Raw genomic sequence first — 57,671 nt, forward strand, 5'->3', positions numbered from 1 at the left:
TCTGTTAGCAATACACCTTTCTTGGAAAGCGTCAGACTCTGATTACTCGTAAAACCTTCAATACTCTGAATTCTCTTGGTGATAAATGAAAACTCATAAACCTTAGTGAAATCACCATTCAGAGTAAAATTAACTTTACTTTCAGCTGGAATGAATACCAATGACAATTGAGTAGGATAGTCCCCACTTTGCTGCACGGTTTCCTGAAGTACGTCAAATCCAGTTTGCAAATTGAAAGTTTCTCTATGATTTGTAATCATGTCATAGGCCTTAAGATATCTATCTGCCCCTGCTCCTTTTATATTCCTATTTTCATTAGAGATAACTTCAGATAAAGGAAAATTAGTGAGTACCATGAAATCCTTATTACTGCCGCTTGAGTCCATTTCAAGATGTTTTCTTCCTGGCTCAACAATGTAAGTCTCGCGATTCTTCCCAACTATCATGCTATGTACACTTTGGTTGGGAAGATTAACAATGGCATGGCTTTCTAAATAATCAAGTATTTGCGCTAACTCGATGCGTCCTGAAAGAACTTCATCAAACAACTTCATGATGTGTATGCAATCTTTCCCTCGTCTATAATTGCCTTCTTCAATGGGATCAACCATTAGTAAGTTCATAAATGTGCCGTTACCATTCATTCCGAATGCTGGATAGAATTGTCCATTGTCATTCTGCAGAACTAGAAGCTGATCGTCTCCTTGTAAAGCAATTTTAATGGGTCTACGGGAAATATCGAAGTTCATGCCAATCACAGTTTTGTCTAAATGAACTGCGAAACTTGTGCACATGGTGAAAACCTCCTATGAGATATGTGATTAGTTTTTGTTGCGGAGTTACTGTATCGCATCGTGTTATTGAAGTCCTTTGTAGGCTACGCCATCGATCATCATCAGACAGTCTGAGTCAATAAATTCGGTTGTCGAAGTCATTCTTGCTGGGAATTTATCTTTTTCAAAATACTCAGTGAAAACCTGTTCCATCTCAGGCAAATCCGTAATGTATTTGAGGTATACATTTACCTTAACGATATTTCCCAGAGGTACATCGACTTGAAGCAGCGTTTTCTTTAAATGTACAAAGGTATCGTGAATCTGTTCTGTAAAACTGTTCCCGAATCCTCTATGCAATCCGAGATAGACTGAATCACCAGCTACAACAGCCGATGAATAACTAAATGGAGTTGAAATTCTTGTAATCATCAGGTCAAACCTCCTAATTTTTTTTGTTTTCATCTAATCCAACTCTTCATGGGGCTAATCTGATTCTCAACAAAATCCTATGTATAATTTCATTTATACTTAATTGATCAGTATCTAAATGCTCTTTATACATGTCATTTGTTAGCGTATTCAGACATTTTATCGTTTGTTGGTAGGTCCATCCTCCTTCTTTATCCCCTCGAGAAGCTAATCTTTGCAATATCGTTTCTTCAGAAGCCATTAGGCAGAAGTGATACAGCTCGTGATCTATGCTCTTGAAGCCCTTCACTATATATTCGAAATTCCCAGGTTTATAGATAGTCATTGGAACGATTATATGTTTATTGTACTTTCTCTTTACTTCTTCCAGCGTCCGTACCGTTAGAATTCTCCATAACTCTATATCCTGAAAATCATCTGTTCTCTCCTCTTGTAATCTAATCTCTTCAGGGATGATATTTCTTAGCATATATCCAATCTCTTCAGGATCAAATATCATACTGTTGGGAATCTGTGTTTGCAGTAGCTGAGCTGTTGTGGTTTTCCCTGCGCCAAATGCCCCATTAATCATAATTATCATCGAATCCCTCCCAGAATCAAATGAAATTTCAACTGCTGAACACTTCATAAAACAGATCGAAATGTTTCTTCTCCGTATACTCATCACTGATTTTCGCTTCATAGGTGTAAGATTCCCCACAATATTTGAGTATCAGTACTGATGCTATTTGCTTTACCCAGCTTTCCTTTCTTATCAGTAAAAGTATATATAATGGAGCCTCGTCCCTGTCCCAACGGATCTGATAACAGATCAATCTCTTTGATTTCAAGTCCTTGTACACTAGGAATAGCTTCACCATTGTTATATTTCCCAACTTCTTCTGCAGCTTGATTCAAGTCACTCAACTTAGAGGAACAGCTAATAAGGTTTAGACAGGCAATTAGTACAATAATGGACGACAATGCTATTTTTCTCATCTTACCTCCTATTGCCTTGGATAATATCCATGCTATATATAGAATTCGTCTGATTTCCCCCGTTACCTTTTTATGTCAGATAGAAATTTGCCTATTTAAGGTTTAACGGCAGCCTCCATGGACCCTTGATTAAGAAAGGGGGCTCAAGGATTAAGCTCCAACCAGGATTGCACGTGCTTCAGGAAACGTTTAGTAGCGGGGGAGGCATATTTCATGGAGTTCACAGCAATTCCAAGCGATCTGAAGCTGCGATCCTCCAATTCAAGTGCAGTTATATGGTGATTTTGACGCTTTAAGACCAGTTCAGGCAAAATACTAATTCCCAGCCCTTTCTCCACCATTGCCATAATCGCATAATCATCACCTGCAGAGAATTTGATCTTGGGTTTGATTCCTGCTTTATCTAACACTCGGCGGATATCATAATCCGATCCGGCCTTCTGGACAATGAAATCCTCATCGGCCATCTGTGCCAAAGAGAGAAAAGGCTCCCTACTTAAGGGATGCTCTAGCGAGACAATTCCCAACATCCGGTCCTTTTTCAACGGGAATATCTCGAATTTCTCACGGGTAGGTAACGAAATAAAGCCGCAGTCGATCACGCCACCCTCTATCCATTGCTCAATCTCCAGATAACTGCCTTCAAGTAGCTTAAATTCAATATGTGGATACTCAATTTGGAATTGCTTAATCATGCCAGGCAGCCAATGCACGGACACGCTAGTGAACGTACCAATCGTAATCGTTCCTATCTCCAGTCCATGGATATCGGCAACCGTCTGTTTTAATTGCTCGTTCCACTTCAGAATTTCACGGATAGGCTGCAGCACCTGCTCCCCATTTATCGTTAATTTAACACCTGATCGGTTTCTAACCAGCAACGAGAAGCCAAATTCCGACTCCAGGCTACTGATGGTATGACTGATTCCGGATTGGGTGAAGCCTAGCACTTCAGCGGCTTTGGTCAAGCTTCCAAGCTCTACTACCTTCAGAAACACCTCGTATTTATTGATACTCAAGCTGATACTCCCCTTTTCTCCCTCACATGAGAATTGCTCATGTTTCCTATGATAAACATTCAGTTAACTTATGTAATCGTGGATATTATACTGTATTTACTTGAATTATAGAAGGATGATGACGTGAGATGAAACCGCTCAAAGCTGAGCTAATGCTGTTAGTTGTAACCCTATTCTGGGGCTCGTCCTACATATTTATGAAAATGGGGCTTGGAACGCTGGGCGAATTCAATCTGATTGCGCTGCGCTTTGGGCTTGCTTTTTGTTTAGCCGCATTATTATTCCATAAACGATTGAAACGTGTGGATGCTAGGACTTTGAAATATGGAGCATTACTAGGCTTCCTGCTGCTTGGTGTCTTTACCTGTATCACCTTCGGACTAAAGACCACCACTACCTCAAATGCCGGTTTTCTGGTGGCTTTGACTGTAATTTTTGTACCCATGATTGATGTACTCGTGTTCAAAAAAAGAGTCGCCCCCCCGCAAGTCTTTGGCTCCATCCTGGCGATTGCCGGAATCGGCCTGCTTACGTTAAACGCTACACTAAGAATTCAATCGGGTGATTTCCTTTGTATTCTGGCAGCCGTATTCTATGCCGTGCAGATTCTGGTCACCGGTAAGGCCGTAAAGACCAGTGATTCATTAAATATCGGCATCCTGCAGTTGGGCTTCGCTGGTGGTTTTGCCTTAGTGTTGTCCACCCTATTCGAGACTCCTTCACTTCCTAGCACCCTGCCGGGCTGGATTGCGATCCTGGCACTCGGCATTCTCTGCAGTGCCTGCGGCTTCATTTTGCAGCCGGTTGCCCAGAAATACACTTCGCCCACCCGTACTGGGTTAATCTTCTCGCTGGAGCCGGTATTCGCAGCCTTGTTTGGCTACTGGTTCGCTGGTGAACAGTTGTCAATCCAAGGTTACACTGGTGCGGCACTTGTTCTGTTGGGTATTATCGCCTCAGAACTATTAGGAAAAATCTCCTTTTCACGGATCTCCGAAGAACCGGAGCGGATTTAGTGAGGAGTTATTTTGCTGCGGCAGGAATTTTTCCATTCTGAATGATTTCTCTCATCTGGTTTCTGGCTGATCTTTATGGGCGGTTCATAGCTTTCCTTACGATGCGTGTAATTCAGTCATAGAAAACTTCTTCAAAATCTTAAAAACAGAGCTTTTATATATTCAAACTTTCGTGTCCATGGAAGACTTCATCAAGCAACTTCATGAATATATACACTATTACAATCTTCGAAGAACCTAAGAAAAGCTCCAAGGACTGTTTCCGGTAGAGTTCCGGCTACTGTCCTTGGAAGCAGCTAAAAATACTAGATGTCTACGTTTTGGGGTCAGTTCAGTCAAGGTAGCGGGGATTTCATATTAATTTCTGCAAGAACAGACCGACTTCTTCAATGTATTTTTGTTGTTCTTCATCTGGAATCATATGACCGGAATACTGAAATTCTATAACATTTAATTCGGGGATCGATTCCTTATATATTTTAAGTGTTTCTTCCGAAATATCCGAAGGAATTTTCGCCACCGCATTCCTTCCAACGAATAGAGCCACCGGAATGCGAAGTTTTGATAGTCGTTCCGAAAAATCAACTTCATCTGCGTCATTCTCCAATCCTTGTAAAGCTTCAAGACGCATATAGTTTAATATTGGCACTTGCAAATATACTAGTTTACTCCAAAAATCCAACGCCTCTTTCCCAACACTTCTATGTATAGGAGCTTGATCTACCAAAATAAGTCCACACATGTCTTTCTGATTTGATAAACTCCAACCTATAGCATATACAGCCCCTCTTGAGAATCCAAGTACACAGTAATTCTTAAGGCCGCAATAGGAAATAACTGCTTCAATATCTGATAGATGATTCTCAAGATTATAATTACTTTTCGGAGTAGAACTTAATCCACGACCTCGAAAACTAAAAGTAACAACATGTCCTGGAATTTCGGACAGTAGTGGGATAGCCCTCTCTGCAGATTCCCACAATCCATTAATTATAAGTAATGAAGGTGTATTTTCAGATATGACTCCATTCTCAAGAATGTGTAGCATAACTGCCCCATTAGCAATAAAATAACTTTTCATATTTCACCATCCATTTCAAATTAAGTTTAGAATGATCATGGTTAGCGCGATGTTAAAGTGGTTAATTGAACGCTTCATCCACTCACCTCCTGATTGGCATAATATTTTTCTCATAGCTTCCTCAGTAATTTGAACGACATGTACTCTTACCTGGGCAAAGTCATTGAACGATTAATTGATAAGAGGGAAAAAGAAGAAACACTTCAAATAGAAAATGAACAATAAAAAAGGGTGCTCGATTTGAGTGCTCTTTTTTTCGTTATAACACATCAGAAAATACTCACACATAAAAAAATAGTACGCATTATCGTCCAACTTAATTAGCAATTGCAGCAATTACTGTTGCAGTATTAGTTCAATGCTGGACATTTTATCCCTCCTAAATATTTGTCGCTTATAATACGGCATTTAATTGGAAAGGTGCCAGAATATGTATTTCGAAGAATCCCCATATTAATTTCAACCAAAATATAGCCGATGGGAATCCCTTATAATAATCTATTAAATATTTTTGAACATCCGCTCATACAAGGACTTCACTTTTGGGGTTAATCTTCTCGCTGGAATCGGTAGCAGAGCACAAACAAGCCGCCCCAGCAAAAATGCTGGAGCGGCTTGTTGTTCCTATATGTTAGCAGATGGATTAATGTCCCATCATCATCGCTGGATCAGGCTGTTTACCGTCTTTAGGAAGAGGCGTATCAGCCACTTTCGGTCTACGCAAGATGAGACTGATAATAATACCAGCTGCAGCTATGCAGGAAGTCAGGAAGAATACATCATTGAAGCCCAGAACCGAAGCTACCAATGGATTGCCGCCTTTCGCCATTTCAGCCATGTGAACTGAAATCTGGCTAGTTAGATAACCAGTCATCCCTGCGACTGCGAAGGATACAACGACCTGCTGAGCAGCTGCTGTCAGAGGAGTAACACGACCTACCCATTCACGCGGTGCTGAATTCAGTACATGTGTATTCAACGGCATCATGGACAAGCCCATTCCAAGTCCCATTAAGGCCAGAGTCATCATGACCATAGGAAGATTCGTGTCAATCGTAATGCCTGATAGTAGATATAAGGCTGTTGAAATGATACTCAATCCGACAAAAGCCAGCGGACGTGCGCCAATCTTATCAAACAATCGTCCGCCGAGCGGCATCCCAACACCGGAAGCTAAAGCTTGAGGCAACATAATTAGCCCTGTCTCTAGCGGCGTATACTGCCGAATCTGTTGCAGGTATAACGGAACGAACAACATTGAACCAAACAATGCCGCTTGTGTAACCCATAACAAGATAATTCCACGGGTGAAATCCGATGATTTGAACACTCGCAGCTCCAGCAATGGATGCTTATGAAGCAGCTCTACGATAACGAAGAGTACAAGTGCAACACCACCGATGGATAACCCGAGGATTGCCGGCGTGGAAGACCAACTGGTTCCTCCGCCTTCATTAACACCATAGGCCAGCATGGAGAACGCAATCGGAGCCAGAATCATACCTAGTAAGTCGAGATGCGTCTTGCCCTTCTTCTCAGTCTTAGGCAAATATTTAACCCCAAGAATGATACCTACAATACCAATAGGTAAGTTAATCAGGAAAATCCAGTGCCAGCTAACATACTCCACCAACCAACCCGATAGAATAGGACCCAGTGCAGGTGCTAACAGCATCGGAATTCCGAGCATACCCATAATGGAACCCATGCGGTTCGCAGGAGCTAATTTGAAGACCATAGCCATCCCGATCGGAGCGACCATACCGCCCCCCAAGCCTTGAATGACCCGGAATAAGATAAGCTGTGTTGAGGTCTGAGCAAATGAACACAACATGGAGCCTAAGATAAACATGGTCACTGTAGTCAAAAATACTTGTTTCGAGCCGAAGCGGTCAGTCATGTAGCCCGCAAGCGGAATTACTGCTGCCAAAGCCAGGGTATAGCCAGTAATCGCCCATTGAATTGTCTTAAGATCTGTTGAGAAATATTCCACCAGCTTAGGTACGGCAACATTTACGACCGTCCCGTCTAGGATAACCATGATCATACCTACGATAATAGCTAACAACGGGGGTATAATGGCTCTTAGAGAAAATGGCTGTTCTGCTACTGCGCTCTTCTCATTCATTGTTTTTGACATCCAGTTCTCCACTCTTTTCTCTATATATTATATTTATAAAAATAATGCTCGAACAACGCCTCAATTTGAGTTTCAATAGATGGAAATTGAAAGCTAGTTTCAAGCTTATTTTGTACTCCTGGTGAGCAGGAACTCATCGTTAAAGGAAAAATAATCGCACCATATAACTGCAACATCATCATCCTTAGCTTCACTTCGTCTTGCTCATTTGTAATTTCTCGTAAAGCAGCATGCATGTGCTTCATTCTCATTGTTTTGGCATAACGGGTATATTCATCCTGAGAAGCCAAAATATTATGCCCTTGATCAATCATCTGTCTAGCTAGTCCGGGATACTGTTCCAGATTGGCAATGTAACCGATAAAAAATTGCTTTAAGCGTTCTTTAGGCGATAAGGAGTTATCTTCAAGCGCTTTAAAGGCATCATCAAACGTGGATAACAAGACTCGTACGGCGTCAGAGATCAAATTATCTTTAGATCCGTAATAATAATTAACCAATGCTATGTTAGTATCTGCTTTAGCAGCGATTTTGCGCAGCGTTGCACATTGGAGTCCATCTTCTCTAATCAACCTAACCGTGGCATTTAATATAGTCTGCTTGGTATCCTTGTCTGAATGATCTACATTGTTATCTGTCGTGTTCATCCTTCTATCGTATCCCTCCTTTTAATGATTAATCATTGATTAATTCGTTGTTTAATTCATTGATTAATTTACTCCAGATTGCTTCGTTTGTCAACAATAAGCTTTCAATTTTAAGTTTCTTAAATTATTCCAAATAAAACAGACTATGCTTAGCCCCATTTGGAGCATAAACATAGTCTGTTGAAAGGTTGTATGGTTATGGCAGTTTGACTGGTAGAGGTGTGATTCGCAAATCAGTAATTTCAGCTGAGTTGTTCAGCCTAATCTCAAACGAAGCCTCCGCTTCACTGAATGAAAGCACACTTTGGAGGATTATTCCTTCCTCATTCCGACTGCTCACTGTAGTTTTGACACCTAGATAATTCCCAGCTGGAGCCGCTATATTCTCCCAAGTCTGCTGTATTACAGGAATGGAGATTGCCCGCTTCATTACCGGATCAAAGTAACGATCCTCCAGCTCCTGATACTTTCCTGCTGCGAGCAATCCAACGATTACTCCTGCGGTTACATCAGGTGTATACACCTCCACTTGGTTAGTTGCTGCATCATAGGCTGTTACTAAACCAAGCGCTGCGAAAAAAGATAATGGAACGTAAACACGATCCTGTCGGACAACGGTGTTCTCTTTGAACGTAACCTTCACTCCATTATTAGTAAGGTCTTGCCCACCAGCTTTGAAGGCAATCGTACTCTGAATACTATTCAATTGGATAGTATCCGTGGCTTTCTGATAGGAGGTTATAAACTTCAAGGCAACTGCAGTCTCTCGAAGCGGGATCATCACCGTAGATCCACTGAAATAGGGAGCAGAATCTTCAAACTTCAGGGACTGGCCATTCAGGATAACGTTCACATTGCTGGCGGCACTGGAGACCGTTCGGGCCGGTATCCATGAACCTATCATCAATAACAGAATACTTAGGACAAAGGCTGAGATTCTTCTCATCAAATCCAATCCTCCTCTTCTGTATTTAAGAATCAGTATGCACGCTTACATCAAGTAATACTCTTATATTAAACATTAAACTCAATAATATGCAATAGAACCGGATCACTCTATATTAAAGTTGAAATATTGATTTGGATAAGGTTCCTTAAGCAGTGTGAAATGCCACCACTCCTTTGTGTAGGGCTTAAATCCGTGCTTAATCATGGCTGCGTTAAGGATGGCCCGGTTCGCCTTCTGAGTCTTGTTAATTAGGCTTGTCTCATAATAAGAGATATTCCCGAAGAAATCATACGGGCTGCCCATATCCACATTAACACCTGTTTTGATATTAACTATTGTTAAATCTACCGTACTGCCTCTTGAATGTCCGGACTTCTTGGCGATAAAGCCCAGTTTAAATAAATTTCGTTTATCCAACAATGGATAATATTGTTGTTTCATCTTAATATCTCTGGCATCTTGAGACCAGCTCACAAAGTGATTGACTGCTTTTTGCGGACGATAGGCATCATAGATTTTCAGGAGATACCCCTTCGGTTTCAGATCCTCACTTACAGCCTTAAGGGCAGTTGCTGCTTCGCGTGTGAAGATTGCCAATGGAGCGTGATAGCCTGTAACTCGCTGCCCAGTGAAATTATTCTCACCATAATAACGAATTTCAAATTGCGCGGAGGGAATAATCTCTTCCAGATAGACGAAGCCCTGTGGCAGGTTATGCTTTTTCGTAAGATTAAGTTGTTGCAGTGCCTTATCTACAGATGTCCCCGTGTAAGCCGCACCCGCATGTCCAGTCATCATGTAGCTCAGCCCCAGAATAATGGCAGAAGTGAGTAGTACAAATTTCATTCTCCTTGGTAGCAATTTCAACAAACCTATGCCCCCTCGTTTTTAAGAAACTTTTCAATCGCTGGCGTGAACTCATTCTCCGTACTATCCAGCATGTTCAGCAGCTTCTGTATGGTTGCCAAAAGTTTACTATTTCCTATACCTTTGTTCAAGGCATCTTCGTAGGCTTGTCTCAGCTTAGGGTCCAATTTCTTTTGATCATAGTCATACGCCGGTGTGTTGTCGGTCCCATAAAACAGGCGGGAAACCGCATAAGTAAGTTCCTTCTTAACAGTAGCTACGCGATTGGAAATAGGATATTTTCGCACAAAGGTCTCCATGGCTAGCGTTCTGGCAATGACCTCATCCCAACTAATTACAATTCCTGCATCATATGTACTTGGACGATTGGACTCTTTCGCCATAATGTCGATATAAGTGGCAATATCCTGCTTAATATAAGGCTTAAAGCCTTTATACCCTTCGTAATGCATCACCGGATAATACATACCCTCGCTGGTTTCCATCTTGTAACCCTTGTCACGGCCTTCAATTAATATAACACGGATTTTGGGGTCCTTGATCGCTTTAAGCAAGCCGGTATAGGTAAGTCCATTTTTGGGGAATGCTGTGCCAATCGCCTTCTGAACGTTATCCGGATATATTTTGTCCGAAAAGTCAGACAGCTCTACCTTTTGCGCGTTCTCCAGTTGTAGCGTCATTAGGGTCGCATTCCATACTCCAGCCTCATCTATATGGTTTATTAAATAATTGCGTGCCTGGATAAGCTGGACCGGTTGCTGCAAATATTCCTGAAACTGTTTATAAACGGCTGAGGAATTGGGTGCGGTTGCGGCATAAGCAGACTGTGTGCCTATTGTGGTAACCACTGCCCCTGAACCTAGAGCAATAGCTATGCCGAGAATTGCTCCCTTTTTCAAATTCATTATCGATAAATTATTCGGTTTCATATTGCCCTCCTCGTAGAGATAATATCTTATTGTCATCTTATTAGACAGTCTTTAGCGTCAAAAGGTTACACTTATGTTTGGACGAATTGTGGGGAGCTGAAACAAGTTGTTCCTGTTACCGTCACCTGCTCATTCTAAAAAAAACACACCCACAACGCGGATGTGTTCTCGATCATGAATCTAATTAACGCATTAATGCATAGAGCTTTGTGTTTGGTGCGAAACAATGACCCGCTTCAGGAAGAAAGCAACCACAAGGCCTACAATAGATACGATCATCCCAAAAATAAAAGCATTCTGCACACCATTGGTGAACGCGGACAACATATTGGCAGGGTCCTTAGGATCAGCAACACCCTTCAAAAAGCTGTTCGTACCGGCAGTCATAATACTGACCGCCAACGCGGTACCAATCGCACCTGCAACTTGCTGTAGTGTATTCATAATTGCCGTTCCATCAGGATACAATTCCATTGGCAATTGATTAATTCCGTTCGTCTGAGCCGGCATGAAGATCATCGACACGCCGATCATGAGCGCACTATGCAGTACAATTACGAAAACAACTGTCGAAGTAGCAGTGATGCTGGAGAAGAACCACAGCGATACGGCAATAATGATCAGGCCTGGTATAACAAGCCATTTGGGACCATATTTATCGAACAAACGTCCCATTAGCGGAGACATCAATCCGTTAATTAAACCACCGGGCAGCAACAATAACCCTGCCTTAAAGGCCGTATATCCTTGACCCTGTTGGAGATACATGGGAAGAATCAGCATAGAGGACAGGATGACCATCATCGCGATAAAGACCATGACCACACCCACAACGAACATTGGGTATTTAAAAGCACGCATATTAATCATAGGCTGCTTCATCGTCAACTGACGGAAGACAAACAACGCCAGTGCTACGACGCCTATGATAATTGGAATAATAACTTTGGGGGTTCCCCAGCCTTCAGTTCCACCCGCACTACTGAAACCATACACGATTCCGCCAAACCCCAAGGAAGAAAGTACAATGGAGAGCGCGTCGATTCTTGGTTTCGTTACTTTCGTTACGTTCTGCATGAAGAGAATTCCGCACACCAGCGCAATCACCAGGAAAGGCAGCGACAGCCAGAATATCCAATGCCAGCTAAGACTTTCAATCAGCAGCCCGGCAATTGTTGGGCCAATTGCTGGTGCAACCATGATTACCAGTCCAATTAAGCCCATAGCGGCGCCTCTTTTGGCAGGAGGTATGATCACAAGAATAGTGTTAAACATCAGAGGCAGCAGCAATGCTGTTCCCATCGCCTGAACTACTCTTGCCGTCAGCAGAAACTCGAAATTCGGTGAGACTGCCGCCAGAAATGTGCCCAGTATTGAGAAACATAAGGCGGCAACAAATAGCTGTCTCGTCGTGAACCATTGCAGTAGCAATCCTGATATCGGTACAAGTATTCCTAATGTAAGCAGATATGCCGTTGTCAACCATTGTGCAGTCGAGGGGGTGATGTTTAATACATTCATAAGATCAGATAATGCCACATTTAACGCCGTTTCACTGAACATTCCAATAAACCCTGCCAGCAGCAAAGAGATTAGAATAGGGAGGGTTTTGAACTTTATTTCCTCGGTCTTTTGTTGTCCTTGTACGGTAGCTTCCACTCTAATATCCTCCTGAAAATGTGTTTTTTCTCTCTTTTCTATCTGTTTAGCCCAGTAGAACAGGGATAAGCCTTGCTGCAGCCAGCAATGGCTGTTCATCCCGATAAGTCAGCGCCTGCAGCAGCGCTCCTTCAAATAAGGAGATTACAACGGAAGCCTTATCTGCTGCTACCTCCGGCTCCTCTCCTGCCTTCAACAGGCTCTGCCTCACTACATCCTGCCAGTCTTTAAAGACGGCCTGACACGCAGTCCGCAGCTCCTCACTTATGCAGGACGTCTCTACTGCTAACCAGAAGCTGAACGGAACCACTCCCTTAAAAGAGGATTCCACAGCATCCTTAGCCATACCCAGAATAAAGTCCTTCATCGCTTCCACAATATCTGCGCTATTCTCTACATGATATCTGAGCTTCTGCGCGACAATTTCACTGGTGCGGTTGATGCACGTTAAAGCCAGCTCTTCTTTGCCATGAGGGAAGTAATAATAAAGTGAACCCTTTGGTGATTCGCTGTCCTTAATTATCTGGTTCAGGCCCGTAGCATGATAGCCTTGTGTGAAAAACAATCTTGAAGCGGTATCCACAATCGCCTCGCGTGCATTCGGCTTGATTGACAAGCTTGACACTTCCTTCTTGGAATTATAACAATCGGTCTACATAATAAAACCATAATGTATTGAACGATGTCAATGATTTTTTATTTTAAATTTTAATATCCCCCATAATCCTTCCCAAAAACCCTTGCGCTCGCTATACTATAACTAAACCAATAAGATAGGTGTGAATTAAATGAGTGAAGGATCTACAGGAATTCCCAGACCACTTGTCAAAACCAATCAAGGTTTCATCGTTATTTCCGTATTATTAACTTGGTTTACCGGTCAATATTGGATTCTCGCCCTGCCGCTGGCCGCTGGCGTGCTTGGTCTTGTTTTTGGATATAATCCTGTGATTAAGCTTGGTGCGAAGTTTCTGACAAAAGAGCGGTCTGCCTACCTGCTTGAGGATGCGGAACAACAGCAATTTAACCAGAGCATTGCCGTCTTCTGTCTCACGGCAGGTCTGGTCAGCTTCATTGCCGGTTGGACGATTGCCGCCTATATTTTCACAGCATTGGTCGCAGTTGCGGCTACTGTTGCTATCCTCGGGTTCTGCATCGGCTGTTTTATCCATTATCAATGGAGAATGTATACCTACAGACGCAAGCAAGGAAGCAGCCACTAAAGAAAAGCCTTATGATCGCGAGGACTGGAGTAGCTTACTCTTATGATCCGCATAATAGATCTCGAATCGCTTAGAGTAAACGATAATGTAGACGATCATTATGGCTGCCAACGAGTCTAGAACAATAAGGGCTGTGTTTAAGCTAAAGATTAAGGTCAATCCCCCAACACCTATAATAGGAACAATAAAGCCACAGTAGGCCAATAAATAATAGGTGGAGATGACTTGTGCACGTTCATTGGGTTTCGGTAGAATACCCGCTAGCCGTAGACTAACCTGAAAGGTCCAACCTCCACCTATTGCTTCTATAAAGATACCGAGCCACAGCAGTGATAGCCTGCCGGTTTCTCCGGACATCACCGTAAAGCAGGACCCGGTCAATAGCATGATCAGCCCCATACGAATCCTTGTCATATCGTTACGAGGGATGCGGACCATTTGGGCGATGGCCCCGCCTCCCAGCAGTAGCAGAATAAGCAGACCTGAGACGGACAGATTGGAGCTATGAATCACATTCTTTGTGAATGAAGGAATTAAGGATAGCACAATGCCGTTAAGTGTAAAGACCATAAAGATAGACAAGCCGATAAATGACCAGAAATGCGGGGATATCTCCTTGGGAATACCGAGAGTAATCTTAGGTGAAGCTATCCCCTCTTTTGCAGAAGAATCCTCAGGTAGTGTGAACAGTGCAATCAGCGCACTAATCAACAGCACACTGAGCAGAACAAAGGGCAGGCGAAGGGGTTGATAACCTGCATATTGGATCATTAATCCACTAATCGCCGGTCCTAGTCCAAAACCGACCAAGATTGTAACTCCCAATAATGTTAAGGCGATTCCCTTTTTTTCCTCAGGGCTCTTCAGGAATAGAAAAGCCGCTGAAGCGCCTGTAAAGGCACCATAAGCAATCCCCTCCAGCATCCTCCCAGCATAAAGCATCCAGGCCTGATTCGCAGACATGAAGAGCAGAGTAGCGACCAGTGAAAGCAGAACACTCGAAATTAGTACTTTTCTGAGGCCCCAGGATTTACCTTTAGAACCGACAATGAGTAGTGAAGGCAGCAGGCAGACCGCATAAGCCGCAAATAAGAGGGTAATCTCCAGGCTTGTCAAATGAAAATGCTCTTGATACAAAGGAAACAACGGTGAAGTAAAAGTAGCCCCAAAAGCCATCATCAGCATCACCCATAATATTCTTTTCATATAACTCAGCTCCCACTCCATAATAATGTTGATTTATATTTGAATGACCGTTCAAGAAAAGACCAAAAAAATTAAACTACGACTGATAGCGCGACTTTACAGACATCTTCTAATACACTGCGGTCATGGGCAGTCTTCCCCATTACATGCAGCCCTTGCTTCGTATTCGCTAAAAAACGGGCCAATTCACGCAAATTGTGTTTCCCCTTAACATCGCCATTCTTCTGGGCGCGTAGCAGGAATTGGTAAAATAATGATTCCACATGAATCGCATACGCCTCTACTCTGCCCGAAACCACAGGATCGGTTGCAGCAACCTCCATCGCGGCATTGGTCATAAAGCAACCTCTTCGTTTCGTATCATTGTTCATGGAGCTATCAATCACTTTGCCGAAGAAACGCTCCAACAGCTCTTTAGTGGCTCCCTCTTCGGTTAGTATTGAATAGTATTTTTCTTGTGAATTATGCTGAAAACGGTCTAGACAAGCCACGAATAGCGCATACTTATCCCCAAAGGTGTCATACAGGCTGCCTCTATGGATGCCCAGCTCCGTACACAAATCCTGTATTGAAGTCCGTTCATACCCTTTCGTCCAGAACAAATCCAGCGCACTCTCGAGCGCTTTCTCTTGATCAAATTCCTTATGTCGAGCCATTCTTCACAACTCCTTCTGCTACTAAGTATCACTATATAATATCTTGAACGATCGGTCAAGATATTATCAAAAGAGTGACTGCAAGCTCACTCTTCCCCAACAACATCCCAGCGATGTCTAAACTTTTCTAACCGAGGGTGGATATTGGCAGGAGCGGCTGAGAGTATTAAGCGCAACTTCACAATCCACTCCTCAAAGGAGGAAAAGGCTGCGAACTGGTTGGCCATCTCGGGGGTCACATAGAGAAAATATGGAGAAGGATATACATCGGTAATATGACGCAGTGCAGAATCGAGTGGCGTATATTTTTTTCGTTTCCCTTCCAGATTTTCCACCGTAATGAAAGATTGGCCCTGATCCCGTTTCCATTCATGCAGCCGCTCTTCTCTTTTATAAAAAGACTGTACAGGCTCCCTTGTCATCCGGCGCACGGTTTCCTCATGCAGTGGATACAATACAAACTTCGTGAACCTGCGGTCTGCTGCCGTCTTGGCTGCAACCGCCAACTCGAAGTCCGTTGTACGCTCAAAAGAATCATAAAATATTAAAGTCCCTTTACGCTGTTCAGCTGGTGGTTCGTAGCCATAGGGTACATTTTGAATATCCCGTTTCATTTTTAACCTCCCGCACTTTTATTTGAAATATATAAATTTATTTGTTCACACGATAACTTATCCTTATATTTCTCGAAGAAACGGTTGCCGTCCATATAAAGGATGGCAAAGCCGTTTCATCTTGTATAGCATATCATGTGACAAGTGCAGGAGTACAATTCTCATGAGCCTGATCTTTGATTTAATTTTTGTGCTGATTCAAGGTAAATAAATAATTGTATTTGCTGGCATGTTTCAACTCATCTAAAATAATTCCATAAACAGTATCACGATAAATTCCCACCGGTAGTCCAAACCATATCTTCCGGTATTTCTCAACGGCCGACAATTCACCTAGCAACGCCCGCTGCAATCCTTCCGTATACGATTCAACACGTTGATATTGTTCATTGCTTATGCCCGTGATTTCCTGACCGGTGATCTCCCTATAGATTCCACGGAACATTTGATTATGACCTCGTTCATCATCGCGTATTGATGTGATAATCGATGCTTGTTCAGGGGTTGGAGCTAATTTGATAAGTTCATCATAGAATAACTCGTCATTTCGTTCTCCTTGAACCGCTTCTTTGATTAAATTAAGGGCTTCTGCCAGTGATACCGACCAAACGGGCGTAAACATAACTCTTTTCCAATATGGATTAACCCAGTACATACCAAGAACCTCCCGCTACCAATTTGATTCACTTCACCAGCATATGTACAAATGCCTAGTTTGGTCTCAAACTGCTGGGAGATTCCGTCAATTGTATAAACCGAGTTTCATCAACATGCCAGCGATCATTGAACCATCGGTGTAGTTCTTTTCACAATATCATAGGGTCAAAAGCCCAAATTAGCATAAAAAAGCAGAGCTCTGGTATTACAACTCTGGCAGACTAAGTGCAGCTCATTAACATTTAATTAGTGCCTGGCAGCAGTGATCATGTTCCGAATCAAAAATAGTGCAGCGTCCTGGCCCCTGTAATCTGGAGAAACGATCACGTTTCCTAACCAGCACTGTTCACCTGCCTCCAGATTATAGAGATTGGCATAACCCCAATAAGGCCACTTTCGTCCAACAGCACTCGACAACTATACATTTGACTTCACATCCATCTTCTTCCACGCATAAGAAGCAGCACCCAGTGTTCCCGCCTGACTGCCTAGCTCTGCCTGAACAATGCTGCACTTGCTGCTAGATAGCTTCAGTGCATGCTGCTGCACAGTATCCCGAACGGTGTTAAGCAGCCGATCTCCTGCCGCTGCCATCCCTCCACCAACAATGATCCGTTCAGGGTTGAACATATTTATAACGTTCGCCAAACCAAACCCCAACATTTCCCCGGTCTCACGCATTACCTCGATCGACAAGGCATCGTCTCGATCATAAGCTTCCGAAATCATTAGCGCGGTAATTCGATCGTTCTGCGACTCCGTCCATTTCTGTATAATACTGCTTCTGCCCTCGGCCAGCTTCTCTTTAAGTGTGTTAACCATCCCTATAGCAGATACATATCTGCCCAGACAGCCGGAACTGCCACACCTACAAGGGCGCCCGTGTCTGTACATGTTCATATGCCCTATTTCTCCAGCGCTGTATGATGTGCCATAGATCACCTTACCGTCACTCACCATCCCGGAGCCAAGGCCGGTCCCCAATGTAATCAACACTAAATTAGCATATCCTCTGCCCGCTCCATGCTGCCACTCCCCATAAAGATTAACCCGGACATCATTATCAATATAAATAGGAAAATCATAATAAAGCTTCATTTCATCAATAATCGGCACATAATCCCAATCGGGAAAGTTTGGCGAGAAAATAGAAATTCCAGCCACCGGATCTAAGAGACCAGGAATACCGATCCCCATAGCCTTGACTAGATCTAGTGTAATGTTCGTTCTTACCGTTAGGAGATGCACTGCTTCTCTTATACGGGCCAGCACATGTGCTGAGCCTGCCGAAGCTTCCGTTGGAATTGACAGCTCTTGTACAGCCTTGAATTCTTCATCGAAAATCGCTGCTTTGATATTGGTTCCACCAAGATCAATACCTATTAGATATGGTTTCATATATCCTCCTGCAAATAGTTAGAAACATACCTTCATTATGGATAACGTTTGGCTGAATTCATAGGTGTACTAAATAACGTTTTATTATATTTTACCAACACTGTTCAAGAATGAAAAAAAAAGCAGTCCAAGAACGGTTAGGTTCTTAGACTGCCTATTCATTCAAAGAGCAATGCTTATCGTTACGAGCCCGCTCCCTTATAACGTTTTACCCCATAATTCCATGCAAGCAAGCCAATGGCTAGAAATACCGCACCAACCGCAGGTGTCAGCAGAGCCATCCCCTTCATCTCGTCACGCTGTAGAAAAAGCGCAGCCGGATACACGCCAACGAACGCAAACGGTATGACCCAGGTCAGCAGCACCTGAATAGCCCGGTTGTAGATCGTCACCGGATAACGTCCATAGGTCTGGATGTTATACATCAGCGGGAGAATTCCCGTCGGAGCATCCGAGTAGAACGAGAGAGATGTCAGCGTTGTATAAATACCGGTATAAATGGCCACCGCACTTAATGAAAGTACGATCAACGCTGGTATAGTCCACCATTCAAAGGGAAGGCCGAGATTCGCCCCGCTAATACCCATAATCACAAGGCCAATTAATGAGCCGAACAGGGAGGGCGGGTCTATATTTTCCAAAAGGATCTGGAATAAATTGTGCGCCGGACGAGTCAGGACTCGGTCCATCTCTCCCTTGGTGATATAACGCTCGCTGAAGCCCCACAGATTCACGAAACAGCTGAATATCCCAAAGGGGACCATAAAGAAGCCATATACGAATACCACTTCATTCTGATTCCAGCCGCCAAGACTGTCTGTATGCATAAAGATCACGAGAATGAATATAAAGTTGGTGGCCTGGAACAGCAGATCCGATACAACCTCTACCCAGAAATCGGCACGGTAAGTAAGCCGGGACTTAATGTAGTTCTTAAGATATTCATTGATTAATCCGAAATAATACAAACCTACCTCATCCTCCCTGCACGAACAAACGCTGCCGCGCCGCATGGTTTAGCCAGATAATTGGAATCAAGAGCACCAGGAACCAGAAGACCTGAACACCTAGCACATTCCATATCCCTACGCCTTGTACCCGTCCTGTAAATACGGAGCCCGGCAGGTAAGTGATGGCTTGAAACGGCAAGAAATTAAGTATAGAAGACAACCAGCCTGGAAATAGGCTGATCGGCACGACCAGACCGGAGAACAAATCGACAACAACACGTTTCATCCGCATCATGCCTTCATTATTCTCCACGAAGAACGCCGATAGTCCTGTAATGACATTGATCTGCGAGTTAATCAGAAAACTGAAAAATAACATCACGAGAAAACCCACCCAAGCAGAGAGCTCTGTTGGTAACTGCACCGGAAACAAGAGCATAGCAATAGCCATACCAGGAATCATGAATAACATGAAACGGAAGATACCCTCTCCGAGTCCTTGCATCATTTTGACCAGCACATAGTTGTAGGGTCTAATGAACTGGATGGCGATACTGCCATCACGGATATCCGTGGAAATCTCACGATCCAGATTGTTAAAATAAAAGGCCCGCGCCATCCACGATACGGCCACATAGGATGTCATCTGCGTTGCACTAAATCCCCCGAGTGATTCACCCTTTCCATATATAGCCATCCAAGTAAAGTAGTTAACACCAATATTTAGTGAATAGATTAAAATACCTGAGTAGTAGTTAACCCGGTAAGCAAGCATGGTCAGAAACCGAATGCGGATAAAATCAAGGTAAGCGCCCATCAATAATCTTCGACTACTTTCCTGAGGCCCACCTGCTGACGAACCTCCTGCCGATGAAGACACTGCAGTTTCAAGCTTGTCAGACATGAAGAGCCTCTCTTTCATCCTTCAGAGCTGCTGCCATTTCGTCCGGCTTCTCAGCGGACCCGGATTGATAGATGCTGCGGACAATATCGTCCGTATTCGTCTCGATGATTTTGATATCTGTAATATCAGCCTGTCCTACAACTCGTCCCAGTACATCCGAGACATTCAGGTCGAGCGGAATCCAGACCTTGGCACCAAGTTCGTTCTCAGCAGACCAAACCACGGGCATACCTGTTGTCCAGTGCTCCAGCTGTTCCAGCTTTGTCGGGTTGCCGAATTGAAACAGTACCTCACGGCCGGTTCCCCAGCGCTGCTTCAGATCCTCCAGCCCGCCATCATAAATAATTCGCCCATCATCCAGCATAATAACCCGTGAACACAGTGCCTCAATATCCTGCAGGTCATGTGTCGTCAGCAGAATCGTGGTGCCATGCTCGCGGTTCATATCTTTAAGGAACTGCCGAATTTCCGATTTCACCACAATATCCAGACCGATCGTTGGCTCGTCAAGAAACAGAATAGATGGATTGTGCAAAAGCGCCGCCACTAGCTCACAGCGCATCCGCTGACCGAGACTGAGTTTACGGACCGGGCGGTTCAGTAATTCCTGCAGCTCCAGCCGTTCCACTAGCTCATCCAGGCGTTTCTTGAAATCCTGTTCAGACACCCGGTACACTTTGCGTAACAGCTGGAACGATTCAATCACGCCGATATCCCACCATAGCTGGCTACGCTGCCCAAATACAACGCCGATGTTACGTACAAACTTCTCACGTTCCAAATATGGAACATACCCCCCCACGGACAGACTTCCAGAGGTCGGGACCAGAATGCCTGTGAGCATTTTGATCGTTGTGGATTTACCGGCCCCGTTCTCACCGATGTACCCGCAGATCTCACCCTGTGGAATGGTGAAGGAAATGTCCTTTACTGCCGTGACTTCTGTGAATTCCCGTTTAAACAAATCAGCGAAGGCCCCTTTGAGGCCCTCGCGGTTTTTCTGGACTTTAAATGTTTTGCGCAAGTCCTGCACTTGAATTGCATTCATAGAGTACCTCGCTAAGCTAAGAATAGTGTTCAGTAACCCATTATAATGTACAATTTGCAAAAGAACTACTACTTAAATTCTAAAGCGTTTATACAATTTTAATATTCTCTAAAAAATCAGTGTCCTTAACAACCTCCAGATGTCCTGAACGGGCGACCTTAGTCCGTAAATACTTCTCATTAAATGAGGAAACATCTCCCCATAGTGGAACTCTTTTCACCGTATTCATCCCTGCAGTCTTCAAGGCATCCATTTTCTTCGGATTATTGGTGATCAAGGTTACAGGTTTCTGGCGCAAATGCTGCAGTACACTTATCGCATCCTCATAGTTTCTAACATCATCAGCGAAGCCAAGCTCAAGATTAGCTTCTACTGTATCGTAACCTTCTTCCTGCAAAATATAAGCCATTGCTTTACTGAATAGGCCAATGCCTCTTCCTTCATGGTTCGCTAGGTAGAATAAAGCGCCTGAGCCGTTATCAACGATCATTTTCATCGATTGGTGCAGCTGGAAGCCACAATCACAACGCTTGCTGCCAAAAATATCGCCGGTATGGCATATGCTGTGCATCCGAATTAACGCTTCATCCGAGCCCTCGAAATCACCGTACACTAATACGCTGGACTGCTGTCCTGCGGCAAGATTTAGTGAGGACAAGCGTGAGATGAGCGCCGCTGTGGCTTCTTGGGCTTCACTCGGAAATAGATCCTCTTCTGTCGCCTTAAGCCAACTGTACCATTTAAAAGTAACGGTCTCCCCGTCTAGATTTACCGGTAACGTAATCGGGCCAACTAATATATTTGTGGAATCATTCATGGTGATCCGTTTAATTTTATTTTGCAGTATTGAGACAATCTCAGGTTTAATCATGAGTGCACCATCCTTAGGTTCATCTATTAGTAGTAATATTATGAAAAAGCTGTATCAGCTAATTTCTGGATTCAAGTAACTATTTGTAAGTTAGTTTAACATTGTAATATAAGTTCGTCAAGTTAGAACATATATTTAAATATTCATAATTACTTTATGTAAGTTTATGATATAATGAACGCAGAGGTGATAGATATGGATGATTTTGAAATGTGTCCACGCTTTGAAAAAGCGGTCGATATGCTCAGTAAGCGTTGGGTTGCCTTGATCGTATTTGTACTCATGACAGGTCCGCACCGTTTTGGTGAAATTGAAAATTGTTTATCCAATCTGAGTGGTAAAGTGTTATCTGATCGTTTAAAGGAACTAGAAGGTGAAGGAATTATCAAACGTACAGTATATCCTGAAATGCCTGTTCGTATTGAATATTCGCTTACCGATAAAGGAACCGCATTAGCACCAATACTAGGAGAAATCGGCAACTGGTCAACCGACTGGATCGAACTTGGTATAAAAAGCTGAACTCCCTCCCCCTCTTTCAAAAGATTTTTTGAGCACGTGTGATATGTTTATTTCATTATGATAAAGTACAATCATGATGAATTTATATAAAATATTAGATTTAATTCTATAATCTTAATACAAAAAGGCAGCCCTTCTATTAAATAAAAGGAGCTGCCTTAATTTCGTGTTGAATCTATCTTAATGTATCTATCTTGAATCTCCTTTGCGATTATGATCCGTTCCATCTTGAGTTCCCAGATCTGCTCTCTCCACTGATATCGTTCCTCTGATTCCTCATTATCCTTCAGTTTATCGAATAACCCCAACAGTAGTAGATTAATATCATCAAATCGTGTCCATAGTTCCTTGATATTCTCTTCCCTTTTCTGTTCCTCAGTAGCCACTTCAAAGTTCTTTAAACTCTCAATGAGTTCAGCCTGCCACTGTCCATCGTTAATTGCTTTGGCGTAATTTAAGAGATCCAGATAATCATCGACTGACATGTGCACCGACTCCTTAATTTGTTTATACCAAGTATTATACTCGGTATTATGTATTTTGCAATAGTCTACGTAAAAAAACAAGGGCGGAATTTATAATTCCGGCCCTTGTTCTATACGAAATGTGAATTTATTGTGATTTTTCAAAACATTCTTATAGTAATTTATTAATGTCATCCTTAATCTGCTCGGATTGTGGACCAAATACGATCTGTACTGCACCTTGACCAAGTCTCATGACTCCGGAAGCACCTAGTTGCTTCAGAGCGGAATCTTTGACAGCCTTATCATCAATTACGATTAGACGAAGACGTGTAATACATGCATCAATATTACGAATATTAGAAGGACCGCCAATGTTTTCGAGGATTTTGGCTGCTCTGGAGGAAGCGGATATCTTAGCTCCACCTACAGAAACTTCTTCCAGCTCATCTTCTACATCATCTTCACGACCTGGTGTTTTGAGATTGAACTTCGTGATAATAAAACGGAACAGCACATAATACAAGACGAAGAAGGCAAGACCAATTGGAATTAGTAGCCATGCATTGGTGGAACTCTTCAGGTTAACCAGGTAATCGATTAGCCCTGCAGAGAATCCAAAACCCAGCTTAACGTCTAGAATGTACAGCAATGCCATTGAGAACCCAGTTAATAAAGCATGAACTAGATACAATAATGGTGCAACGAACATAAAGGAAAATTCTAGTGGTTCAGTAATACCCGTCAAGAAGGAAGCTATTGCCGAACCAATAAAGATCGAAGCGACCATTTTGCGTTTTTCAGGCTTAGCTGTGTGAATAAAGGCAAGTGCTGCACCAGGAAGGGCGAACATCATAATTGGGAAGAAACCGGACATGAACATCCCTGCAGTTTTATCTCCAGCGAAGAAGCGGGTTAAATCGCCATGTACAACATCGCCAGCTGCGTTCGTAAAGTCACCGATCTGGAACCAAGCAATGGTATTAATTACGTGATGCAAACCAATTGGAATCAGCAGACGGTTAGCAGTACCGAATATGAAGGCACCCAAGGCTCCCAGTCCGACAACCCAGTTACCGAAATCATTAATTACATCCTGTATAGGACTCCAGACCATCCCTACAAATACTGCCAGAACCATCATGGAAGCGGCAGTTATGATAGGTACAAAACGTTTACCGGCAAAGAATCCAAGCCAGTCTGGCATCTTGATATTATGATATCTCTTATATAAGAAGGCTGCCCATGCACCGGCAAATATCCCGCCGAGTACACCCATGTTCAGAACAACGTCATCGTTAATAAAAGAGAATTGAAGCGGCACGATTTTCAAAATTTCGCTTAATACCAGATATGAGATGATAGCTGACAATGCAGCTACAGCGTCACCCGCAAACCCGATAGCAACCCCAATTGCGAATATCAAGGCAAGATTGCCGAATATAGCTCCTGCACCAGCATTGAGGAAGGGAGCAATGTATTGGTTCAGAAATCCTCCCACCGTGCTTCCCAGATGCAAATCCTTTTCGTAGTCAATGAGACCAAAGCCTTGAAGAATAGCGGCTGCTGGCAAAGTAGCGACCGGAAGCATCAGCGACTTGCCTAATTTTTGTAGAAAAGCCAACATAACAATATCATCCTTTCGTTTGCTTATTAGTAATGCTATTTGTTATTGCTTTGAAACCACGCTGAGAATTACAGATTCACCTGCTGTAACCTGACCATAGTGACATTCTACTTCCGGCATGGTTTCCTCTGTAGCAGTCACAATAATAGGTGAAATCGTGTCTAAACCTGCTGCACGTATAGCTTCGAGATCAAATTCAATTAGTATCTGTCCTGCTTTAACAGTGTCACCACTCGTTACATGACTGATGAATCCATTCCCTTTCAGGCTGACCGTATCAATTCCGATATGCAGTAACAGCTGTAATCCGCTGGAATGCTCCAGTATTAAAGCATGACTCGATTTGACGATGTGAGCGACCGTTCCGTCGAAGGGAGCCTTAAGAATTCCCTCTGTTGGTTGAATAGCAATTCCGTTGCCCATATGACCTCCAGCAAAGGTATCGTCCGGAACTTGTGCTAATGGAACTGCCTGACCCGTGATTGGCGCTGTTATTTCTAAGACCTGCTGAGTATGTTTCTCTTCTTTTTTAGATTTCCATTTGGAAAACATGACTGCCACTCCTCTTAAGCTGCTATTTTTGTTTCCGTGAAGTTTGGAATAGGCGGTGTAAATGCATCGCCATGAAGCATAGCTCTTCTTCTGGAATGTCCACATCCAGTGACTTACGCATAATTGTTCCGAGTTTCTGAGCTAGCTTGTATTCCACTTTATATTCCTTCTTAATATGCTTCACAAAAGGATTATCAATGAATGACTTTTGCAAAATTCTCTCCAATGAGAAACGTAAGTGAATCATCAAGCGGACATGATTCATACTGCCGTGCTCAAAGGTTATATTCCCTTCGTCCCGTATCACATCCATCAGCTCGCTGACAATGTTCGAAGCCTTTACCAATTGCCCTACTGGCACATTGCTGACTGCCGAGTAGACATGATAAGTGAGGAATCCGACCTCGTCCTCGGGAACTTGCACCTGGAATTCGGCATTAATTTTTTCGGCTGCTCTGTAAGCGATCTCATATTCCTTTGGAAAGGTCATTTTGGTTTCCTGTAAAAATGGGTTAACAATGTCCATGCCGTTGCGCAGACGGTAAATGGTAAATTGGATATGGCTTGGGAGGGCCAAATAGATTTTGTCGTTTAACTTGTCGGGAAACTGAAAGGCAATATCCGCTATGATCTCATCCGTAATTCTCATAACTTTCGGATCTATATCTTCCAGCAGAATTTGATACTGGCTCCACTCTTCACGGTCTTCCAGACGAAATAGCTTCTCAATCCGGTCATCATCCCCTTCGATGATCCCCGATTCTTTCACTGCAAAGCCGATGCCTTTGCCAATGATGACATATTCCTTGCCGTTTTTGCCTCCATGAACCATGACCACATTGTTACCGATTACACGTTGTACTTGAAATTGCTCGCTTTCCCGCGCCAAGTTCTCCCCTCCTTCCACTCATTGTCCCGATTTAGACATCAAAAAGAGCCAAGAATAGTCTTATTTACGTAAGACAATCCTTGGCTCATGCCCTTTTACGGTAACACGCCACTAACTTATGGTTGATCACTTATGTGACTATCATAAATCATAGTCAGCTATGTCGTCAATGATAATTTTACAAATGTCAAGTTTGGCAGCAAGCTGATCTATTTAGTATGATTGAGCCATTTGTACATTCGCGATACTACTTCATGCATCACTACCGGTTTACAAATGAAGTCTGTTGCACCTGCGGACAGGCACTTCTCACGTTCTTCCTTCATCGTCTTAGCTGATATGGCTATAATGGGGATCTCCGGAAGTAGAAGCTCTTCACGTATAATTGACAACGTATCATAACCATCCAGATTTGGCATCATAATGTCTAATAATACGATATCCACATCAGGCTGCTCCCGCACAATTTGCAGACATTCAAAACCGGTCTGTGCCGTCAGAATATTCATATCATATGGCTCTAGGCCCTTCCTAAGTGCAAATATATTCCGCGTATCATCATCAACAATGAGTACAGTCTTGCCACATAGTAGCGGATATTCCTTATCAAAAGTTCCGCCATTGTTGGTGGGATCTCTATATATCTCTTCGATAGTTTCACGGGACACGGCTACCTCAACACGGAACTTTGAAGTTACGGCATCATATTCAGGGTCCTCTTCTCGACATGGAAGATATAACGTAAAATTGCTGCCTTCACCTGGCACACTTTGCAGCAGAATTTGTCCACCAAGCAATCTAGCCAACTGAAGTGAGATAGACAGCCCTAGTCCAGTACCACCGAACTTGCGCGCGGTTGATCCGTCAGCCTGGCGGAAGGCTTCAAAGATGAGATCATTGTTCTCCTCCGAAATACCAATACCACTATCCTTCACAGAAAAAGACAGCACAGGCCCCTCTGATTCATAAGAGGGGGAATGGAAAGATTCCAATCTGGCAACTTCTACGTGGACACTGCCCTTTTCTGTAAATTTAAAAGCGTTCGATAGCAAGTTGCGAAGAATCTGGTGCAGGCGCATTCCATCGGTATAGAATAAATTAGGCACATTATTTCCGAGATTTATTGAAAAATCCAGATTTTTTTGTTCTGCAGTTTGTCGGAAATAGGCTTGCAACATTGGCGAAAGCTCTGTGAGATTAACCGCATCATATTCTACCAGCATTTTACCAGCCTCTACCTTGGACAAATCCAGAATATCATTGATCATATTGAGTAAATCATTGCCAGATGAATAAATCACAGAAGCATAGCCTTGCTCTTCTTGGTTCAATGTCTCATTGCGATTCTCAGCCAACAGCTGTGAAAGAATAAGCATGCTATTAAGTGGTGTACGCAGCTCATGGGACATGTTCGCCAGAAATTCTGATTTATAACGGGAACTAAGCTGCAATTGCTCATTGAATTCCTCGAGCTCAATAGCTGCAATCTCCGCTTCTGTTTTTTGGTTATTTAGATCCTTGTTCAAAATGATCAGTTCCTGGGTATAACTTTGCAGCTCCTCGGATTGCACCTGCAACTCTTCAGATTGTACCTGCAACTCTTCATTCATAACCTGCGAATCTCCATATAACTTTTGAATCTCCATTCGAGTGGTTACGGAATTTAGGGTAACACCCAACATATTTAATAGATCAGTGAGAAGGTCCAAATGATACGTTGCCCATTTAGTAAGTGAAGCTATCTCAATGACCGCTATGATTTTATTTTCAAAAATAACTGGAGCGATCACTGCAAAACGGGGAGCAGTTCTTCCTAGACCGGAATGGATGCGGATATAATCCTCCGGTAAGTCCTCAATGACTGTCATGCGTTTATCCATAGCACACTGCCCAACAAGACCTTCTCCCAGACTAATACTATTTGTAACTGGGAAATCCTTATTCTTACCGTTGCCTGCATACGTATAAATACGTTCAAACTGTTTTTCTTCATTCTGTACATATATTGCACCGTACTGCATTTCCAGTATTGTGGACAGTTTGTTCAAAAAGGTTCGACATAGAATAGGGAGATCAACCGTTTCCTGAAGTAATACGGACATCAGCGTTAACTGTTCGTTATTCCACTGTTCTCGCTGTACCGTTTCCAAAAGGCGATTTGTCGCCTCACCCAGATCATAGATTTCGTCAATTGTCTTGACCTCAATCCGTTCAGACATATTACCGCCACTCGCAATGTTATTGATCGCTAGAATTACGCGCTGGAGAGGGTTCACAATGCTTCTGGAGATCACGATAGTGATGAGTATCGCTATTAATGTGACCACACTCCAAAGGAGATACATCGTTGTTAACAGCTTATCGTTTCCTTGTTTAAGGATAATAATCCGTTCATTGGTTAAATTCCGTTCATTATCGCGGAAATATTCAGACTCTGAGCGTATCAGATCAATAATGGGTTTACCGGTATCATTTTGATAATATGCTGTAACTGCTTCATTCTGCCCATTTCGCTTAAGGTCGATAACATATTCACCTGCTGAACTAACCCATAACTCAATATTACTCTTGATATCATCTAGATTCTGAATTTGGGCAGGGTTATCAGCGAGCAGACCTTTTAGCTTGGCATAATTTATACGCCATTCTATAAGCCCAGCATTGTAAGGTGTAAGGTATTCCGTATTGTCAGTGAGGGCATAACCTCTTTGACCTGTTTCCATATCCAATACATTCTTCTCAATTTGATAGGTAAGTTCATGCACCTGCACATCGTGCTCGCTTAGGAAGACCGTTTCTTTCTCCAGGTCGGATATACGATAGGATACAATGACTAGATATAAACCCAACATTAGTAGAATAATGATATAGCCAAGGGCAATTTTACCGCGGATCTTCAGTTTCCATCGTTGCTTATCGAACAAAGGCACAACCTCCATCAACGTCCGTTTGTATAGATTATAAGTAGCCTTCACTCTGTGGAAGCTTCTCCTTAAGCTGTCGAATATTTGTCTCCAGTTTCACAATAATCTCTTCCAAATCTTTAGGATCAATACCTTTGAGTACAGGATCAGCAATTACTGGGAAACCTTTGGTTTCAACCTTCAAATCACGCAGTTCCAGTTGCTGTTCCTGCCATTTGTCCATAAGATCGGCAATAGTCGCATAGAATCGTTCGTAATCCTTTATTACGCTATCCAGAAAAGTATCCACTTCCTCCGGATCATAACCACGAAGCTTCATACTGAATTCTTTTTCATGAATAGTCAGTGCGTCGAGTCCTATGCCAAGCTGGCTGAACAACTTTCTTTGTTTATCCAATCGGCGTTTCATATGTTCGTCCATCTGTGATTCCTCCTATGTATACTGCAAACCTTCAGCAGTAACAATTATAACAGTGTGCAAGCGACCTGGAAATATTACTATAGTAGTGACTTTTTAAAATAGAAGGGATTTAAAAGTTATCCGCAACCGCTTTATTCAATATGCCCAAACAGCGGTCCAAATCAGTCTTTACCTGTTTCTTGTACAGTTTAGCTTTCTCTTCACCGTCCGAAGTGAAATGATATAAGACAATTTCCTGAAAATCCACCTTCGGGTCATTGCCCTTCAATTGCTTAGTACGGTATAGTATCCCCTGCTGCACCAATTCATGTAGAGCACGATAAATTTCACTCTGCGGCGGAGAGTAGCCGTGGGCCTTGAAATCACGTCGCATATCCTCAAGCATCTGATAACCATATCCGCGCTGCTGCTCCACCATTGTAATAAGATATACTTTGATAAAAGCCCGTTGGGCAATCATAAAGGCCATACGACACCTCCTAGGGAATTTATTCCTTATCTTTCTATAAGTCTATTATAAGCCCTATTTTCCAACTTTCACAACCTGAAACTTGGAACTGCAGTGATCACTTTTTCCTTGTTTTTGTTGATAGGGAGAGTATCAAGATTGAATTTGGGATTTGGGTTGCTGGCGAGTTTTTTTGATCTTTCTATTGTGAATTTTTCATATGTTGAAATGTAGTGAATAGAGAGGTGCATCTACATTGTATCGTACGTATACACATTAAAAAGGCTGCATTTCTAGCGGATATCCGTTAGAAATGCAGCCTAGACTTTATTTGGAGATAATCCGAGTTATCGGGATTCTATTTACATTTTATCTCGATTGTACACATCGGGGTCAACTTCTGCGTTCATTGAACCTCTGTTCCCCATCGTATTCCCTACTTTTGTGTCATCCTCTATAACACCAGGGTTTGTGGGCCCTCTATCTGCCATCGCATTTCTTTCGGCTGAGTCGCCTGCAAAAGTTCCTTCATATCTATGGGCATTGAGTGAGCTGTTGCCTCTGAAGATATCATGTATATGGTGGCCGTGCCCATTTTCTTCTACTAACACAAGAATTTTCCCGCTATCTACATAGCCTTCATATTCTCTCGCCTCATCTTCAGGGATACCGAGTCCGATCAATCCTCCCACCAAACCTCCCGCGCCCGCACCTATGGCTGCTCCAGTCAGTGTCGCCACAATTGGACCTGCCGCCAAGATCGCACCAATTCCCGGAATAGCCAAAGCACCAATGCCTGCCAGCAATCCGGCTACACCACCCAGTAAACCACCTGTAGTTGCACCTGCTGCTACACCTTCTGGACCCTTGGTTCCCGTTTCATCCGAAATATTTCTTAGCTCATCACGGTCACGTGTAATAATTGATATTTCATCATTATGAATGCCCTTGTTCTGCAGCCCTTCAATTGCTCTGGTTGCTTCTTGCTCCGTATCGAATATACCTACGATTTTTTTAGTCACTTGAAGCCCTCCTTCGAAATTGTCGTTCGCTACATTATTACCCTTTATGCGTTGGACAAAACATCTCATGAGGAAAGCAGAATTATTTGAGCAGGCCATACTTTAATTCTTAGGACGGGTTCGGTTAGTCGGAATTGCCTGTAATGGATCATCCGGCCAGTAATGTTTGGGGTAGCGTCCCTTCAAATCTTTTTTGACTTCGAAATAGATTCCGCGCCAAAAGCTGGCAAGATCCGTTGTCACCTGCATCGGCCGTCTTGCCGGGGATAGGAGATGCAGTACTACCGGGATCATCCCCCCACCCACCTTAGGTGTGTCCAGTTGTCCGAACATTTCCTGCAGTCTGACCGCCAATACAGGCGCTGCCGGGTTATCATAATCTACAGGGATACGGGAACCGCTCGGCACAGTGATATGTGTAGGAGCTTCCGTATCCAAAGTTTGACGTTGCTTCCAATCCAGCATTCCTTCAAAAACGCGCGATAACGGAATGCGCTGAAGATCACGAAAAGCGCGCATGCCATGCGTGTAGGGCCGCAGCCATGTATTCAAAGATTCTAATAAAGCCTCATCCGATACATCTGGCCAGTCCGCACGAACCCTATGCATTAACATCATCCGCTGACGCAGTTGCAGTGTATTTTTATCCCAAGGCAACAGAGCGAGACCCTCAGACGCAAGAGCAGTCAGTAGTACTTCTTCTGCTGCTTCAACCGAAGGGCGTTCATGAGTAGTTTCCTTCAAGACCAAGGCACCTAACATTGTGCGACGGCGAGCCTTGACGCTTTTGCTCTCCTTGTCCCAATACACTTCCGCTTCATCAGTAATACTGTCCGCATGATGCTTCAGCAACTGCGCTTCCTTCAGCTCTGCGGCCAGCATGATTTTGCCCTGTGCAGCCTTGTCATCCACGGAGGCTGCCACAATATAAGGACACCGCATAAGCGGCTGCCCTTCCCGCATGGCTGCTCCCCGACCGCTGGAGAGAACAAAAGCGCCATCGCCGCGCTTCTGCCCGATCCGGTCGGGATACGCGAACGACAGCAGCAGCCCAATGAGGCTGATGTCGTTCGGGGCTTCGCCTGGCGCGGCTTGCAGCTGCGCCAGATAATTGCGACTCTCGCGCTGCACCGCACGCAGCGTCGCAAGATCTGCTCCGCCCGCGTCCAAGCCTGCGGAGCGCTCGAACCGAAGCAGCGCCTCCACGCGCAGCGTGAGGTCGCTATCTATGGCCGCGGGACCCCGGAAGAGGTCCCGCTCCTGCAGCAGCGCCGCCAGCCGGCAGGCGAGCGGCGTCGCGCCAAGCTCGGCCGCGCGCAGCAGCATATGCGCGACGCGCGGGTGTGCGCCAAGCGCGGCCATGCTGCGGCCGTGCGGCGTAATGGCGCCGGTGGCGCCCAGCGCACCGAGCTGGCGCAGCAGCGCGGTGCCCTGCGCGTAAGGCGCAGCGGGCGGCGCGTCCAGCCAAGGCAGCGCGGCGGGATCGCGCACGCCCCATAGCGCCAGCTCCAGAGCCAGCTGCGCCAGGTCGGCTTCCATAATCTCCGGGACGTTGTCGTCCGGAAGACGGTGGTGCTCCTCCTGGCTCCATAGCCTGTAGCACACACCAGGGGCAGTGCGGCCTGCTCGCCCGCGCCGCTGATCTGCCGATGCCTTGGACACGGGTACCGTTTCCAAGTGCGGCATGCCAGTACGCGGCGAGAATACCTGTGTTCGCCGCAGTCCTGAATCAATCACCGTGAGCACACCATCAATGGTCAAACTGGTCTCCGCAATGGAAGTTGCCAGCACAACCTTTCGTTCACCTGCAACAGATGCAGCGACTGCTAAGTCCTGCATAACCTGCGATAACTGTCCATATAGAGGACGAAGCACCGTGTTCGCAGGCAATCTCCCGTTCTCCAGCTCGCTTTGAGTACGGCGGATTTCCCGCTCACCTGGCAGAAAGACGAGCACATCTCCCTTCTGCTCAGCAAGGGCGCGATGTACAGAGGCTGCAGTAGATTTTTCAATGGATAAAGTGCCAGAGGCAGGAGCATAAATAGTCTGGACTGGATAGACCCTGCCCGGACAATCTACTACAGGAGCACCACCTAGCATGGCCGAGACCCGTTCACCATCGAGCGTAGCCGACATAATGAGAATACGAAGATCCTCACGCAATACTGTCTGTGCTTCCAGTGTAAGAGCAAGTCCCAGATCAGCATGCAGACTGCGCTCATGAAATTCATCAAAAATAACAAGACCTACGTCACCCAGCGACGGATCAGTTTGCAGCATCCTGGTCAGTACACCTTCGGTTACAACAACGATCCGCGTGTTCTTGCCTACTCGAGTGTCCATACGCATACGGTATCCAACCGTTTGCCCGACACTTTCCCCAAGACATGACGCCATGTAAGTAGCTGCCGATCTAGCGGCAAGTCTTCTGGGTTCAAGCATAAGAATGGTTTTGCCCTGCATCCACGGTTCGTCCAGAAAAGCCGGAGGCGTTCCGGTCGTCTTGCCCGCACCGGGCTCGGCAATCAGAATGGCTGCCCGCGATTTGTTTAATATTATTTTCAGCTGAGGAAGGACCTGCATAATGGGAAGTTGATTCATTTTATCTCTCCATGATCTCTTATTATCCTTGTAATCATGGGCGATAATCCCGGAAAGATCAAGTTTGAGAATTCAGCCCGCGAGCTTAGTTATCCTCCCCAGTCACTCGCTCCCGGATTTTATCACTATATTGACTAAATGCAGCATTACTCTCAAAACCGCGCTGACGGAGCAGCTCTTGCAAACGCAGCTTTTTCAGAGACAGCTTTGTCTCAAGTGCCTTTCCTTCGATAGTAACAGCATTGCCGCTATTCTGGCACGTTACCAACAGCTCTTCCAACGTGACGCACTCCGCCCGCAGAGTCACTTCTTCCGGCAGCAGTCCGGCATTCTTCATAATCTTGTAGGATATACGCAACTCCTCCGGCACACCAGACAGATCTTCAAGCACCAGCGGTTTGCCGTGACCCGGCAGTCCTTGAAACTCCCCGTTGCGCATAGCCTCCTGAATTTTCTGTTCAGCCAACCATGATAAAAACGCCATAATTGCCGCCTCCTTGACCATCCGTATTATTTCTGTTTGTGATAACCACGCTCACCATAAGGAGAGAGCTTTTCCAGCCATTTATTTTCTAGATCAGGCAGCATTTTATGATATTTTGCCATATCCGCTTTATCCTGCACAAACTCCTCTTGCGGTTTAATTTCCTCGAGAATTTCAAAGCTGAAGCCTGCTTCTCCATATTTCTTCCAATCCGCTTCCAATTCTTTATTCGTATGGCTGGCGATATCAAGCATAAATTTATGCTTATTCCAGACACCCTCCAGATTCAGAGTGCTTCCTACCAATGATTTTCCATTGTGATTATTCAGAATCCGGTAAGCCCCCATCTGTCTGTGAGTATGCGCGTAGTTGTAGGCCAGCTCTTTACGTTTTGCTTTTTCCATTGTCCCATATCTCCTTTATCATTCCATCTATAATTTCACCCAATAATAGCTTCCGTCCTCTTCTCGTTCGAGTAGTTCATAATCAATTAGATACCGGCGCAACGTAACGTAGTCTGGATAGGCTGCATTCAAAATAAGATTAACTTCCTTCTCCGTATACTCCCGACCGGTTTCGAAGCGTTTGATCAATTGACGTAGAATAGCCACTTTGCGCTTCTGTTTCTTGGGAAATTCCGCTAATGGACCTTCTGGCCCCTGCCTAAAATAAGCTTTCAGGATCTCGGCGTTCTCCTCCTCTGTAATCGCAAAACGCTCATCAAGCATCAAGGCCGATCGAGGAATGCTGACAAAAGGAGATGAAACTGCGGGTTTCTCCTCCACAAGCTCCATCACAGCTAGAAACAACTTTGCCTGTTTTGCCTTTTCACGAAGCGTAAAGCGGTGATTTCGCACCGTTGAGGTACTGCCGATGCCTAGCTCCTTAGCGGCTTCACCGTCACTTTGACTCTGCCGAAAAGCATTTAACAATCCCTTCTGCAGCTCCGTCAATCCGGTCAGCTTCTTATCGAGTCCCAGCAGCCAGTTAAACATTGTTCCATGAATATGATTGATGTGTTGGCCAGCATATTTCTCAGCTTCATAATAAGTACTGCCATCCTTATAGATAAGGCCATTCTCAAACTCTTCTCCACAGACCAGACATACATAAAATCCGGAATGATCCCGCTCCTCATACACATAACCTTTCTTTAGTTCATCTATAGAAGCGTTCCAGAATTTCTCCGAGATGCTGATGGCTTCATTTCCCTCTGACAATGCAATTCACCCAATTCGTCTTATTATATAAACATATTAACATTTTGTTTGCTATTTTTCAAATATATAAGTTGATTGTTTGTTTTTCAAATTCCATAGATATACAAGAAAAAAAACGACTTTATCATCCTTTCCCTAGGACAAAAGCCGTTTTATGTGTACAATGTTTCCCCTCAATGCTCAGCAACCTGCTCGCTCTCATGGAGGGAACGGATATGCTGCACAGGCGATAGCCCGAACAACCTTTTATACTCGCGGCTAAACTGCGTCGAACTTGGTAGCCCGTACGCAGCGCCGTTTCCATTACATTGGCACCGTCAAGCAGAAGCCTGCGAGCTTCCTGAAGGCGAAGATGTTTCTGGTATTGTAATGGAGCCATGGAAGTTAGCGAGCTGCCACCGGAATATCCGGGCTGGATGGTTGAATTCCAGAAGAAGGAGCGGCTCGCGCCTTAATTGAATCTTTTGAGCTTGTAATGACGGAGCCCTAATCTATAGGAGCTCCGTTTGTTTTAATGGAGCTTTTGCGGAAATAAAAGAATAAGGTAATATATTATTAAACACTACTTTGAGGAGGAGTCAAATATGTTAGCTGAAATACAACAAAATGGACATGGTTATTCTGCCCACTTCGAAAGTCACTTGAAACATTCCGTTGCAGAGGTATGGTCTTATTTAACTGATATCCGCAACAGCTGACGGCAGCCTATTGGTATTAAATGAGCAACTTACGGCCATCACTGCCCATACACCCAGAGATCTCGCAGGCTGGCATATATGTCTGGATGTGATTGCTGCCCTGCTGGATGGAGGGACCATGATGTCTCGAAGTGAAGAATGGAATAAGTGGTATGAACAATATGTTACCCTTTGTGCTTCACTGGAAGTCTTAGAATAGCCATTTATACTTTTTGTGCCAAGGCAGCTATCTCCCGACTCCCCAGAATTGGACTTTCGTATCCCACGTTAACACTATGAATCATGGCCAGACCTATCTCTTGCAAGTGTTTGTAGGCTTCTTCTTTAATCCCGGCTGAAGACATCCCCAGACAAAAAAAACAAGCATTATATCCTTTTAGCTGGTCTGCAATAGGCTTTAAATCAAAAAAACACTATGCAAGATCTCCGTTAATTTAGGATGTGTTATACCGCAAGGCTGCCGGTGATCACTGCTCTGATCTTTACACCAGCTGAAGATGAGTTTAATGGCATTGCGTACGCCCTACTTTCCAATTTTAATTTTATATTAAATGATCAATCATTATTGTCAATAATATAAAAATATCCGCATCTCGTAATCACTTCGGATTGGAGACACGGATATTAATTCCTTTTATGATAACAGCGATTCGGCCCCATCAATCACGATTTGTGCTCCTGTAATATGAATGGATTCGTCAGATGCCAGAAAAGACACCAACTCTGCTACATTATCCGGTTTACCAGGGCCATCAGCAAGTGGCTGCGCACCCTGCGGGAACTCAATCGGAATAACAATCGAGCCGACCTCCTCGTTAAATTCTGTGCTCTCATCAATATTTGTGGATATTGCTCCTGGACAGATCACATTTACGCGAATTTTGAATTTGGCAAGCTCCAGCGCAGCCATTTTGGCAAAAGCTACCTGACCAGCCTTGGTGGTGCTGTACGGCGACCAGCCAAAGCTGGCAAACCGCGAATTGCCGTTAATAGAGCTTGTAATGATGATGCTTCCTTTTCCTTTCTTCTTCAAATGGGGAATACTATATTTTAGAGTCAAGAAGGTTCCGGTCAAATTCACTGACATCGTATGCTCCCAGTCACTGAGACTGAGTTCTTCGATAGGTCCTACTGCACCGTTGATCCCCGCATTCGCAAATACAATATCCAATCCTCCAAAACGCTCCACGGTTTGGCGTACCGCCTCTTCCATCCGCTCCGCATCCGAAGTATCGACATCAAGAGCCAGCGCGCAGTCCTTGCGCAATTTATTGAGTTTTTGCTCCAATTCGAAGTTACGTTCATTCACTAAATCAAACAACGCGACGTTTGCGCCTTCCCGTGCCAATTGAATGGCAGTTGCTCGGCCGATTCCTGAACCTGCACCGGTAATTATGGCTGTTTTCCCGATAAACCGTTGCTTTTTAGCTATATTTGGGCTCATATGTACTCTCCTTCCACATCATCCATTGTAATGGCTCTGTTTCAAGATTACCCAAATCGACCCACATTATAATCATTTCTAGCAATAATCACATAAAAAACTCCCGCAGAAGCTAAATATCCGCGTGAGTCTCCTTGTATAAGTATTCAATTCTCCAACTGCCGCACATCCACTTTCACCGTTAATGTGCCTGGTCCCCCACGATATACTCCCTTTACGGGTACGATATCTTTGTAATCCCGGCCATGACCAAGCTTTATATAACGCCAGCTCACTTCTACATTATTTGTTGGATCGAACCCGAGCCAACCGGTACCTGGAATGTGAGTCTCTACCCAAGCATGCGAAGCCTGTTCAAAGTTGGCATTGCCACCCTGCAGGTCCCCGACAAAGTGATACCCGCTTACGTATCGGGAAGGCAGACCCACGCTGCGACAGACAGCGATCATCAAGTGAGCATAATCCTGACAGACCCCTCTTTTGAGCTTTAGTGCATTTTTGACTGTTGTGTTCACACTGGTTGCTCCGGGATCGTAGGTAAACTGCTCATAGATCGTTGAAGATAACTTCACAATCCACTCGTACATATCTTCTGCTTCATCAAAAGGATGCTGCGAAGCGAACTCGACCAGCTCACGTGTCACCTCGGTATATCGGGTAGGTAAAATAAATTCAATGTAACGGTTCTGAAATTTCTCGTCATTCAACAGTTCAACCTGCTCTTTAAGCGGGATACGCGGCAGATCCCAACCTTGTGCCTTATCCAGTGTTACAACCGTAGCCTTAGTATGGATGACCATCTCAGTATGCGGCTTATTAACAGAGTAGGCATGAACTCTGTTTCCAAAGAAGTCTTCATAGGTCAATAGATTAGCCGCCGGAAAAACATCGACCTCATGATGGTAACACGATTGCCGATAGTTGGTGCGCGGAGTCAGCCTGATCTCATTGACACTGTCCGTAACCGGAGTGGGGTAGCTGTATGTGGTTGTATGATCGATTTGGATCTTCATGCGGATATTCCTTCTCGCCGAAAAAAGGCGCCTTCCATCGTTTTTCCCAGTTTTTGGCAGGAAAGCATCAGTGAATTCAGCACATCCTCTACCCGATCACCAGACATATCTTCATTTTCCATATAATCTAGCTCGGCTTTGATCTTCCCGGCTTGCCGGATGACTTTCTCATGCCCAGAGCCTTTTTCCGATGAATCTAGCTGAAGCTTGGCCAAATGCTCCTCCAGCTTATGAAAGGAGAACCGCACCGAACGCGGGAAGTAGGCATTGGCGATTAGAAACTCGAGTATACTTTCCGGTGACATGGCATCTGCATAATAACGTCGAAAGGCCTGATATCCGCTCACAGATTTTAACACGGCTTGCAGCTGAATATAGACTCCGTTCATATCCTTGGATCGGCACGATGCCGTCACCGATTGTAATATACGGGTAGTATTCTCTGCCCGCTCAAGAAATCTTCCGCTCTCGATAAAGTGCCACTCATTCCCTCTCAACATGACCGACTGCTCGGCTCCCAGGAACATAGCCGTCCGTTCTTTGATCTGCTGGTAGAACTGGTGTGGACCACTCATTATATCCGCTACCGATCTCTCCCCCAGCCATAGATTGAAGCTGTTGGCAATATCCCATAGTTCACTAGGCAAATGCTGCCGCAATGTCCGCAAATTATTTCTGGCTTGGTGCACACAAGAGAAAATCGAATTGGAATTGCCGAGGTCCAAGGTTATAAAGGACAACACATCCTGCTCAGAGAAACTTTCAAATTGCTGTTGATACTGAGTTCTGACACCTAAGGCATCTATCAACCTTGACCATTTATGTCCTTCTTGTTGGAAGTCCTCTTCCTGCTGGATATGATAATGTACATCTATAAGCCGTGCATGATTCTCTGCCCGCTCAATATATCTGCCTATCCAAAACAAAGCCTCCGCATTGCGATTCAGCATCTTCAGCCACTCCCTTATCTTACATATTGATGCCGCATTTGGTTAAACGTCAGCAAACTCGCTAGGCAGTGTCAGGCCATTACCCATGTATCCTTTACTCCGCCTCCTTGAGAAGAATTCACAACCAATGAACCCTCTCTCATTGCCACTCTTGTTAGTCCCCCAGGGATAACATGTGGTTTGCGGTCAGCACCCATTAATACGAAAGCTCTCAGATCAATATGACGCGGTGTCATCGTTCCTCCCGACAATACCGGAGCTCTAGAGAGAGACATAATCGGCTGGGCGATATAGCGCTCCGGCTCAGCCAGGATCTTCAGCCGGAACTCTGCCAGATCTTCTTTGGTTGCCTCACTACCAATCAACATTCCGTAACCTCCGGATAGCGAGGTCTCCTTAACTACCATTTCTGGTAGATGATCCAGCACATATTGGCGTTCTTGTGCTCTGGATAACAGATAAGTTGGAACATTTCCAAGAATCGGTTCTTCATTAAGGTAGTAACGGATCATGTCCGGTACGTATACATACATTGCTTTATCATCCGCTACACCTGTTCCAGGCGCATTCGCTATCGCTATGTTTCCTGCCCTATAGGCATTCATCAACCCCGCTACTCCAAGCAGCGAATTCGGCTGAAAGGCGAGCGGATCAATAAAATCATCGTCCAGGCGGCGGTACAATACATCTACGCGGCGCAGTCCGTTCATTTCCTTAAGATATATCTTATGATCCTTCGTCACCAGATCGCGGCCTTCGACCAAATGGATGCCCATTTGTTGAGCCAGAAAAGCATGCTCATAATAGGCGGAATTATATTCTCCTGGAGTCAATAGCGCAATCACCGGATCGGAAGTACGTGTTGGGGATAGACTGCGCAGCACCGACAGGAATCGATTCAGACTATGATCCACATCCCGAATGGAGCTGGCAAATGACAATTCCGGAAACAACTGATTCATCATTGATCTGCCTTTAAAAAGGTAAGAGAATCCTGAAGGCGTTCGCAAATTGTCTTCAAGTACGTAATATTGACCATCATGATGGCGGATGAGATCAATTCCTGAGGTATTTACATAAGCTCCACCAGGAACACGCAAACCAGCCATCTCTGGCCGAAAATAACAATTAGAAATAATCATGCGCCGCGGTACAATTCCATCCTTTACAATGTACTGCTCATGATAGATATCGTGAATGAATAAATTCAATGCTGTAATGCGTTGAATGATGCCAGCTTCAAGCCTTTCCCACTCATCTTTTGGAATAATCCGGGGAATCATGTCGAAGGGAATGGTACGTTCCATCGGCTGGTCCTGTGCCGGATTGTATAATGTAAAGGTAATCCCTTCTTCCATCATCCGTCGCTGCATCATATTCTGCTTGGCTTGCAGCTCTTCGGGGCTCATCCCGGAAAACATGCGGTTCACATGTTTGTAATGAGGTCTGACATTCCGTTCATCAGCATACATTTCATCAAAAAAGTGCTGTAGCGGGTACGGAGACAGACCGGGTAAAGGATCTATTTTTGACATGAGCCCGACTCCTTTCGGATAACAAGTAATGTTTTGTAACAAATAACACTTAAAAATAAGATATTAACCATGAAAATATTGATTTATACCCTCATCATACGAAAATGATAATGTTCATGTCAATATATATAACAGCAAAATGGAGTTTCTACACCATCTCACATTATGTAATCGCTTCCTTCCTCTTTTTCATAGTTTGCAGGAGCTTAGAAGTAGACATCACATAAAATTGTATGCAGGAGAGTTGACAAGCATTACTATTATGAATTTTTCATATGTTGAAATAACATAATTATATTATTCTTGAAATAACAAAAAAGCAGCAAGCCTCCAGTTAGTGGATGCTTGCTGCTTTTTGCCTAATATTACTCTTCCTCTTCTAGTTCCTCTGTCTCAGCAATCAGTCCTGCGAACAGGGCATGCACGAACTGCTGAGAATCGAACACCTGCAAATCATCAATTTTCTCACCCAAGCCTACAAGCTTTACGGGTAGATTCATTTCTTGACGGATAGCTATAACAATACCACCTTTGGCTGTGCCGTCCAGCTTGGTCAGAACCAGACCGGTAACCCCGCTCTTCTCACCAAAAAGCTTGGCCTGAGTGAGCGCATTCTGTCCAGTGGTCGCATCCAGTACCATAAGTACCTCATGCGGTGCACTAGGAATTTCACGTTGAATGACACGAAAGATCTTATTCAACTCTTCCATAAGGTTACTTTTGTTCTGCAGTCTGCCTGCTGTATCGCAGATCAGTATATCAACGTTACGCTGCTTAGCAGCTTGTAGCGCATCGAACATAACGGCAGCCGGGTCAGAACCCGACTGCTGCTTGATCACATCTACTCCGGCACGCTGGCCCCACACTTCCAACTGCTCAATCGCACCAGCACGGAAGGTATCACCTGCCGCCAGCAGAACTTTTTTACCCTCTTGCTTGTAACGGTGAGCCAACTTGCCGATTGTGGTCGTCTTGCCGACCCCGTTAACACCTACGAATAGAATAACGGTAAGTCCATCCGGGTTCTCATTCAAGCTGTTATCATCATCTCCGCGCAGCAACTCCATCAGCTTGCGGGACAGAATCGGCTGTAGCTCAGTTGCATCCTCAATTCGCTGCTGTTTCACTTCTGTTCGCAGTTCCTCTACAAGCTTCATTACTGTATTTACGCCAACGTCGGCGCCAATCAGAATCTCTTCGAGTTCTTCGTAGAACTCTTCATCTATTTTTTTGCGACGGATAATAAGGTCTGATACCTTTTCAACAAGCCCTTTACGGGTTTTCTCCAGACCATCGCGGAATTGTTTGGTTACACTCTCCGTCTTGCCGGAGATGCTTTCTTTCAACTTTCTAAAAAAGCTCATTTTGTTCCTCCTAAAGATTTGTTAGCATCACTACATCGAATTATCTTCGTACAAAACTACTTCGGAAGCATACTCTAAAGTTTTATGGAGCATTTACTCCCTGATAAGCTTCGCAATAAAACTACTTCGGAAGCATACACTTAAGTTTTGTGAGCGTGGCTACATTCACTTATGCTATCTCCGCTTCTTCATCCTCTAAACGGACGGAGACGAGCTTCGAGACGCCGCCTTCTTCCATTGTTACACCGTATAGCACATCCGCTTCCTCCATAGTGCCTTTGCGATGTGTGACTACGATAAACTGCGTCTGCTCGGAGAATTCGCGCAGGTACTGAGCAAAGCGGACAACATTAGCTTCATCCAGGGCTGCCTCAACCTCATCCAATACACAGAAAGGTACCGGCTTAACCTGGAGGATAGCAAACAACAGCGCCATAGCGGTCAAAGCTCGTTCTCCACCAGATAACAGCTGCAGATTTTGCAGTTTTTTTCCAGGAGGCTGGGCCACAATATCTATGCCAGTATCCAGCATATGTTCCGGGTCCAGCAGCATAAGGTCTGCTCTTCCGCCGCCGAACAGCTTCGAGAACACTGTACCGAATTCGCGCCGGATGGCATCGAAGGTCTGCTTAAAGCGTTTAGACATTTCCTCTTCCATTTCATGAATCACATGATAGAGCGTTGTTTTGGCCTCGACCAGATCATCCTTTTGACCACTAAGGAAGGTAAAGCGCTCATGTACACGCTGGTATTCTTCGATTGCCCCCAGATTAACCTCACCCAGTGCAGAAATACTACGCTTTAGCCGCTGTACATCCGCTTGGGCGGCAGGAACATCCTCAGGTACAGGATAACGCTGCTTCGCCAGCTCATAGCTAAGTTCATAATCCTCACTCAGCTTGCGCAAAATATTATCCAGCTCAACATCGAGCCTGCCCACAGAAACCTCGGTAGAACGCAACTTGTCCTCGACCACTCGCAGTGCCTGCCGTTGATCCTTCGTCTCGCCTTCTGCCAGCTCCAGCTTGCGCGTCAATGCAGACCGCTCTGCTCTTGCCAAATCAAGCGTACCAGACGTTGCTTCCTTCTTAAGGCGGTTACTATTCAGGCTTTCCTTCTGCTGTACCGCTTCCAATGTATTGTTGACTAAGTCCTGCTCTATGGTATCTAGCAAGCTGCGGTTCTGGCGCAACTCTTTATCCTGTGAGCCTACATCCTGTCTTAGACGCCGTAGCTGCTCCTCAAGGGAGAAGATTTCCTGATCAAGCTTACCTTCCGCGACCTTCATCCCGGTCAGCTTGCCTTGCAGCTCTTCTTTGGCTGATTCATTGGCCTTACGCGTGGATTCGGCATTCCGGATTTCCTCATGGGCCTCCTGCTCTTCCTTCACCAGGCGTTCAAGCTCGGCAGTGGCTAACTTTCTCGCCTCTTCCAGTCCACGGACCTCGCTCTCAAAGCTGCTGCGTTCCGCTCCCGCACTCTCTACTTGCTCAAGCACATGGCGCAGCTCCTGCTCCAACTGCTTCAGATCGCCCGAAACCCGCTGCTCTTCCAGACGTTTCTCGTCTCCGTCACGACGCAATTCTTCCAGCTTCACCGTTGCGTTCTCTTGCTCCTCACGGAGTCGCGATATGCTCTGGTTCAGCTTAGCGATCTGGCGTTCGCTCTCTTCAATCTCGCCGCTCAACTGATCCAGCTGGCGCTTACGACTTAATAGACTGTTGCTCTTCTTGTGCTGGCTACCACCGGTCATCGAACCTCCAGCATTCACCACATCGCCCTCCAGCGTAACCACGCGGAAGCGGTACTGACATTTAGCCGCAATACGATTGGCCTGCTCGAGACTTTCGGCTATAACCACATTTCCAAGCAGACTGCCTACAATACTTGCGTATTTATCGTCGAAACCTACTAAATCGGAACCGATTCCCACAAACCCATCAGCGTCCTCCACCAATCCGCGGTCGCTGCCGGAAATTTGCCGGGGACGGATCACATCAAGTGGAAGAAAGGTAGCTCGTCCTAATTGGCGCTGCTTCAGAAAAGCAATCGCCTGGCGTGACACAGACTCATTCTCCATAACGACATGCTGCAGCGAAGCACCAAGCGCAGTCTCCATAGCAAGCTCCAGCTTTTCTGGGACAGAGATCAGCTCAGCAACCGCGCCATGCACCCCGTTCAGCTGTCCTTTGCGTGCACCCTTGAGCACTTCCTTAACCCCAAGCATAAAGCCGTCAAAGTCATCCTGCATTTCCTTCATAGTCTCATGACGGGAGACCTGTGCTTCGCGCTTCTGCTCCCACTTACGAAGACCCGATTGTGTCTCCTCCAGCAGCTTCTGTCTCTTGGTGATCTGCTCACTCTCCGAGATATAAGCACCGCGCAGAACTCCCAGTTCCTTGCCGAGCAATGCTATCTTGTCCTTGAGCCCCTTCTCGGCCGCAGACAATTCTCCTCGGCGAACCGTCCACTTATCGCCTTCTTCTTCACTGCGACTCATCCGCCGCTCCAGATTCTCCTTCTGTTGGTCCGCGTAACGAATTTCGTTACGTGCTCCCGCCATCAGGTTCATCAGCTCCAAGAGCGCGCTCTTCAGCTTCTCTTCCCGGCTCTGGCTGATGCCGTCAGCAACACCCTCAAGCCTTGTTTCCTCGTCAGCCAGTTGCTTCCGCAGCTCTACAAGTGCTGCACGGGACTCCGTAAGCTTAAGCTCCAGATCCGTTAGCTCACGCAGTCGATCAGCCGAACGCTCACCTACAGAACCAACCGTAAGCAGCAACTGCTCACGATTATTCTCCAGATTACGCCTGCGTTCCTTCAGCAGCTCACCATAACCTTCGCTTTTCTCATAGGCTTCAATATAACGCAGCAGCTGTTCTTGTTGCTGTTCTATTGAAGCTTCCAGTGTCCGCAGAGCAGAACGCCCGCTTTCCAGCTTGGCATCATGCGCGGACACAACGGTTGAGAGCTCAAGCTGTTCATTCCGCAATATCTCCAGCTTGGCGTTACCCTCCTGCCAGGCCGTATGTATCCCTTCGATCTGGTGCACATACACTGAGATCTCCAGTTGTTTCAGCTGTTGACGCAGTTCCTTGTAACGCACTGCCTTCTCAGATTGATCCTTTAGCGGTCCGACCTGATCCTCCAGTTCGCTGATCAAATCATGGATACGCAGCAGGTTCTGCTCCGTATCCTCCAGCTTGCGTCCGGCATCCTTTTTGCGCGATTTATATTTCACAATTCCTGAAGCCTCTTCAAAGATCCCCCGCCGGTCTTCAGATCGGGTACTGAGTATCTCTTCAATCCGGCCTTGCCCAATAATAGAATAGGCCTCACGCCCGATCCCAGTATCCATAAACAGCTCTGTGATATCCTTCAGGCGGCAAGCTTGCTTGTTGATTAAGTACTCACTCTCTCCGCTGCGGTGAACACGCCGGGTGACCGTCACTTCGCTAAAATCAAGCGGAAGCGTGTGATCTTCATTATCGAGCGTTAGCGAAACTTCACTTACATTCACTGCTTTGCGTGCATCACTACCGGCAAAAATAATATCCTCCATCTTGCCGCCGCGCAAAGATTTGGCGCTCTGTTCGCCCAGCACCCAGCGGATGCCATCCGAAATATTGCTTTTGCCGCTTCCGTTCGGTCCTACTACGGCTGTAATTCCACGCACAAATTCCATTTCCGTTTTGTCGGCAAACGATTTAAAGCCAGCTAATTCAATCCGTTTCAAAAACATAACTCGCCAATCACCTCAGACCCATTATAACATAGCGTTCGTTGCCCTAAAATAGCTCTAAAGACGATGAACCCACTGATTTATTAAGTAAAAATATAAGGATAAAGTATAATTTCACAGTATACTTTATCCTTATATTTCGAAAAAGAGCAGCAACAGTCTGACCTCCGCCAAATGGCGACACTCAGACCGTTGCTGCTTTTCTCCTCTAGTTCGACTTACTCCCAAGAAAGTAAAACTCTCAGGCGCCGTCTTCCTTCAGCAGCAGCAATGCTGCTGCCGCCGCTTGTTGTTCTGCTTCCTTCTTGGAGCGCCCGCTTCCACTACCTAGTGAACGGCTGGCCATATACACTTCAGAGACGAATTCACGCTCATGCGCCGGTCCCCGTTCTTCAATGATCCGATATTCCAGCGTACCCATGCTGTGATGCTGAATCAGCTCCTGCAGCTCCGTCTTGTAGTCGGTCATCTGCATTTGCAGTTTACCATCTGTCTCCACAAGCGGAAATACGTGATTATCAAGAAACCCGCGTACCGTTTCCAGTCCTTGATCGAGATAAAGCGCTCCCACGAAGGATTCAAACACATCAGCCAGCAGAGCCGGGCGAGTACGTCCGCCCGTAAGTTCTTCCCCTTTACCCAGCAGTACATAACGGCCGAAGCCTAAGCTTTCAGCGAATCTGACCAGCGAAGGCTCACAGACAATAGCTGCCCGCAGCTTGGTCAGTTCACCTTCAGGCCGGTCCGGCAGAAGATTGTACAAATATTCAGAAACCGTAAGCTCCAGAACAGCATCGCCAAGAAACTCAAGGCGTTCATTGTCCTGATGCTGATTGAAACGGTGTTCATTCACATAGGATGCATGGGTAAAGGCTTGCTTTAGAAGTACAGAATCGCGAAATTGGATATGAAGTTGAACTTGTAATTGCTTCAAGTCGCCTTTCACCGCGCTGTCCCCTTACTGATTATATTTTTTTAAAATAACTGTTGCGTTATGTCCACCGAATCCGAATGAATTCGACATGACAATGTTTAGATCCGCTTCACGCGGCACATTTGGTACATAATCCAAATCGCATTCCGGATCAGGATTGTCTAGATTGATTGTTGGTGCAATCATCCCTTTTTGGAGGGATAGTCCGCATATAATCGCTTCAACACCACCAGCAGCTCCTAGCAAATGCCCGGTCATCGATTTCGTCGAGCTGATCGCTACCTTGTAGGCATGGTCTCCCAATGCTTTCTTGACAGCAAGCGTCTCCGACTTATCGCCTACAGGTGTAGAAGTACCATGTGCATTAATGTAATCAATGTCTTCCGGAGCAATCCCGGCATCACGAATCGCCATCTTCATGCAGCGAGCTGCGCCATCCGGATCAGGCTCTGTCATGTGATGAGCATCTCCGCTAAGTCCATACCCAATCACTTCAGCATAAATTCTTGCTCCACGCTGTTGTGCATGCTCAAGCGATTCCAGAACCAGAATTCCTGCTCCTTCACCCATGACGAAACCATCACGATCGATATCAAACGGACGACTTGCCTTCTCAGGCTCCTCGTTACGAGTAGACATCGCTCTCATTGCACAGAACCCGGCCATACCAGTAGGTCGAATCGTTGCTTCCGCACCGCCACAGATCATTGCATCTGCATCACCGCGCTGAATGAAACGAAAGGATTCCCCTATGGAATGGGTACCTGTTGCACAAGCTGTAACCATTGTCGTATTAGGACCCTTAGCCCCCAGGTTAATGGACAGCTGTCCAGAACCCATATTAGCAATCATCATTGGAATAAAGAAAGGGCTGACACGCTTAGGACCCTTCTCCAGCAATATATTATGATTGTCTTCCCAAGTACCAAGTCCGCCAATACCCGAACCAACGGATACGCCAATTCTCTCTGCATCAATATCAGTACCGATTGTAAGGCCACTATCTTTCAGCGCGTCTTCGCCGGCAGCTACAGCAAACTGTACGAAACGGTCCATTTTACGGGCTTCCTTGCGACCAAACATCGCTTCAGGATCAAACTCTTTAACAGAAGATGCTATTCGCGTAGTATATTCACTGACATCAAAGGCTTCCACCAATGATACACCGGATTTGCCACTCATCAGGTTACCCCAGAACGTTTCCAAATCCTTACCCAGCGACGTCACTACGCCCATACCGGTAACAACCACTCTATGACTCAAACGCAATCACCCCATCTGTAGGCTGTACTTTAAAGTACCGTAATTATTTACTGCGAATTAATACTATATAAACTGCAGTCACCAGATGGTTTACCCATCTGTGATCCTGTTATTTTCCCACTAAAGGGGCAAGGAACACACCCTTTGGTCATTCATTAGCACCGTAAAAATGAGGAGAAGCCCCGCCTTATCAAAGAACGGGACTCTCAATCATAGGACTCTAGGTATGAGATTGTATGTACTTCACAACTTCACCCACGGTCGTAATCGTCTCTGCATCTTCATCAGAGATTTCCATATCAAATTCATCTTCCAATTCCATTACCAATTCTACTACATCAAGAGAATCAGCACCTAAATCATCTTTGAAAGACGCTTCTAATGTTACCTCAGCTTCATCGGCACCTAAGCGGTCGATGACGATACGTGTTACACGCTCTAATACATCGGACATCCGGTTCACCTCCTCTTTTGGTATTATACGAGATATGAGGTCAAAATGCCATATTAGCGTAAAAAACGCCTTCGGAACATCTCGATCCCTTCCCCTATAAAGATTTTAAGTCTTGGCTAATGCTTACATGTACATCCCGCCATCCACGTGAAGTGTCTGGCCGGTCATATACGCTGCTCCTTCCGAAGCTAGGAATAATACGGCCATAGCAATATCCTCCGGCCGCCCAAGCCGGGCAAGCGGAATTCGCTTGGTCAGTTCACTGCGGACTTCCTCGGACAGCTCGCTGGTCATATCGGTGTCAATGAAGCCGGGAGCGATACAGTTAACTGTTATTCCCCGCGAGGACAGCTCAAGCGCTGCCGACTTCGTCAGACCGATAATTCCTGCTTTGGCTGCCGAATAGTTCGACTGACCAGGATTGCCTGTGACACCCACTACAGAAGAAATGTTAATGATCCGTCCGTAACGCTGTTTCATCATCGGACGTGTGGCTGCCTTAAGACAGTTGAACACACCTTTGAGATTGGTTTCGATAACCTGATCGAACTCTTCTTCTTTCATGCGCATAATCAGATTATCCCGGGTAATACCGGCATTATTAACGAGAATGTCGATTTTGCCCCAAGTGCTCATGACCTCTTTAACAAGGTTATCCGCTTGTTCAGTATTACCGACATTGCCCCGAAGTGCAATTCCTTCCGAGCCAAGCTCCACAATACGCGCTACAACTTCCTGAGCGGCAGCTTCATTTCCTGCGAAGTTCACAGCTACTTTTACGCCGTGCTCCGCCAGTGCCAAGGCAATACTACGGCCAATGCCGCGTGAAGCGCCAGTGACGAGGGCCGTCTGGCCCCGCAATGCTGAGAACATTGTATATCCCCTTTCAATCATCATGCTGCATACAAGCCCAAGCTAATCCTCTTACCAAGCAGCTTGGGCATTCTCCAAGCTGTTGATATTAATCAGCTTTACGGTTTTGTCAATTTTGCGGATCAACCCGGTCAATACACTACCAGACCCAATCTCTACAAAAGTGTCAACACCGTCAGCGATCAGCCATTCAATACTATCCTGCCAGAGGACTGGTGAATAGACTTGACGCACCAGCAGCTCCCGGATTTCTTCGGGATCGGTGACGGGTAAAGCTGTGACATTAACGATAACAGGCATAGACGGAGTGTTAAAGGTTACTCTCGTAAGCTCAACCGCCAAACGATCCGCCGCCTCCTTCATCAATGAGGAGTGAAACGGTCCGCTTACTTCAAGCGGAATCGCCCGTTTGCCACCTGCTTCTTTTACACGCTGTACAACGCTGTTCACACCAGCTAGAGAACCGGATACAACAATCTGCCCTGGGCAATTTATGTTCGCCAGCTCTACCGAACCTGTCTCTTCCGAAATGCTGCGGCATAATTCCGCCAGTGCCTCCCGGTCTGCGCCAAGCACTGCTGCCATGGCCCCTAGGCCACCAGGAACAGCTTCTTCCATGAAACGTCCACGCAGACGCACCAGCGCAACGGCATCCTCGTAAGATAGAACACCAGCCGCTACCAGCGCGCTGTATTCACCAAGACTGTGACCGGCTACGTAATCCAGCTGCACTCCTTGTTCGCGCAGCGCCTCAAGATAAGCCACACTAGTTGTAAGCAAAGCAGGCTGTGTATTCACGGTCTGCTTCAATTCACTGTCGGGACCTTCAAAAATAAGTTTGCTCAGCGAAAAGCCTAGCACTTCATCGCCCTTCTCGAATACCGCACGGCTGTGTGGCAAGGCATCATATACATCCTTACCCATACCCACGGCTTGTGCACCTTGACCGGGAAAGACAAATGCGATTTTACCCATAAATATATACTCCTTCCTGCTACCAGATGATAACCGCTGCGCCCCAAGTAAGACCGCCACCGAAGCCGACCATCAGTACAGTGTCGCCTTCCTTCATACGTCCCTCTTCCGCTGCTTCTACAAGAGCCAACGGTATTGAAGCTGCTGAAGTATTGGCATATTTATCTACATTGATCACACATTTCTCTGGAGGCAGATCTAGACGCTGCATAGCAGAATGAATGATACGGATGTTCGCCTGATGCGGTACAAACAGATCAATGTCTTCTTTGACCAGACCCGCTTTGGTGAGCACACGCTCTGTAGCAGAGCCCATGATGCGTACGGCGAACTTGAAGACGTCACGACCGTTCATATAAATGAAATGCTTCTTGTCTGCTACGGTTTGTTCAGAGGCTGGCAGACGTGATCCGCCGGCTTCCAGCTTGAGCAGATGTCCGCCTGAACCTTCAGCACCCAGATCGAAAGACTGGAATCCACGGCCTTCCGGAACTTCTCCAACGATCACGGCACCTGCACCATCACCAAACAATACACATGTATTGCGATCAGTGTAGTCAGTAATACGCGACAAGGTATCCGCACCAATTACTAGAGCATTATTGTACATTCCGTTCTGAATAAATCCAACCGCGGTAGCCAAGCTGTAGACGAAGCCGGAGCATGCTGCCGACAAGTCAAACGCTGCTGCGTTTTTAGCACCCAGCTTATCCTGCAATATGCAGGCTGTAGAAGGAAAAGAACTGTCCGGTGTAACTGTAGCAATAATAATAAGATCCAACTCTTCCGCATTCATGCCTGCAGAAGCCAGTGCTTTGAGCGCAGCTTCATAAGCAAGATCAGATGTTGCTTCATGTGGAGCAGCAATGTGCCGTTCCCGAATACCTGTCCGGCTGACAATCCACTCGTCATTCGTATCTACTATCTTCTCCAGATCACTGTTGGTCAATATTTTCTCAGGAACGTATTTCCCTGTACCGATAATTCCAACTGGCCGCAACTGTTTCATATTGTCACTCACTTCCCGCTAATTTCCTTAGATATGCTTGGCACAAGATCCGCCAGAAGCGCGATCCGTGCTTGTCTAACTGCATTCTTAACTGCATTTCCATCTGAAGAGCCATGCCCTTTCACTACTAGACCACTAAGACCGAGCAGTGGCGCTCCACCGTGCTCTTTATAATCCATCTTACCTTTAAGGCTGCGAAGCTCCGGCATCAGCAGGGCTGCACCTAGTTTAGTCTTAAGAGAACGGCTAAACTGTTCCTTCAGCAAAGAAAACATCGCTCCAGCCGTGCCTTCCAACGTCTTCAGCAGTATGTTGCCGGCAAAACCGTCACAAACAAGCACATCACAGTTCCCGGTCAGCACATCGCGAGCTTCCACATTGCCAACAAAATTGATGCCCGGTAAATTCTCCAACAGGGGATACGCTTGTTTGGTTAGTTCATTGCCCTTGCCAGGTTCAGTACCCACATTCAGCAGCCCTACTCGAGGCTTGGCAATTCCATGTACCTTATTGCGATAAATACTGCCCATAAGCGCGTATTGTTCCAAATGCTGGGCCGTGGCATCCATGTTGGCGCCTAGATCCAATGCCAGAACGCCTACATCATCAAGTGTCGGAATCATTGGTGCCAGTGCCGGGCGTTCAATGCCCTGCATTCTTCCGACTACGAGCAGCCCCGTAGCCATAAGTGCACCTGTATTGCCAGACGAAATCATCGCGTCGGCTTCGCCTTCACGCACCATACGTCCGGCAATGACCATGGACGAATCTTTTTTCCGTCGCACCGCCTTTACAGGCTCCTCATCAGATCCAATAACATCTCCTGCATGACGCACCGTCACATTAGACGGCTTATTCTTCAGCAGCGGCGCAAGTCTGGCTTCATCACCAACAAGCACAATCTGCAAGTCCTTCCACTCCGCGGCCGCGGACAACGCCCCCTCCACATTGCATTCAGGAGCGTTGTCCCCGCCCATGGCATCAATGGCGATCAGCACTACGGTTTCCCCCTTCACTGTATTCTTCAACTGCGGACCGATACACAATAAAATGACCCTGAAATACCAGCTCTTCGCCAACATACGTAAACACATCTACCTCAGCTTTGCCGCCCCGGCCTGCGAGCGAACGCACTTGCGCTTTGGCAATACATTTCTCTCCAAGACGGACCATACGCACAAAGCGAATATCGGCGGAGGCTGTCAGAGCAATCTCGTCATTAATAATGGCAACCGCAAGTGAATTGGCTTGGGCGAAAACATAGTGGCCACGGGCAATTCCGTTTCTGGAAAACACATGGTCCTCACGAATTTCAAATATGGAAATCCCGCTCTTGTCCAGCTGCAAATCCACAATATCTCCGACTACTTCATCCGCAGGCAAGGAGCGCACCTGATCATAGGAATGCTCTGCCATTTGCTTCATACGTTCACGCAATTCAGGAATACCCAGTTCCATTCGGTCCAGCCGGATGGTCTGTATGCTCACCTTCAACTGACGGGTTAATTCCCGGTCTGTTACAAAAGGATTGCCTCCGATGACTTGAAGCAACTGTTGCTGGCGCTCTTTCTTGGACATCCGCTCGATGGCGGCTCACCTCCTGGCACATGCTAATGAAAGCACTCGGCCGCTAGAATGGCCGCCGTTATTAAATAGTATAAGTTATATATGTTATTTAGAACCAGGTACTAATATGTAGTATAAAGCATGCCGCACCAAAAATAAAGCTTTGCCTTCGCTACCGCTCTATTCGGCAAAAAAAATAGCACCTCACCGGCAGATGAAGTGCTACTTCTTAAATATATTCAGAACTTGTCAGAACTATTGTTTGATAATTTCTCTTGCTTTGTATGTTCCGCAAACTTTACATACGTGGTGAGCTAGTTTCAACTCTCCGCATTGTTCACATTTCACCATGCCCGGCACAACCAACTTAAAGTGTGTGCGGCGTTTGTCACGGCGGGTTTTGGATGTTCTCCGTTGAGGTACTGCCATTTGTGATACACCTCCTTATATACAGTATTTCGTTCAACCTGCTTAGACAGCAGGATGTGCTTAGTCTCATTCAATGTTTCATTTAAAAAAGTTTTTCAACCCAGCGAGTCGAGGATCGATCACTGTGTTGTCGCAACTGCAGGTGCCTTCGTTCAAGTTCTGTCCGCATTTCTGACAAAGACCAAGACAATCTGCCTTGCACAATACCGAATCCGGTAAGTGCAGTACGAAATTTTCTTCCACATACGGGATAAGATCCACACTCTCATCCTTGATGTAAATGAGTTCCCCATCTTCATCTTCCGGAAGAACCGGCTGCTTAAGCCACTTGAAAGTCTCGGCAAAAGGAATGTTCATGTATCTCTTGACCTCGGTAAGACAACGTGAACACATCATGTCCACATCTCCACTCAGTTTCCCCACCACTTGCACACAATCGGTGCCTGCGGGCAGCGCTTTAAGGTCCACTGAGAGCGGTGCAACAGCCAGAATATCCTTGCGCCCTTTGACAACCTCGCTTACATCCAGACTATCTTGGAGCAGCAAAGGCTCGTCGGCATTCGCAATTTTGCGAAATTGCATTTTCATAACTATCACTCCAAACAAACAAAATTTATTATACCTATTTATGTTGATCTTTGTCAACCCTTTTCCCTTTATATTATTTCTGGAAATAGGGTGAACTATGATATAACTATTAATAATACTATATTTTATAGAAGATGGAGTGAAGTAACTGTGACTACAGTCGGAATTGTAGCTGAATACAATCCTTTACATAACGGGCATGTCCACCATTTCAAAGAGGCCAAAAGACTGTCCGGCGCGGAGAAGGCTATTGTCATTATGAGTGGTCCATTTACCCAGCGCGGCGAGCCGGCAACGGTAAGCAAGCAGGCCCGGACAGAGATGGCGCTCCATATGGGCGCCGACCTCGTCATTGAGCTGCCGGTGGCTTACGCCATCCAGCCGGCAGAATGGTTCGCCTTCGGAGCAGTTTCACTGCTGGAAGCGACCGGAGTCGTGGACAGCTTGTGCTTCGGCTCCGAAGCTGGCACTTTGGGTTCGCTGCTGCCGCTGGCCAAATACTTGGCCGAAGAGAGCAGCGAACTTAAGGGCGAAATCCGCCGCCGCATGGCGCTCGGGAGTAGCTTCCCCGCCGCCTATAGCGCAGCGGCGGCTTCTGCCTGGGAGGGTTCTCTCCTGGGACAGGAGAACCCCCTAGATGCCAGTGAACTGCTGCGCCAGCCGAACAACAGTCTCGGCTTGCATTACTTAATATCTCTGCAGCGGCTGCAGAGCAAGATTCAGCCCTTGACAGTGCCACGCACTGGCGCGGGCTTCCATGATCCACTGCAGGCAGGCTCAGCCATCGCCAGCGCTACAGCTATCCGCAAGCTGCTTCAGGAGGGCGGCTCCCCAGCTTCATATATGCCCAGTTATAGTCTATCTATACTAGAGCGTGAGTACACAGCTGGCCGAGGTCCGCTAGGGCTGGAGGATTTCCAAACTCCGCTTAAGCATTTACTCACTACACGCAGCGCCGCAGAGCTGCAATTCATTCAGGATATGAACGAAGGCCTGGAGCATCGGCTCCTGCGCCTTATGCCGCAGCTAGAGCAATTCACTGTGACAAGCCTGCTTACTCTGTTGAAGAGCAAGCGCTACACCCAGACCCGGCTGCAGCGCCTGCTGCTGCATGTCCTGCTAAACCATTCCAAAGAAGAATTGGCCTCACCCATTCTAGCACAGGGACCCGGCTATATCCGCATTCTCGGCTTTCGCGAGAGTGGGCGGACGCTGTTAAAACAAATGAAGCAAAGCGCTACTCTGCCCGTTGTTATGCGGCCGTCGCTTTGCTCCCATCCTCAGCTAGAACGCGATCTGCAAGCAGCCACCGTATACGCAGGAGCATTCGCTAATCCGCTGCGGGGTGATCTATACCGCGATTATTTAGAGCCTCCGGTCAGGGTTTGACCGGAAGCTCCTTCATATACTTCAGAGCTTCGCTCAACGTGGAGACAGGCACCAGCTTCATCGTTGTGCCTATTTCATCCGCTTTTGCCTTAGCTTCTTCATAATTCTTAACAGGTACGAAAAAAATCTCCGCGCCCTTCCGGTCCGCAGCGACTATCTTATGCTTCACTCCGCCAATAGCTCCAACATTCCCCGCAGCATCAATGGTACCCGTACCTGCTACTCTGTGACCCTTAGACAAGTCACCCGGAGTTAACCGGTTATAAATCTCCATCGTGAACATTAGACCCGCGGAGGGACCACCTACGTCGGTGTCTACAAAGCTGACACCTTTTCCAGCTTCCTTAGCCTGTACTTTTTGCACCGCGCCAATCGCGACTCCAAGGCCAGGGCGGACCGAAATGTTATCTTTATTCTTGATCTCTACAAGCGTCACTTGCTCTTTAAGCTCTTTACCGGCACGTTGTAACGTAACCGCAACCTTCTCCCCAACCTTCCTTTTGGACAGAAGCGCCGACAAGGCTTCCGGATCGGTAACTGCCTGTGCATCTACGTTAATGATTTTGTCGCCAGGTTGAAATTGTCCTGAATTGCTCTCTACAGGGACTGAGAATACATACAGATATTCCGTAATATCCTCGTATGGAATGTTAGCTGCGTGATAAGCGGCCTGCACAGCAAAAGATTGAGAGCTGTTCATATAATAGACCTGTTCCGCTGCATATTCGTCCTCTGATTTATCGCCCAGCCGAGTTTCTTTGCGAACAATCTCTGCATTGGAATTAAACAGGGAAGCCGCCAGTAATACCACATTCGCGTAGCTGGCTGATACCGTAGTCATCATGAAGGTCCCTTGTTCAGCCGGATCTTCGTTCTCCACCTTAATCATAGGTGCAACCTCAGAGGCACTCCCCGGCTGATACACAATGAATGGCGTACTCATAAATACTGCAACATACAGGACTACTACAAAGCTAATCAGGTATGCTGTGGCGCGAAATCCCGTCCGACGCTTCATCTGCTTCACTGCTCTTCCCTTCTTTCGTACGACACTGTAGCTATATGGGTTTCCTCCTGCTTGGCATGACGGTTGTCTACTCTGCATAAATTGTTAACAATACCCGTCCTGTCCTAAGTTATGAAGAGGTGATATGAGAAATGTACATTAAAATACGCCGGATCGCCACAGGCTCTGCACCGTTTGTGTCCGGGATACTCGCCATACTGCTTGCCATCGCCATCGTATCATCGCCGGAATCTTCCTTTGCGGCTTCACTTCAGGGTCTCAAGCTCTGGTGGACTCTTGTATTCCCAGCACTGCTGCCCTTCCTTATTCTGTCTGAAATGCTGACGGCTTCAGGTTTTGTGCATGGGTTTGGTGTATTGCTGGAGCCGCTCATGACACGGATCTTCCGGCTTCCAGGCGCAGGTGGCTGGACACTGGCCCAAGGTATAACAGCCGGATTCCCTGGCGGGGCCGGAGGTGTAGCACAACTGCATAAGCAGGGGAGTATAACGGATAAAGAGGCAGGAAAGCTGGCATCACTGGCCCATTTTGCCAGTCCGGTAACTCTGCTCATTGTTGTCGGCGTAGCGCTCTTGCATAATCCCGGAACGGGCTATGGCCTACTTGCTATCCATTGGCTATCGGGCCTGCTAGCTAGCTTTACAGCGAGCAGGTGGAGTAGAGAGTCCAAGGATTTGCCACCTTCCAAGAAGATAACGGCAAAAAGAAAGCCAGCCCCTCTGCACCGCCGCATCTTGCAGGCCTCAGCAGATGCTCGTAGGCAGGATGGGCGGAGCTTCGGCAAGCTGCTCGGTGAATCCGTTGCATCAGCTGTGCAAACGCTAATGATCGTAGGCGGATATATGATTATGTTCGCTGTAATCAGCAGTATTGTAACCTCGGTATTCCCGATGCTGCCTTCGGCATTGCCAGCCAGCCTATTGGAAATACACTTAGGTGCCGGAGCACTAAGCGCAGGCGCAATCAACGTCAATGCTGGCAGCGTATCAGGAGTCGTCGGCTTGGCACTGCTGTCGGCAGCGCTTGGCTGGAGCGGACTTTGTGCGCAAATCCAGGTATTAACGGTGCTCAAATCGGCCGGAATGAAATTTCTGCCCTTCGCGGCCGTTCGTCTACTGCACGGACTGTATGCTTTTGGACTAACTTTATTGTTCTGGAAACCACTTTTGGCGTTACGTGTTGCTGTCCTGCCTGTGCTTGCCGGCTCTGAAACCTTGCAATCTAGAACGG

The 57,671-nt window shown here is 45.8% G+C and carries 59 protein-coding genes (2 of these 59 running past the window's edge); 6 read left to right on the plus strand and 53 right to left on the minus strand.

Translation table 11 applies throughout. From position 1 onward, the window contains the following. The 5 genes from GJB61_RS19390 to GJB61_RS19410 form a co-directional block, all read right to left on the minus strand. A protein-coding gene (locus GJB61_RS19390) for a hypothetical protein (RefSeq protein WP_154120665.1) crosses the window boundary here: on the minus strand, nucleotides 1-794 show its 5' portion. 16 nt of this gene lie to the left of the window's left edge; 794 of the gene's 810 nt are visible here — the first part of the coding sequence; it begins with the start codon at nucleotides 792-794; its stop codon lies beyond the left edge, outside the window. A 63-nt stretch (nucleotides 795-857) separates the two neighbouring features. Then, the gene (locus GJB61_RS19395; protein ID WP_154120666.1) at nucleotides 858-1,205 is read right to left on the minus strand and encodes a RidA family protein; all 348 of its coding nucleotides are present in this window, start codon (nucleotides 1,203-1,205) and stop codon (nucleotides 858-860) included. Between the two features lie 46 nt (nucleotides 1,206-1,251). Then, nucleotides 1,252-1,785, minus strand: coding sequence for an AAA family ATPase (locus GJB61_RS19400; protein WP_154120667.1), 534 nt, complete (start codon nucleotides 1,783-1,785; stop codon nucleotides 1,252-1,254). A gap of 98 nt (nucleotides 1,786-1,883) precedes the next feature. Next, nucleotides 1,884-2,183, minus strand: a complete 300-nt coding sequence (locus tag GJB61_RS19405; RefSeq protein ID WP_154120668.1) for a hypothetical protein — start codon at nucleotides 2,181-2,183, stop codon at nucleotides 1,884-1,886. Between the two features lie 143 nt (nucleotides 2,184-2,326). Next, the gene (locus GJB61_RS19410; RefSeq protein ID WP_154120669.1) at nucleotides 2,327-3,202 is read right to left on the minus strand and encodes a LysR family transcriptional regulator; all 876 of its coding nucleotides are present in this window, start codon (nucleotides 3,200-3,202) and stop codon (nucleotides 2,327-2,329) included. Nucleotides 3,203-3,330: 128 nt separating this feature from the next. Here GJB61_RS19410 and GJB61_RS19415 point away from each other — a divergent pair, with 128 nt between their 5' ends. Next, nucleotides 3,331-4,218 (plus strand): DMT family transporter, encoded by an 888-nt coding sequence (locus GJB61_RS19415; RefSeq protein WP_154120670.1) that lies wholly within the window; start codon nucleotides 3,331-3,333, stop codon nucleotides 4,216-4,218. Between the two features lie 118 nt (nucleotides 4,219-4,336). Further along, nucleotides 4,337-4,459: an IS3 family transposase gene (locus tag GJB61_RS32605; protein WP_420819759.1), complete on the plus strand. Its 123-nt coding sequence runs from the start codon at nucleotides 4,337-4,339 to the stop codon at nucleotides 4,457-4,459. Between the two features lie 111 nt (nucleotides 4,460-4,570). On the opposite strand, the gene GJB61_RS31815 is transcribed toward GJB61_RS32605, so the two are convergent. The 8 genes from GJB61_RS31815 to GJB61_RS19460 form a co-directional block, all read right to left on the minus strand. Further along, on the minus strand, nucleotides 4,571-5,299 hold the full coding sequence (locus GJB61_RS31815; RefSeq protein WP_229522018.1) for an alpha/beta fold hydrolase: 729 nt from the start codon (nucleotides 5,297-5,299) through the stop codon (nucleotides 4,571-4,573). A 643-nt stretch (nucleotides 5,300-5,942) separates the two neighbouring features. Next, nucleotides 5,943-7,427, minus strand: a complete 1,485-nt coding sequence (locus GJB61_RS19430; RefSeq protein WP_195724408.1) for a DHA2 family efflux MFS transporter permease subunit — start codon at nucleotides 7,425-7,427, stop codon at nucleotides 5,943-5,945. 32 nt (nucleotides 7,428-7,459) lie between these two features. Next, nucleotides 7,460-8,086, minus strand: coding sequence for a TetR/AcrR family transcriptional regulator (locus GJB61_RS19435; protein ID WP_154120672.1), 627 nt, complete (start codon nucleotides 8,084-8,086; stop codon nucleotides 7,460-7,462). A 196-nt stretch (nucleotides 8,087-8,282) separates the two neighbouring features. After that, nucleotides 8,283-9,032, minus strand: a complete 750-nt coding sequence (locus GJB61_RS19440) for a stalk domain-containing protein (RefSeq protein WP_154120673.1) — start codon at nucleotides 9,030-9,032, stop codon at nucleotides 8,283-8,285. A 105-nt stretch (nucleotides 9,033-9,137) separates the two neighbouring features. Next, a complete protein-coding gene (locus tag GJB61_RS19445) occupies nucleotides 9,138-9,881 on the minus strand; it encodes a M15 family metallopeptidase (protein WP_229522020.1) in 744 nt (247 codons plus the stop codon). Nucleotides 9,882-9,907: 26 nt separating this feature from the next. After that, entirely contained in the window at nucleotides 9,908-10,831 is a 924-nt protein-coding gene (locus tag GJB61_RS19450) for a hypothetical protein (RefSeq protein WP_154120674.1), read from the minus strand. Between the two features lie 192 nt (nucleotides 10,832-11,023). Continuing rightward, nucleotides 11,024-12,451 (minus strand): DHA2 family efflux MFS transporter permease subunit, encoded by a 1,428-nt coding sequence (locus GJB61_RS19455; RefSeq protein ID WP_338115973.1) that lies wholly within the window; start codon nucleotides 12,449-12,451, stop codon nucleotides 11,024-11,026. 85 nt (nucleotides 12,452-12,536) lie between these two features. Further along, entirely contained in the window at nucleotides 12,537-13,106 is a 570-nt protein-coding gene (locus GJB61_RS19460; RefSeq protein ID WP_154120676.1) for a TetR/AcrR family transcriptional regulator, read from the minus strand. Between the two features lie 172 nt (nucleotides 13,107-13,278). On the opposite strand from GJB61_RS19460, the gene GJB61_RS19465 reads away from it, so the two are divergent. Next, a complete protein-coding gene (locus GJB61_RS19465; RefSeq protein WP_154120677.1) occupies nucleotides 13,279-13,713 on the plus strand; it encodes a DUF4395 domain-containing protein in 435 nt (144 codons plus the stop codon). Between the two features lie 9 nt (nucleotides 13,714-13,722). Here the strand turns inward: GJB61_RS19465 and GJB61_RS19470 are convergent, their stop codons facing one another. The 10 genes from GJB61_RS19470 to GJB61_RS19510 form a co-directional block, all read right to left on the minus strand. Continuing rightward, entirely contained in the window at nucleotides 13,723-14,919 is a 1,197-nt protein-coding gene (locus GJB61_RS19470; protein WP_154120678.1) for an MFS transporter, read from the minus strand. 71 nt (nucleotides 14,920-14,990) lie between these two features. Continuing rightward, entirely contained in the window at nucleotides 14,991-15,575 is a 585-nt protein-coding gene (locus GJB61_RS19475) for a TetR/AcrR family transcriptional regulator (protein ID WP_154120679.1), read from the minus strand. Nucleotides 15,576-15,661: 86 nt separating this feature from the next. After that, a complete protein-coding gene (locus GJB61_RS19480) occupies nucleotides 15,662-16,189 on the minus strand; it encodes a hypothetical protein (RefSeq protein WP_154120680.1) in 528 nt (175 codons plus the stop codon). Between the two features lie 181 nt (nucleotides 16,190-16,370). After that, nucleotides 16,371-16,844, minus strand: coding sequence for a ferritin-like domain-containing protein (locus GJB61_RS19485; RefSeq protein WP_154120681.1), 474 nt, complete (start codon nucleotides 16,842-16,844; stop codon nucleotides 16,371-16,373). A gap of 248 nt (nucleotides 16,845-17,092) precedes the next feature. Continuing rightward, nucleotides 17,093-17,263 (minus strand): N-acetyltransferase, encoded by a 171-nt coding sequence (locus tag GJB61_RS31280; protein WP_195724399.1) that lies wholly within the window; start codon nucleotides 17,261-17,263, stop codon nucleotides 17,093-17,095. After that, the gene (locus tag GJB61_RS19490; protein WP_154120682.1) at nucleotides 17,264-18,244 is read right to left on the minus strand and encodes an ROK family protein; all 981 of its coding nucleotides are present in this window, start codon (nucleotides 18,242-18,244) and stop codon (nucleotides 17,264-17,266) included. Between the two features lie 182 nt (nucleotides 18,245-18,426). Further along, nucleotides 18,427-19,212 carry an ABC transporter permease gene (locus GJB61_RS19495; protein WP_154120683.1) on the minus strand — a complete coding sequence of 262 codons (786 nt, stop codon included), beginning with the start codon at nucleotides 19,210-19,212 and terminating at the stop codon, nucleotides 18,427-18,429. 7 nt (nucleotides 19,213-19,219) lie between these two features. Continuing rightward, complete coding sequence (locus GJB61_RS19500) at nucleotides 19,220-20,011, minus strand: ABC transporter permease (RefSeq protein ID WP_420819760.1); 792 nt, start codon at nucleotides 20,009-20,011, stop codon at nucleotides 19,220-19,222. A gap of 79 nt (nucleotides 20,012-20,090) precedes the next feature. Beyond that, entirely contained in the window at nucleotides 20,091-21,146 is a 1,056-nt protein-coding gene (locus tag GJB61_RS19505) for an ABC transporter ATP-binding protein (protein WP_154120684.1), read from the minus strand. Between the two features lie 88 nt (nucleotides 21,147-21,234). Next, the gene (locus tag GJB61_RS19510) at nucleotides 21,235-22,017 is read right to left on the minus strand and encodes a GTP cyclohydrolase II (RefSeq protein WP_154120685.1); all 783 of its coding nucleotides are present in this window, start codon (nucleotides 22,015-22,017) and stop codon (nucleotides 21,235-21,237) included. Between the two features lie 195 nt (nucleotides 22,018-22,212). On the opposite strand from GJB61_RS19510, the gene GJB61_RS19515 reads away from it, so the two are divergent. Further along, nucleotides 22,213-22,539, plus strand: coding sequence for a winged helix-turn-helix transcriptional regulator (locus tag GJB61_RS19515; RefSeq protein WP_154120686.1), 327 nt, complete (start codon nucleotides 22,213-22,215; stop codon nucleotides 22,537-22,539). A 158-nt stretch (nucleotides 22,540-22,697) separates the two neighbouring features. On the opposite strand, the gene GJB61_RS19520 is transcribed toward GJB61_RS19515, so the two are convergent. From GJB61_RS19520 to GJB61_RS19655, 29 genes are all read right to left on the minus strand, one after another. Next, a complete protein-coding gene (locus tag GJB61_RS19520; protein ID WP_154120687.1) occupies nucleotides 22,698-23,024 on the minus strand; it encodes a hypothetical protein in 327 nt (108 codons plus the stop codon). A gap of 151 nt (nucleotides 23,025-23,175) precedes the next feature. Then, entirely contained in the window at nucleotides 23,176-24,630 is a 1,455-nt protein-coding gene (nagE, locus tag GJB61_RS19525) for an N-acetylglucosamine-specific PTS transporter subunit IIBC (protein ID WP_154120688.1), read from the minus strand. A 42-nt stretch (nucleotides 24,631-24,672) separates the two neighbouring features. After that, a complete protein-coding gene (locus GJB61_RS19530) occupies nucleotides 24,673-25,182 on the minus strand; it encodes a PTS sugar transporter subunit IIA (RefSeq protein WP_154120689.1) in 510 nt (169 codons plus the stop codon). A 22-nt stretch (nucleotides 25,183-25,204) separates the two neighbouring features. Continuing rightward, nucleotides 25,205-26,071, minus strand: a complete 867-nt coding sequence (locus GJB61_RS19535; RefSeq protein WP_229522022.1) for a PRD domain-containing protein — start codon at nucleotides 26,069-26,071, stop codon at nucleotides 25,205-25,207. Between the two features lie 209 nt (nucleotides 26,072-26,280). Beyond that, nucleotides 26,281-29,046, minus strand: a complete 2,766-nt coding sequence (locus GJB61_RS19540) for a CHASE3 domain-containing protein (RefSeq protein ID WP_154120690.1) — start codon at nucleotides 29,044-29,046, stop codon at nucleotides 26,281-26,283. After that, a complete protein-coding gene (locus tag GJB61_RS19545) occupies nucleotides 29,030-29,416 on the minus strand; it encodes a DivIVA domain-containing protein (RefSeq protein ID WP_154120691.1) in 387 nt (128 codons plus the stop codon). Before GJB61_RS19545 ends, GJB61_RS19540 begins: the two co-directional genes overlap by 17 nt. 109 nt (nucleotides 29,417-29,525) lie before the next feature. Then, complete coding sequence (locus tag GJB61_RS19550; RefSeq protein WP_154120692.1) at nucleotides 29,526-29,885, minus strand: replication termination protein; 360 nt, start codon at nucleotides 29,883-29,885, stop codon at nucleotides 29,526-29,528. A gap of 341 nt (nucleotides 29,886-30,226) precedes the next feature. Then, a complete protein-coding gene (locus GJB61_RS19555) occupies nucleotides 30,227-30,886 on the minus strand; it encodes a general stress protein (RefSeq protein WP_338115956.1) in 660 nt (219 codons plus the stop codon). Between the two features lie 102 nt (nucleotides 30,887-30,988). Then, on the minus strand, nucleotides 30,989-33,487 hold the full coding sequence (gene hrpB / locus GJB61_RS19560; RefSeq protein WP_154120693.1) for an ATP-dependent helicase HrpB: 2,499 nt from the start codon (nucleotides 33,485-33,487) through the stop codon (nucleotides 30,989-30,991). 85 nt (nucleotides 33,488-33,572) lie between these two features. Then, nucleotides 33,573-33,971 (minus strand): DnaJ family domain-containing protein, encoded by a 399-nt coding sequence (locus GJB61_RS19565; protein WP_154120694.1) that lies wholly within the window; start codon nucleotides 33,969-33,971, stop codon nucleotides 33,573-33,575. Nucleotides 33,972-33,997: 26 nt separating this feature from the next. Then, nucleotides 33,998-34,375, minus strand: a complete 378-nt coding sequence (locus GJB61_RS19570; protein WP_154120695.1) for a GIY-YIG nuclease family protein — start codon at nucleotides 34,373-34,375, stop codon at nucleotides 33,998-34,000. Nucleotides 34,376-34,402: 27 nt separating this feature from the next. Beyond that, a complete protein-coding gene (locus GJB61_RS19575) occupies nucleotides 34,403-35,197 on the minus strand; it encodes a DUF2087 domain-containing protein (RefSeq protein ID WP_338115975.1) in 795 nt (264 codons plus the stop codon). Between the two features lie 895 nt (nucleotides 35,198-36,092). Then, complete coding sequence (locus tag GJB61_RS31290) at nucleotides 36,093-36,233, minus strand: hypothetical protein (protein WP_195724401.1); 141 nt, start codon at nucleotides 36,231-36,233, stop codon at nucleotides 36,093-36,095. A gap of 290 nt (nucleotides 36,234-36,523) precedes the next feature. After that, nucleotides 36,524-37,333: an SDR family oxidoreductase gene (locus tag GJB61_RS19580; RefSeq protein ID WP_154120697.1), complete on the minus strand. Its 810-nt coding sequence runs from the start codon at nucleotides 37,331-37,333 to the stop codon at nucleotides 36,524-36,526. A 146-nt stretch (nucleotides 37,334-37,479) separates the two neighbouring features. Continuing rightward, nucleotides 37,480-38,346 carry a transglutaminase family protein gene (locus tag GJB61_RS19585; RefSeq protein ID WP_154120698.1) on the minus strand — a complete coding sequence of 289 codons (867 nt, stop codon included), beginning with the start codon at nucleotides 38,344-38,346 and terminating at the stop codon, nucleotides 37,480-37,482. After that, nucleotides 38,343-39,296 carry an alpha-E domain-containing protein gene (locus GJB61_RS19590; protein ID WP_154120699.1) on the minus strand — a complete coding sequence of 318 codons (954 nt, stop codon included), beginning with the start codon at nucleotides 39,294-39,296 and terminating at the stop codon, nucleotides 38,343-38,345. The genes GJB61_RS19585 and GJB61_RS19590 overlap by 4 nt, the downstream gene beginning before the upstream one ends. A gap of 71 nt (nucleotides 39,297-39,367) precedes the next feature. After that, on the minus strand, nucleotides 39,368-40,831 hold the full coding sequence (locus tag GJB61_RS19595; protein ID WP_154120700.1) for a circularly permuted type 2 ATP-grasp protein: 1,464 nt from the start codon (nucleotides 40,829-40,831) through the stop codon (nucleotides 39,368-39,370). 365 nt (nucleotides 40,832-41,196) lie between these two features. After that, a complete protein-coding gene (gene ftsY, locus GJB61_RS19600) occupies nucleotides 41,197-42,195 on the minus strand; it encodes a signal recognition particle-docking protein FtsY (protein WP_154120701.1) in 999 nt (332 codons plus the stop codon). Between the two features lie 169 nt (nucleotides 42,196-42,364). Beyond that, nucleotides 42,365-45,934, minus strand: a complete 3,570-nt coding sequence (gene smc / locus GJB61_RS19605) for a chromosome segregation protein SMC (RefSeq protein ID WP_154120702.1) — start codon at nucleotides 45,932-45,934, stop codon at nucleotides 42,365-42,367. A 241-nt stretch (nucleotides 45,935-46,175) separates the two neighbouring features. Continuing rightward, the gene (gene rnc / locus GJB61_RS19610) at nucleotides 46,176-46,880 is read right to left on the minus strand and encodes a ribonuclease III (protein WP_239711426.1); all 705 of its coding nucleotides are present in this window, start codon (nucleotides 46,878-46,880) and stop codon (nucleotides 46,176-46,178) included. A gap of 12 nt (nucleotides 46,881-46,892) precedes the next feature. After that, entirely contained in the window at nucleotides 46,893-48,131 is a 1,239-nt protein-coding gene (gene fabF, locus GJB61_RS19615) for a beta-ketoacyl-ACP synthase II (RefSeq protein WP_154120703.1), read from the minus strand. Between the two features lie 220 nt (nucleotides 48,132-48,351). Further along, the gene (locus tag GJB61_RS19620) at nucleotides 48,352-48,585 is read right to left on the minus strand and encodes an acyl carrier protein (RefSeq protein WP_154120704.1); all 234 of its coding nucleotides are present in this window, start codon (nucleotides 48,583-48,585) and stop codon (nucleotides 48,352-48,354) included. Nucleotides 48,586-48,708: 123 nt separating this feature from the next. Further along, entirely contained in the window at nucleotides 48,709-49,458 is a 750-nt protein-coding gene (gene fabG / locus GJB61_RS19625) for a 3-oxoacyl-[acyl-carrier-protein] reductase (protein ID WP_154120705.1), read from the minus strand. Nucleotides 49,459-49,509: 51 nt separating this feature from the next. Further along, nucleotides 49,510-50,433 carry an ACP S-malonyltransferase gene (gene fabD, locus GJB61_RS19630; RefSeq protein WP_154120706.1) on the minus strand — a complete coding sequence of 308 codons (924 nt, stop codon included), beginning with the start codon at nucleotides 50,431-50,433 and terminating at the stop codon, nucleotides 49,510-49,512. A gap of 19 nt (nucleotides 50,434-50,452) precedes the next feature. Then, nucleotides 50,453-51,442 (minus strand): beta-ketoacyl-ACP synthase III, encoded by a 990-nt coding sequence (locus GJB61_RS19635; protein ID WP_154120777.1) that lies wholly within the window; start codon nucleotides 51,440-51,442, stop codon nucleotides 50,453-50,455. Between the two features lie 8 nt (nucleotides 51,443-51,450). Continuing rightward, nucleotides 51,451-52,440 (minus strand): phosphate acyltransferase PlsX, encoded by a 990-nt coding sequence (gene plsX / locus GJB61_RS19640; RefSeq protein WP_338115957.1) that lies wholly within the window; start codon nucleotides 52,438-52,440, stop codon nucleotides 51,451-51,453. Then, a complete protein-coding gene (fapR, locus tag GJB61_RS19645; protein WP_154120707.1) occupies nucleotides 52,424-53,020 on the minus strand; it encodes a transcription factor FapR in 597 nt (198 codons plus the stop codon). Before fapR ends, plsX begins: the two co-directional genes overlap by 17 nt. Before the next feature lie 243 nt (nucleotides 53,021-53,263). Beyond that, on the minus strand, nucleotides 53,264-53,437 hold the full coding sequence (rpmF, locus tag GJB61_RS19650; protein ID WP_019911234.1) for a 50S ribosomal protein L32: 174 nt from the start codon (nucleotides 53,435-53,437) through the stop codon (nucleotides 53,264-53,266). A 78-nt stretch (nucleotides 53,438-53,515) separates the two neighbouring features. Continuing rightward, nucleotides 53,516-54,025 carry a YceD family protein gene (locus tag GJB61_RS19655; protein ID WP_154120708.1) on the minus strand — a complete coding sequence of 170 codons (510 nt, stop codon included), beginning with the start codon at nucleotides 54,023-54,025 and terminating at the stop codon, nucleotides 53,516-53,518. A 150-nt stretch (nucleotides 54,026-54,175) separates the two neighbouring features. Here GJB61_RS19655 and GJB61_RS19660 point away from each other — a divergent pair, with 150 nt between their 5' ends. Next, on the plus strand, nucleotides 54,176-55,414 hold the full coding sequence (locus GJB61_RS19660; RefSeq protein WP_338115958.1) for a nucleotidyltransferase: 1,239 nt from the start codon (nucleotides 54,176-54,178) through the stop codon (nucleotides 55,412-55,414). Here GJB61_RS19660 and GJB61_RS19665 read toward each other — a convergent pair. Beyond that, complete coding sequence (locus GJB61_RS19665) at nucleotides 55,404-56,441, minus strand: SepM family pheromone-processing serine protease (protein ID WP_338115960.1); 1,038 nt, start codon at nucleotides 56,439-56,441, stop codon at nucleotides 55,404-55,406. The genes GJB61_RS19660 and GJB61_RS19665 overlap by 11 nt on opposite strands. Before the next feature lie 131 nt (nucleotides 56,442-56,572). On the opposite strand from GJB61_RS19665, the gene GJB61_RS19670 reads away from it, so the two are divergent. After that, a protein-coding gene (locus tag GJB61_RS19670) for a nucleoside recognition domain-containing protein (RefSeq protein WP_154120711.1) crosses the window boundary here: on the plus strand, nucleotides 56,573-57,671 show its 5' portion. 128 nt of this gene lie beyond the right edge of the window; 1,099 of the gene's 1,227 nt are visible here — the first part of the coding sequence; the start codon lies at nucleotides 56,573-56,575; its stop codon lies off the right edge, out of view.

Origin of the sequence: Paenibacillus monticola (assembly GCF_009664975.1) — a bacterium.
GTDB lineage: Bacteria > Bacillota > Bacilli > Paenibacillales > Paenibacillaceae > Paenibacillus_AQ > Paenibacillus_AQ monticola.

Excerpts from the sequence above, each read along its gene's own strand:
- GJB61_RS19395 (WP_154120666.1), bottom strand. The coding sequence starts at position 1,205 with ATGATTACAAGAATTTCAACTCCATTTAGTTATTCATCGGCTGTTGTA.
- GJB61_RS19400 (WP_154120667.1), bottom strand. The coding sequence starts at position 1,785 with ATGATAATTATGATTAATGGGGCATTTGGCGCAGGGAAAACCACAACA.
- GJB61_RS19405 (WP_154120668.1), bottom strand. The coding sequence starts at position 2,183 with ATGAGAAAAATAGCATTGTCGTCCATTATTGTACTAATTGCCTGTCTA.
- GJB61_RS19415 (WP_154120670.1), top strand. The coding sequence starts at position 3,331 with ATGAAACCGCTCAAAGCTGAGCTAATGCTGTTAGTTGTAACCCTATTC.
- GJB61_RS31815 (WP_229522018.1), bottom strand. The coding sequence starts at position 5,299 with ATGAAAAGTTATTTTATTGCTAATGGGGCAGTTATGCTACACATTCTT.
- GJB61_RS19430 (WP_195724408.1), bottom strand. The coding sequence starts at position 7,427 with ATGAATGAGAAGAGCGCAGTAGCAGAACAGCCATTTTCTCTAAGAGCC.
- GJB61_RS19435 (WP_154120672.1), bottom strand. The coding sequence starts at position 8,086 with ATGAACACGACAGATAACAATGTAGATCATTCAGACAAGGATACCAAG.
- GJB61_RS19440 (WP_154120673.1), bottom strand. The coding sequence starts at position 9,032 with ATGAGAAGAATCTCAGCCTTTGTCCTAAGTATTCTGTTATTGATGATA.
- GJB61_RS19445 (WP_229522020.1), bottom strand. The coding sequence starts at position 9,881 with ATGAAATTTGTACTACTCACTTCTGCCATTATTCTGGGGCTGAGCTAC.
- GJB61_RS19450 (WP_154120674.1), bottom strand. The coding sequence starts at position 10,831 with ATGAAACCGAATAATTTATCGATAATGAATTTGAAAAAGGGAGCAATT.
- GJB61_RS19465 (WP_154120677.1), top strand. The coding sequence starts at position 13,279 with ATGAGTGAAGGATCTACAGGAATTCCCAGACCACTTGTCAAAACCAAT.
- GJB61_RS19470 (WP_154120678.1), bottom strand. The coding sequence starts at position 14,919 with ATGAAAAGAATATTATGGGTGATGCTGATGATGGCTTTTGGGGCTACT.
- GJB61_RS19475 (WP_154120679.1), bottom strand. The coding sequence starts at position 15,575 with ATGGCTCGACATAAGGAATTTGATCAAGAGAAAGCGCTCGAGAGTGCG.
- GJB61_RS19480 (WP_154120680.1), bottom strand. The coding sequence starts at position 16,189 with ATGAAACGGGATATTCAAAATGTACCCTATGGCTACGAACCACCAGCT.
- GJB61_RS19485 (WP_154120681.1), bottom strand. The coding sequence starts at position 16,844 with ATGTACTGGGTTAATCCATATTGGAAAAGAGTTATGTTTACGCCCGTT.
- GJB61_RS19490 (WP_154120682.1), bottom strand. The coding sequence starts at position 18,244 with ATGAAACCATATCTAATAGGTATTGATCTTGGTGGAACCAATATCAAA.
- GJB61_RS19500 (WP_420819760.1), bottom strand. The coding sequence starts at position 20,011 with ATGGGCGCTTACCTTGATTTTATCCGCATTCGGTTTCTGACCATGCTT.
- GJB61_RS19505 (WP_154120684.1), bottom strand. The coding sequence starts at position 21,146 with ATGAATGCAATTCAAGTGCAGGACTTGCGCAAAACATTTAAAGTCCAG.
- GJB61_RS19510 (WP_154120685.1), bottom strand. The coding sequence starts at position 22,017 with ATGATTAAACCTGAGATTGTCTCAATACTGCAAAATAAAATTAAACGG.
- GJB61_RS19515 (WP_154120686.1), top strand. The coding sequence starts at position 22,213 with ATGGATGATTTTGAAATGTGTCCACGCTTTGAAAAAGCGGTCGATATG.
- GJB61_RS19520 (WP_154120687.1), bottom strand. The coding sequence starts at position 23,024 with ATGTCAGTCGATGATTATCTGGATCTCTTAAATTACGCCAAAGCAATT.
- nagE (WP_154120688.1), bottom strand. The coding sequence starts at position 24,630 with ATGTTGGCTTTTCTACAAAAATTAGGCAAGTCGCTGATGCTTCCGGTC.
- GJB61_RS19530 (WP_154120689.1), bottom strand. The coding sequence starts at position 25,182 with ATGTTTTCCAAATGGAAATCTAAAAAAGAAGAGAAACATACTCAGCAG.
- GJB61_RS19545 (WP_154120691.1), bottom strand. The coding sequence starts at position 29,416 with ATGGACGAACATATGAAACGCCGATTGGATAAACAAAGAAAGTTGTTC.
- GJB61_RS19550 (WP_154120692.1), bottom strand. The coding sequence starts at position 29,885 with ATGGCCTTTATGATTGCCCAACGGGCTTTTATCAAAGTATATCTTATT.
- hrpB (WP_154120693.1), bottom strand. The coding sequence starts at position 33,487 with ATGAATCAACTTCCCATTATGCAGGTCCTTCCTCAGCTGAAAATAATA.
- GJB61_RS19565 (WP_154120694.1), bottom strand. The coding sequence starts at position 33,971 with ATGGCGTTTTTATCATGGTTGGCTGAACAGAAAATTCAGGAGGCTATG.
- GJB61_RS19570 (WP_154120695.1), bottom strand. The coding sequence starts at position 34,375 with ATGGAAAAAGCAAAACGTAAAGAGCTGGCCTACAACTACGCGCATACT.
- GJB61_RS31290 (WP_195724401.1), bottom strand. The coding sequence starts at position 36,233 with ATGTCTTCAGCCGGGATTAAAGAAGAAGCCTACAAACACTTGCAAGAG.
- GJB61_RS19580 (WP_154120697.1), bottom strand. The coding sequence starts at position 37,333 with ATGAGCCCAAATATAGCTAAAAAGCAACGGTTTATCGGGAAAACAGCC.
- GJB61_RS19585 (WP_154120698.1), bottom strand. The coding sequence starts at position 38,346 with ATGAAGATCCAAATCGATCATACAACCACATACAGCTACCCCACTCCG.
- GJB61_RS19590 (WP_154120699.1), bottom strand. The coding sequence starts at position 39,296 with ATGCTGAATCGCAATGCGGAGGCTTTGTTTTGGATAGGCAGATATATT.
- GJB61_RS19595 (WP_154120700.1), bottom strand. The coding sequence starts at position 40,831 with ATGTCAAAAATAGATCCTTTACCCGGTCTGTCTCCGTACCCGCTACAG.
- ftsY (WP_154120701.1), bottom strand. The coding sequence starts at position 42,195 with ATGAGCTTTTTTAGAAAGTTGAAAGAAAGCATCTCCGGCAAGACGGAG.
- smc (WP_154120702.1), bottom strand. The coding sequence starts at position 45,934 with ATGTTTTTGAAACGGATTGAATTAGCTGGCTTTAAATCGTTTGCCGAC.
- GJB61_RS19620 (WP_154120704.1), bottom strand. The coding sequence starts at position 48,585 with ATGTCCGATGTATTAGAGCGTGTAACACGTATCGTCATCGACCGCTTA.
- fabG (WP_154120705.1), bottom strand. The coding sequence starts at position 49,458 with ATGTTCTCAGCATTGCGGGGCCAGACGGCCCTCGTCACTGGCGCTTCA.
- fabD (WP_154120706.1), bottom strand. The coding sequence starts at position 50,433 with ATGGGTAAAATCGCATTTGTCTTTCCCGGTCAAGGTGCACAAGCCGTG.
- GJB61_RS19635 (WP_154120777.1), bottom strand. The coding sequence starts at position 51,442 with ATGAAACAGTTGCGGCCAGTTGGAATTATCGGTACAGGGAAATACGTT.
- fapR (WP_154120707.1), bottom strand. The coding sequence starts at position 53,020 with ATGTCCAAGAAAGAGCGCCAGCAACAGTTGCTTCAAGTCATCGGAGGC.
- rpmF (WP_019911234.1), bottom strand. The coding sequence starts at position 53,437 with ATGGCAGTACCTCAACGGAGAACATCCAAAACCCGCCGTGACAAACGC.
- GJB61_RS19655 (WP_154120708.1), bottom strand. The coding sequence starts at position 54,025 with ATGAAAATGCAATTTCGCAAAATTGCGAATGCCGACGAGCCTTTGCTG.